Raw genomic sequence first — 56,125 nt, 5'->3', positions numbered from 1 at the left:
GGCCAGCACTGTCATGTCGTTCGGGCACCAGTTGACGGAAGAGGTCTTCTTGTAGACCAGACCCTTCTCGTAGAGCTTGGTGAAGAACCACTGCTCCCAGCGGTAGTAATCCGGTTTGCAGGTGGCGATTTCACGATCCCAGTCATAACCCAGACCCAGCATCTTCAGCTGGTTCTTCATGTATTCGATGTTTTCGTAGGTCCAGGGCGCCGGCGCGGTATTGTTTTTGATCGCTGCGTTCTCGGCCGGCAGACCGAATGCATCCCAACCTATGGGTTGCAGCACGTTCTTGCCATTGAGGCGTTGATAACGGGAGATCACATCACCTATGGTGTAGTTACGAACGTGCCCCATGTGTAGTCGACCAGACGGATAGGGGAACATGGACAGGCAGTAGAACTTCTCCTTGTCTACCTTCTCCACGGCCTTGAAGGTTTTCTTGGCATCCCAGTGCTTTTGCACTGCTGGTTCGATTGATTGGGGAACGTATTGCTCTTGCATTGGTGACATCCGGATCTGTGAAATGAATAGATAAATCAGCTGGGAAATCGCAATAGAATACCCATATCCTGCGGCGGCAACAACCGCCAGCGTCCCTTGGGCCTTAAGCCGGGCCAGATCAGGGTTTAGTAGAGGAGTTAGAGCCATGGACAAACGTCAAAAAGGGTACGAAGCCTTCATTGCCGAGCTGCAAAAACAGTGGCAAGAGACAGAAGAGTTCCAGGGGGAGCGCCTCAACCGGATGATTGCCAAGGTGCAGGCCTATCTGGAGGCGGCCAGCGACCTCACTCAGGACGAACTGGCGCTCATCGCCGAGTACGTGAAGCGGGATCTGGGCAACTATGACGAGGGGCGCCATGACGATAGTGCGCAGGTGGAAGAGTCTGCTTTTATGTTGGCCCTCAAAGACACCGCCTGGTCCTGGCTGGCGGATGTGACCGACCGCGCCCAGGTGGAGTGGCGGGAGCTGGCCGACGAGCTGGAGCATAAGGGTGTTTACGAAGCGGGTGACTGGGTGGGGCTCGGGGTCATGGTGTGCGACCAGTGTGGCTGGCGCCATACCGTGCTGCATCCCCAGCAGCTCGATACCTGCCCCGAGTGCGGCTGCGCCGAGTATCATCGCGAGCCGCTCTCGCCCTGAGTCATGCCATCAATGCGGACGAGATAACGAGCAAAAAGGCGCCATCAGGCGCCTTTTTCTTGCTTGCAGGTTTCGTCGGGACGTTTACTTGCCTGCGACGGAGAGCCCGCCAAAACGGATAAGCGGGGCGTAGAAGCCCTTGCCGTCGTTGTGGTGCAGGGTATCCCCGACCGCTTCCAGCTCGCCCAGCAGGCGGTAGAAGTTGCCTGCTACCGTGATGCCGCGCACCGGCTGCAGGCGAACTCCATCGCGGCAGAGGAAGCCCGACGCGCCAAAGGAGAAGTCACCGCTCACCGCATCGGCACCCGAATGCAGGCCATCCAGCTTGACCAGCTCCAGATAGTCGCCGCTCTGCACTTCCGCTTCGCAGTGGGGGCCCGCGCCAAACACCAGATGGCGAGCGGTCACATCGAGGGCGCTGCGGGCACCGCGAGCGGCCGAGCCGTTGCTGGCGACGCCAAAGTGGCGGGCGGTGGCGCTGTTGTGGAGCAGGGTCCTCAGCTCCCCTTCGCCAATCAGCAGCAGATCAGAGCTGGCCGCCCCCTCGCCATCAAACGCCTTGATGTTCATGCCGCCCGGCATATAGACCCGGCTCTCCAGAGTAAGCCAGCGTGACGCTACGCTCTGGCCGACCTTGCTGCGCCAGGGGTTGATCCCTTGTTGGGCCCACTTGCCCGACAGCACACCCCGAAAGCAGCCAAACAGGCTGGCGAAGCAGTTGGTGCTGAAAATGACGCTGTAGCGACCGCTCGGCACCGCTTCACCGGGCAGCAGACCATCGGCGATGGCGTAGATCTGCTCGATCAGGGCCTGACTATCCAGCTCGTCGAAGCGACGGCCATACTGCCCCTGCGAGTGCATCGACTGGCGGCCATCCCGTTCCACCAGCGCCGAGGTGTAGCAGCCGACGCTGAACTCGCCGTGCTGGCAGAGGGTGCCCTGACTGTTGGCGAGCCAGAGCTGGCTCTCCCCTTCGAAGAAGCTGTTGTAGGGAGCGCCGCTCACATCGGGCATGGCCAGCATGTCAGATTCCAGGCGCAGGGCCAGAGCGATCTTCTCCTCAACGGGCGTGGTATCGGGCTGGTTGATCTCGGCGCAATCTGTGGTGATCCGGCTATTGGCCACCGAGATGCGCTGATCCGGGTCAACCTTGGCAAAGCGGCTGGCATCGAGCGCATCCTGCAGCATGGCATCGAGCGCCAGCTCATCGAGGGATTCCGAGTAGGCGATGCCGACCCGACCCTCTTTTATCAGGCGAATACCGAGTTGCTGGCTGCTGGTGACCTTGTATTCACCCAGCTCGCCCTTGTCTGCCTTGAGGGAGAAGGCCTTCTCCTGATTGGCGATGATGTCTGCCTCGGCACCAAGGTCGGCCACTTTATCCAGCAGGCGGGTGAGCAGTTGGTTCATGTCGAGTTGGCTCATCAGGCGTTCCCTCCCACCAGAATGTTGTCCACTTTGAGGGCCGGCTGGCCCACCGAGGTGGGCACCGAGCCCGAGACCGAGCCACACATACCGGCGGCCAGCGCCAGATTGCGGCCCACCATGGAGATCTCTTTCAGCACCTGCGGGCCGGTGCCGATCAGGGTGGCTGACTTGAGCGGTTTGGTGATTTTGCCGTGCTCGATGAGGTATGCCTCCTGCACATTGAAGTTGAACTCGCCGGTGCCGGGCTGTACCGAGCCGCCCCCCATCTTCTTGGCGTAGATGCCATGTTCGACGGTGGCCAGCATATCGTCGAGGCTGTGGTTACCCGGTTCGATATAGGTGTTGCGCATGCGCGAGGTGGGGGCGTACTTGTAGGATTCGCGCCGCCCCGAGCCGGTGCGGGCGTAGCCCGTTTTGAGGGCACCCATTCTGTCCACCAGAAAACCGGTCAGGACGCCGTCCTTGATGAGCTGGGTATGCTGGGTCGCCATCCCCTCGTCATCGACGTTGATGGAGCCCCAGGCGTTGCTCTGCAAGCCTTCATCCACCGCATTGACCACCGGATTGGCGATAAGCTGGCCCATCTTGTCGTGGAATACAGACGCCTTTTTGGCTACCGAGGTGGTCTCCAGCAGGTGGCCGCACGCCTCGTGGAAGATGACGCCGCCAAAGCCGTTCTCCATGATGACCGGCAGGGCGCCGCTCGGGCAGGGCGCCGCGCCCAGTTTCACCAGTGCCTGACGGGTTGCGGTGAGGGCCAGCTCGCGCGGATCGATGCGATCGGCATGCTCCCACCCCATCAGGGCGCCGGGGGCCTCGTAACCGACGCTCTGCTCGCTTCCTTCCATGGCGATGGTCTGGGCCATGATGCGGTTGTAGTGGCGGCGATCGGCGACTTGCAACCCTTCGCTGTTGAAGATCTCCACCTCCTGCTCCCAGCCCAGCACGTTGCCGGAGAACTGGCTCACCTTTTCGCTCTCGGCGCGGGCCGCCGCATCCATGGCGTGCAGATAGGCGATCTTCTGCTCCAGCAGCTTGTCGGCCGACAGCGGCAGCGCCACCGGGTTGCGATCGCTCAGGCGGGTGAAATCGAAGGCGGTGGCGGTCACCACTGGGTCGCGGCGGTCTTTGGCCGCCAGCAGGGTGACAATGCGCAGCAGCTCGTCGCGGCTGGCCAGATTGGTGTAGCCGTAGAGCACCTTGTGGCCGTAACAGAGGCGCACGCCGATACCGAAATCGAGGCCGCCGCTGATGTTCTCTATCTGGCTGGAGAGCAGGCTGAGCTGGCTGCGGCGCTTGCGCTCCACAAACAGCTCGGCAAAATCGGCACCCAGCGCCAGCGCGTGATCGAGCACGTCACGGGCGATGGCGGGGGCCAACAGGGAGAATGGAGTCATAGAATATCCTTTTCTGGTCTGTCCGTTTGCTTCCGACATCCGGCTCTGATTGTTATGGGATGTCGAGTCCATTGTTGCAGACCAGCACAAAAAAGTCGCTATAGCGTCATGCGATGATACCGATTGAGAAAATCGGTGCGATAACTGCGCCCGGCGGCCAGGGCCAGGCGCTCAGGGTCGTTTTGCCAAAACGTGGGAAAGATCAGAGCAGGGCGTGGATTTCGCTCAGGATCTGCTCGACCCACTGCTCGATGCGTGGATCGGTCTGGTCATATTGGTTGGCATCATCGAGGGCCAGCCCGACGAAGTGACGGCCATCGTCGATCAGTGCCTTGGAGGCATCGAATTCGTACCCTTCGTTGGGCCAGTAGCCCACCAGCTTGACCCCTTTTGGTACCAGCTGATCGTGCAGCATGCCGAGGGCGTCCTGGAACCATTCGCCATAACCGAGCTGATCGCCGAGGCCAAACAGGGCCACGATGCGTCCCTCCAGATGGAGATCGGCGATATCTTCCCAGCGGGACTCCCAGTCCTCCTGCAGTTCGCCAAAATCCCAGGTGGAGATGCCGAGGATCAGGATCTCGTAATCCTCCATCCGGCGCAGGGAGACATCCTTGATATTGTGAATATCCACCAGCTCGGGGCCGATGAGGGCGCGGATCTTCTCGGCAGCCATCTCGGTGTAGCAGGTGGTGGAACCGTAAAACAGACCAATCTTCATCGCTCTACTCTCTGTTGGCGCTTTCTCGCTTGCTTTTGGCGCGTTCTCGCATGCTCGTGTGGGCTGCGCCATGTTGGCAACACGATGGGTAACGTAAGGGGAGGGCGCCAGTCTAGCAGATTGCCATTCGACCTTCACCGCCCGGCAAGGGGCGTGGCAAACGAGCCTTATCTTTCCAATGAAAGTGCCTTGTCTTTCCAAGGAGTTGGCGCGTTACAATGGGCCATCTTTCCCCTTATTGCAGCGCACCATGAGCAAGCCCGACCCCCATCCCCTGATTGAACCCTTTCTCGACGCCCTCTGGCTGGAGCGGGGATTGTCTGACAACACGGTCAGCTCCTATCGCAGCGATCTGGAGAAGTTCTCCCTCTGGCTCGACGAGCAGGGAAGCTCGCTGTTGCTGGCAGGGATGGACGAGATCCAGCACTACCTCGCCTGGCGGGTCGATCACCAGTTTGCGGCCAGCAGCACCGCCCGCTTCCTGTCGGCCCTGCGCCGCTTTTACCAGTATCTCAACCGCGAGAAGCTGCGCAGTGACGATCCGACCGTGCTGCTGGAGGGGCCCAAGCTGCCGAAAAAACTCCCCTCAGATTTAAGCGAAACGGAAGTGGAAGCTCTGCTGAGTGCGCCGCTGGTGGATGACCCGCTGGAGCTGCGGGACAAGGCAATGCTGGAGCTGCTCTACGCCACCGGGCTGCGGGTTTCCGAGCTGGTGGGGCTCACCGCCGAGCATATCAGCCTGCGGCAGGGCTTGGTGCGGGTTATTGGCAAGGGTAACAAGGAGCGGTTGGTGCCGATGGGCGAGGAGGCGATGCACTGGCTGGAGCGTTACTACCGCGAGGCGCGCACCCTGCTGCTGGGGGGCACCAGCTCGGATGTGGTATTTCCCTCCAAGCAGGCCCGTATGATGACCCGCCAGACCTTCTGGCACCGCATCAAGCTTTACGCGCAGCGGGCCGGGATCAACGGTGAGCTCTCCCCCCATACCTTGCGCCACGCCTTCGCCACCCATCTACTCAACCACGGCGCCGATCTGCGGGTGGTGCAGATGCTGCTGGGCCATGCGGATCTCTCCACCACCCAGATCTACACCCATGTGGCCAACGAGCGTCTCAAGGCGCTGCACGGGGAGCACCACCCCAGAGCCTGAGTGGCTGACCTCCCAAAAACAAAAAACCGCCAGCAGGCGGTTTTTTTATCTTTACACGACAGGAGATGGCGCTTATTTCCCTTGCTGGGATTTCAGCAGATCACGGATCTCGGTCAGCAGCTCCTGATCCTTGGTCGGGCCTGCCGGGGCGGCGGCTTCCTCTTCCTGCTTTTTCTTCAGGGTGTTGATGGCCTTCAGTCCCATGAAGATGGCGAAGGAGATGATCAGAAAGTCGATGATGGTCTGGATGAACTTGCCATAGGCGATGACCACGGCGGGTGTTGCACCTTCTGCGGCCTTCAGGGTGACCGCCAGGTCGCTGAAGTCCACGCCGCCCAGGATCAGGCCGATGGGCGGCATGATCACGTCACCGACAAAAGAGGAGACAATTTTGCCGAAGGCGGCACCAATGATGATACCGACCGCCATATCGATGACGTTACCGCGGGCGGCAAAGGCTTTGAACTCTTGAATCAGACTCATTATTTCCTCCGAAATTAAACAAGATAGCGCGTTGATTACCCTTGCCAAAGGGCGAACTCTTGTCAGGAAAAACAGAGGCTAAGCCGCGTTGTTCCTGTCGTCCTGACTAGCTTGCGGGCGTTATGAGTCCTTGGCAATCGGGGGGAACCATTTTTTTGGTACAAAGTGATATTAATTTTTTGGTAAGTAGCTGGTTGAATGATGAGCTGCGCTGCTGTAGTTTGCTGGGTCGATTCATTCATACCACGTGAGTAAACAAGTGAAGTATTTACTACTGGGAATGATGCTTTTGTGCACATTTGCTGCCAGAGCGGGGATGGATACCCAAACCTTGAAACAGACCATTACCGCCCGGTTAGGGGTCTCTGTTTATCTGGTGGAACAGACCCCCATTCCCGGGCTCTATATGCTGGGCACTTCACAAGGGGTGCTCTACAGCGATGCCAAGGGGAACTATGTGGTGCAGGGGGTCATGCTGGATATGACTCATAACATGAAGAACCTCACCATCTCGGGCATGCGCGAGCAGCGTCGACTGGGCTTGTCCCAGGTGACCCATACACCGGTCGTGCTCCAGGCCAGTAATGAGCGTCATCGGGTTGCGCTCTTTTTCGGTGAGCAGGATGCCGCTCGTCGCCAGCTGTCCGGCACGCTGCAACATCTGCAGGCGTCCGGGGTCAGTGTCGAGCTCTACCCCGTGATTGAACATGCAGGACAGGCTTCCCACTGGTGCAAGGATCCCCTGCTACAGAATGATCCCTTCAAAGCCTATTTGCCTCAAAAGGAATGTAGTGAGACCCTTATCGAGAATATTGGCCTGAGCCAGTGGTTGGGGGTCAAGGTACTGCCTGCCTGGGTCTCCTCTGATGGAGATCTGGTAAGGGGCTACCAGAGCCCGGAACAACTGCTCAAGATACTGGATCACATTGATGCCCCTGCAAATCCGTCGTCGTCCGCGAGTTGATGATTCCCATCTCCCCGCCACCCTGCACCCCCTGCTTCGCCAAATCTTCGCCAGCCGTGGCGTAGAGGATCCCGCTCTGCTCGAGCGCAGCGCCAGCCAGTTGCTGCCTCCCCAGCGCCTCTATGGGATGGAGCGTGCGGTGCCTCTGCTGGCGGATGCCCTGACTACCCAGAAACGGATCCTTATCGTCGGCGACTTCGACTGCGACGGCGCCACCAGCTCGGCGCTGTGTGTGCTGGCCCTGCGCGCCATGGGGGGGCGCCATATCGATTTTCTGGTGCCCAACCGCTTCGAGTTCGGTTATGGCCTCACCCCCGAGATCGTCGAGCTGGCGGTGGCCCGCGGCGCCGAGTTCCTGATCACGGTGGATAACGGCATCTCCAGCATCGCCGGGGTGGCGGCGGCCAAGGTGGCCGGAATGCAGGTACTGGTTACCGATCACCATTTGCCGGGTCAGGAGCTGCCTGATGCCGATGCCATCGTCAACCCGAACCAGCGCGGTTGCGATTTTCCCTCCAAGTCCCTGGCCGGGGTGGGGGTAGCCTTCTACCTGATGGCGGCCCTCAACACCCATCTGCGTCAGCTCGGCTGGTACGAACGGCAAGGGTTGCGCGCCCCCAATGTGGCGGATTACCTCGATCTGGTGGCCCTCGGCACGGTCGCCGACGTGGTGGCCCTCGATGGCAACAACCGCATTCTGGTCCATCAGGGGTTGCAGCGGATCCGGGCCGGGCGCTGTCGCCCCGGCATTCAGGCGCTGGTGGATGTGTCGGGCCGCGATGGTCGTCGCCTCACTGCCTCCGACCTCGGTTTTGCACTGGGGCCACGCCTCAATGCAGTAGGGCGCCTCGATGACATGTCCCTCGGGGTCGCCTGTCTGCTTTGCGATGATCTCAATCTGGCGCGCCAGCTTGCGGCCGAGATGGACAGCCTCAATCAGGAGCGCAAGGAGATCGAGCAGGGGATGCAGCAGGAGGCCCTCGCTACCCTGGAGCAGATCCGGTTTCGCGATGGCGAGGTGCCGTCGGGCATAGTGCTGCACCGCAACGAGTGGCATCAGGGGGTGGTGGGGCTGGTGGCCTCCAAGGTGAAGGAGAAGTACTACCGCCCGGTCATCGCGTTTGCCGAGAGCAGCGAGAGCGAGCTCAAGGGCTCTGGCCGCTCCATCCCCGGGGTGCATCTGCGCGATGCGCTGGAACTGCTCGACACCCGCCACCCGGGGCTGATGGGCAAGTTTGGCGGCCACGCCATGGCGGCGGGGCTGACCCTGCCCAAGGCCAATATCGAAGCGTTCGGGCGGGCCTTTGAGGCGGTCATCAGCGAGCTGGTGACGCCGGAGCTCTTGACCGGGGTGCTGCTCACCGATGGAGAGCTGCTGCCGGACGAGCTCACTCTCGAGCTGGCGGAGCTTATTCGCGCCTCCGGCCCCTGGGGTCAGGCCTTCCCCGAGCCGCTGTTTGACGGCGAATTCGTGCTAGTGCAGCAGCGGCTGGTGGGGGAGAAGCACCTCAAGATGATGCTGACTACCGATTCTGGCCACGCGGTGGATGCCATCGCCTTCGGCGTCGATATCAAGCGCTGGCCCGATGCCTCGGTCAAGCGGGTGCGGCTTGTCTACCGGCTTGACGTCAACGAGTGGCGCGGCAACCGCAGTGTGCAGCTGCTGGTGGAGCATCTGGAGGCGGCCGGTCTCTGAGCAGGTAGCATTGCTGCTCTGATCGTTGACATCGCTGACAACGGCCACCCTCGGGTGGCCGTTTTACTGTGGGCCAGGGGGTGACTCTACCGCCTTGTTATGTTGGTATTTAATTGCTGGCTTTCTTAGAAAGAGGGTTTTTAGTATCGTTTTACGTCAGTTAGTACGGTTTCAAATTCAAGAAAAAGAGGCGTTGTGATACATTCATCCCCGCATCATTTTGTTGTTTGAACGGGACTGACTCTTTGCTGCCTTTTGGCCGACTATCGACCTGGGCGATGGTCCTCGCTATCGCCAGCCTGCTGTGGTTTGCCGCTTTCGCTGCGGTAGGGGTCACTGCAACACCTCATCAGGCGTCGGTCAGGCAGAAGGTCTCGATGCAGTTGCATGAGCAATCCGATCCGGGATTGGTCAACAGTGTCGGCCTTCCTCCTGCCTCCCAGTGGCGACTCGGCTTCGAGCCGGGGCGGCGACTCGAAGGGGCCACTCATTCCGAGCGCTATCAGATGGTGCTGGCCTGGTTCCAGCACGATATCCTCGGCTTGCTCTGCGGTCTGCTACTGGTTCTCCCTCTTCTCTATGTCAGGCAGCTCCCGGTCTACTTCGGTTATTTGCACCGACGGCTGCTGCGCTGTCGCCACCTGCAATATCGTTTCTGTCACGGCGACTAGCCCACCCTGCTGGCGGGCGCCCATCCACCTTTTCACTCGGTTTGTAACGCTCCTGATTGACTGACGGGCAGGCTGATACCTGCTGCCTGCGCTCTATCGTCTGGTGCTGCGTCCGCGCTTTCTGTTGTGTCGTCCATGCTGCTGGCCATTGGCCAGAGGCAGACTTTCTCTTTGCGCAAACACCTGGTGAGCACACCTATGGACTACTACCTCAACCTGTTTATTCACTCAATCTTTGTCGAAAACCTCGCCCTGGCCTTCTTTCTGGGGATGTGTACCTTTCTGGCCGTCTCGAAGAACATCAACACCGCCTTTGGCCTTGGCATGACGATCCTGGTGGTGATGGTTATCGCCATTCCCCTCAACAACTTGATTTACCGCCATATCTTGCGGGCAGGCAGTACCTTTTTCGGGGAATTCGATCTGGGATTTCTCGATTACATCATCTACATCGGGGTGTTGGCGGCGTTGGTGCAGGTGATGGAGATGCTGCTCGACAAGTACTTCCCAAGCCTCTATCAGGCGCTCGGCATCTATCTGCCTCTGTTGACGGTGCACTGCGCCATCTTTGGCGGGGTGATGTTTATGGCGCAGCGGGATTACGATTTTGCCGAGTCGCTGGTCTACAGCGCAGGCTCCGGGCTTGGCTGGCTGCTGGCTATTGTCGCCATGGCCGGTTTGCGCCAGAAGCTGAAATACGCCGATGTCCCCGAGGGGCTGCGGGGCATCGGCATCACCTTTATCGTGGCGGGGTTGATGTCCCTCGGTTTTATGTCCTTCTCCGGTATATCGCTTTGATTGGAGATGAAAAAAACGAGGCGCCTGCGGGCGCCTCATTGTTTATCAGGGATGGCGGATGGCCATTACAGCTCGCGTGCCCAGGGGTGTGCCTTGGGGCGCAGCGCCAGCGCCAGACCCAGCAGCAGCACGGTCAGGCCGTAGAGGGGCCAGCTGCCAAAGCGCATGTAGGGGGTCTCGCCGTGGGCGGGACGCACTTCGCTGCGCAGCACGCCCGCTTCAAACTGCGGGATCTGGCCGATGATGCTGCCATCGATCTCGGTCACGATAGTGATGCCGGTGTTGGTGTCGCGCAGCAGCGGACGAGCCAGCTCCAGTGCGCGCATCCGGGCGATCTCCATATGTTGCCAGGGGCCTATGCTGGTGCCAAACCAGGCATCGTTGGAGACGGTCAGCAGGAAATCGGTATCGGCATTGACGTTGCGGCGCACCTCCTCCGGGAAGATGATCTCGTAGCAGATGGCGGCGGCGAACTTGAGCCCCTTGGCGATCAGATTCGGCTGCACTTCGTCACCCCGGCTGAAAGAGGACATCGGCAGGTTGAAGAAGGGGGCGATGGGGCGCAGCAGATCTTCAAACGGCACGAACTCGCCGATGGGCAGCAGGTGGTACTTGTTGTAACGGTTGGGGTGCCCGTAGAAGTAGGACTCCTTGCCATCCGCATCCTGCACCCCCATGCCGAGTACGGTATTGAAGAATCGTCTTTGCTCGAAATCATAGTGAATGATCCCCGCCAGCAGACCGGTGTTGTTCACCTTCATCGCCTTGTCCAGATTCTCCAGATAGGGCCCCATCTCCTTCTCGATGGCCGGGATGGCCGACTCCGGCCAGATGATAATGTCGGCATCCTGATTCTCGCGGCTGAGATCCTGATATTTGCGCACCGTCGGCACTAGCGCCTCCGGATCCCACTTGAGGGACTGGGCGATATTGCCCTGAACCAGCGCCACCTTGACCGGCTCGCCACGGGTGACCCAGCTGAGCTGCATCAGACCGTGGGCACCGGCTACCAGCAGAGCGGGCACTGCCAGCCAGAGCGGGGAGCGGGATTTCCACACCTGCCAGATGGCGGAGGCAGAGAGCAACAGGGCGAGGGTGATGCCCTGCACCCCAAGGATTGGGGCGAAGCCCCTGAGCGGGCCGTCGATCTGGCTGTAGCCAAACCAGAGCCAAGGGAAGCCGGTCATTACCCAGCCACGCAGCCAGTCCGCCAGCAGCCAGAGTGCCGGGAAGGCGAGCAGCCAGCGGCTCCAGTGACGGCCGCCAAAGAAGCGGGCGAAAACCCAGCAGGCGAGCGTCGGGTAGAGCGCCAGATAGGCGGAGAGCCCGGCCAGCAGTACGAAGGCCATCGGCAGCGGGATGCCGCCAAATTCAGTCATGCTGACGTGGATCCACCACAGGCCAGGTAAAAAGAGTCCCATGGCATAGCCAAAGCCACGCCAGGCGGCCTGCTTTGGCGTGGCTTTGTCCAGCAGGGCGTAGAGGCCCAGCAGGGAGGGGAGCACCAGCGGCCAGTAGCCAAAGGGAGAGAAAGCCAATATAGCGATGGCACCACTGGCCAGTGCGCCGAGGCTCAACAGGATTTTGGACGTAACGGGGGATAATCTCACGGGCGATGGTGCTCGTCTTGGTCTGCAACTGGGTCGAATGGCCGGTATCTTAACCTGTAAGCGGGGCAACGGCGAGCCTCGATGCCGGTGGCAGAGAGCACAACGCCCCGAGGTCGGGGCGTTGTTTCACACATTGAGCGGATCGGCTTATTGCGGCTCGGATTGCGCCGCCGCGTGGTGCTCGGGGATCTTCACCTGCAACTGCTGCAGACGACGCCGGTCGGCATGCATCACCTTGAACAGGTAGCCGTCCAGCTCGATCTCCTCGCCCTTCTTGGGCAGATGACTGAAGGCGTGCATCACCAGACCACCCACAGTATCCACCTCTTCATCGCTGAACTGGGTGCCGAAGAAGTCGTTGAAATCCTCGATCTCGGTAAGGGCACTAACCGAGAAGACCCGTTTGCTGATGCGGCGGATCTCGTCCGGCTCATCCTCGATGTCATCGAATTCGTCATCTATCTCGCCGACGATAAGCTCGAGAATGTCTTCAATGGTCACCAGACCGGAGACGCCACCAAATTCGTCGACCACGATGGCCATGTGGTAGCGCTCTTCACGGAACTCCTTGAGCAGACGGTCAACCCGTTTGCTTTCCGGCACGATCACCGTGGGGCGCAAGATTTTCTCGAGCTGCAGCGGCTCGCTGGCGTGATGGCCGCCAAACCCGAAGGGGAGCAGATCCTTGGCGAGCAGAATGCCCTCCACATGATCCTTGTCCTCGTTGATCACCGGGAAGCGGGAGTGGCCGGACTCGATGATCACCGGCAGGATTGCATCTACCGGTTGGGACTTCTCGATGGTCACCATCTGGGAGCGGGGGATCATGATATCGCGCACGCGAAGATCGGCGATCTCCAGCACCCCCTCGATCATGTCCTTGGTGTCCTGATCGATGAGGTCGCGCTCTTCGGCATCGGCTATCACGTCTACCAAATCATTGCGGTCTTTTGGCTCGCCCTGGAAGAGTTGGCTGAGTTTGTCGAGCCAGGTTTTCTTCGGCGAGCCGGTACTAGGGTGATCGTCGGTCATTTTCTCTCTTGGTTACTCGTATGAACACACTTGAAATAGTTCGGGTTATATAAGGATGGTCATCTGCTGTTTCAAGACGATGACCGTCCGGCGTTTTACTCTTCGTCGTTCAGATAAGGATCGGCAAAACCGAGCTCCTGCATGATGTCGCGCTCAAGCGCTTCCATCTCTTCGGCTTCCTCATCCTCGATATGGTCATAACCTAGCAGATGCAGACTGCCGTGCACAACCATGTGGGCCCAGTGGGCCATCAGGGGCTTGCCCTGCTCCTCGGCCTCGCGCTCTACCACCTGACGGCAGATCACCAGATCGCCGAGCAGCGGCAGCTCCAGACCGGGTGGCGCCTCGAACGGGAAGGAGAGCACGTTGGTGGGCTTGTCCTTGCCGCGATAGGTGAGGTTGAGCTCGTTGCTCTCCGCCTCGTCGACGATACGCACCGTTACTTCTGCCTCCTGCTGGAAGCCGAGAATGGTGCCGTCGAGCCAGCCTTGCAGTTGGGCTTCGGTGGGCAGGCCATCAGTGCTGGCACTGGCCAGCTGCAGATCCAGGGTTACGCTCATTGCTCGCTCTCTTTGCTGGCGTTTGTTTGGCCGGCCACCTTCTCGGCGGCCTGTTTGGCATCGAATGCCTCGTAAGCCTGCACGATGCGGGCCACCACCGGGTGGCGCACCACGTCTTTGGACTCGAAGAAGTTGAACGACAGACCATCGACCCCTGGCAGCACTTCCAGCGCGTGACGCAGGCCGGATTTGGCGTTGCGCGGCAGGTCTACCTGGGTGATGTCACCGGTGACCACTGCCTTGGAGTTGAAGCCGATGCGGGTGAGGAACATCTTCATCTGCTCGGTGGTGGTGTTCTGGGCCTCATCGAGAATGATAAAGGCGTCATTGAGGGTTCTTCCGCGCATATAGGCGAGCGGCGCCACTTCGATGATGTTGCGCTCCATCAGCTTCTCGACCCGCTCAAAGCCCAGCATCTCGAACAGGGCGTCGTAGAGCGGGCGCAGGTAAGGATCTACCTTCTGGGAGAGATCCCCGGGCAGGAAGCCGAGCTTCTCACCCGCTTCCACCGCCGGACGGGTCAGCAGAATGCGGCGAATTTCCTGACGCTCCAGCGCATCCACCGCCGCTGCGACCGCCAGATAGGTCTTGCCGGTACCGGCCGGGCCTATGCCGAAGCAGATGTCGTGGCGCACGATATTGGCAATGTACTGAGCCTGATTGGGGCTGCGTGGCTTGATGAGACCGCGCTTGGTCTTGACCGTCACCTCCTTGCCATAGGGGATGCTCGGCGCCGGTTCGTCATCCTGCTCCAGCACCCGCGACTCCTGAATGGCCAGATGGACCATGTCGGGGGTGATGTCGGTCACCTTGCCACCCTTGAGGGGCTGGGTTTCCACATAGAGGTGCTTGAGGATGACGGCGGCGGCATCCAGCTGGGCCGGTTTGCCCACCAGCTGGAAGTGGCTGTCACGGTAGCTGATCTCGACGCCGAGGCGGCGCTCCAGCTGCTTGATATTGTCATCGAAGGGGCCGCACAGGCTGGCAAGGCGCTGGTTGTCGGCGGGCTCCAGATGCAGATTCAGGGTCGAGATGTGTCGGCTCAAAATATCCTCGTCTCAAGGCGCTCCCCATCCGCCGGGCGAATGGGGAGGAGGGGATTAATGGGGTGTGAAGGCGGCCACGCCCAGCTCGTCCGGTACGTTATCCGGGCGACGGGCCAGGATTTCGCTCGGTGCTGTGGCGATCCGCAGGTTCATCTCGCTCTCGCCGCGGATGAACTTGCCGCGCAGGGAGTTGGGACGCACCTCGGTGATCTCCACGTCGGCAAAGCCGCCGATCAGGGTGTGCTGGCCTTCGAAGTTGACCACCCGGTTGTTCTCGGTGCGGCCACACAGCTGCATCGGGTCGAGCTTGGAGGGCCCTTCCACCAGGATGCGCTGGGTGGTGCCCAGCATGGCGCGGCCAATCTGCATCGCCTGGTTGTTGATGACGTGCTGCAAGCGGGCCAGACGGGCTTTCTTCACTTCCATGTCGACATCGTCGGGCATGTCGGCGGCCGGGGTGCCCGGGCGCGGACTGAAGATGAAGCTGAAGCTCATGTCGAAACCCACATCCTCGATCAGCTTCATGGTCGCTTCAAAGTCTTCGTCCGTCTCGTTCGGGAAGCCAACGATGAAGTCGGAGCTGATGGTGATGTCGGGACGGGCGGCACGCAGGCGACGGATCTTGGATTTGTACTCCAGGATGGTGTGCGGGCGCTTCATCATGGTCAGAATACGGTCGGAGCCGCTCTGCACCGGCAGGTGCAGGAAGCTGACCACTTCCGGGGTATCTTTGTAGACTTCGATGATGTCGTCGGTGAACTCGATCGGGTGGCTGGTGGTGTAGCGAATGCGATCGATACCGTCGATGGCGGCCACCAGACGCAGCAACTCGGCGAAGGTGCAGATGCCGCCATCAAAGGTCGGGCCGCGGTAGGCGTTGACGTTCTGGCCGAGCAGGTTCACTTCGCGCACGCCCTGCTGGGCGAGCTGGGCGATTTCGTAGAGCACGTCGTCCAGCGGTCGGCTCACCTCTTCACCGCGGGTGTAGGGCACCACGCAGTAAGTACAGTATTTGGAGCAGCCTTCCATGATGGAGACGAACGCGGTAGCCCCTTCGGCGCGCGGTTCGGGCAGGCTGTCGAATTTTTCGATCTCGGGGAAGGCGATATCAACCTGGGCACCACGGCCCTCTTGCACTTCCTTGATCATGGTGGGCAGGCGATGCAGGGTCTGCGGGCCGAACACGATATCCACATAGGGAGCGCGTTGGCGAATCGCATCGCCCTCCTGAGAGGCAACGCAGCCACCCACGCCGATCACCAGACCGGGCTTGTTGGCCTTGAGCTTTTTCCAGCGTCCCAGCTGGTGGAACACCTTCTCCTGCGCTTTTTCGCGGATGGAGCAGGTATTCAGCAGCAAGACATCTGCCTCTTCGGGCTCTTCGGTAAGGGTGTAGCCATTGCTGGCATCCAACAGGTCGGCCATTTTGGACGAGTCATACTCGTTCATCTGGCAACCCCAGGTTTTAATGTGAAGTTTCTTGCTCATTGCTTCTCTTGACTTGTTTTGAAATCGGCATGGTCAAAGGACCGCGCATTTTACTCCGCAATCTGGATACTGCCTAGCTAATATCCAGCTGGCAATGGTGCTCACCCGATACCTGTTGCCAGCAAGCTCAATAAGCTTTCTCCTTGATTTGACGCAGCAATTCCCCGTTTGTCTCACTGTTTATCAGTCGCCCTTGCGCTATCATGCAGCCATCCGGTTCACGTCCGGGCGCTGTCGCCGGACGCACCCTTTCAGGAATACATGTATGGAACAGTGTGATATCGCCATCGTCGGCGCCGGCATGGTGGGCGCCGCCACCGCCTGTCTGCTTGCGGCTCAGGGTCTCTCGGTGCGGGTCATCGAGACCCAACTGCCGGAGCATTACGCGCCGGAGCAGCCGCTGGATCTGCGGGTCTCCGCCATCAGTCAGGCCTCGGTGGCGCTGCTGGAGCAGGCCGGTGCCTGGCACCATCTGCAGCAGATGCGGCTCTGCCCCTATCGCCGGCTGGAGACCTGGGAGCTGGATGGCTTTGCCACCCGCTTCAATGCCGCCGATCTCGGTCTGCCCCAGCTTGGCTACATCATCGAAAACCGGCTCGTGCAGCTCGCCCTGCTCAAGCGGATGGAAGAGTTTCCTACCATCCAGACCCACACCCCGGCGGCTGTGACCAGCCTGCGCCAGAGTGCGGATGAAGCTGTGCTGACTCTGGATGACGGCTCCGAGCTGGCCGCGCGCTGGGTGCTGGCTTGCGACGGCGCCGAATCCCACACCCGCAAGCTGGCGGGTATCGGCGTATCGCGCTTCGAGTACCGCCAGCACTGCATGCTGATCAATATCGACACCGATTTTGCGCAGGAAGATATCACCTGGCAGCAGTTCACCCCGAGCGGCCCGCGCGCCTTCCTGCCATTACCAGGCCAGCACGGCTCTCTGGTGTGGTATGACAGCCCGGCCCGGATCCGCGCTCTGGCGGCCATGAGCAACGAAGGGCTTGCCGCCGAAGTGCGCCGCCACTTCCCGAGTCGGCTCGGCGGGTTCACCGTCACCGGCAAGGGGAGCTTCCCGCTGGTGCGCCGCCACGCCAACGACTATCACGTCGGTCGGGTGGTGCTGCTTGGCGATGCTGCCCACACCATCAACCCGCTGGCGGGGCAGGGGGTCAACCTCGGCTTCAAGGATGTCGCCTGCTGGGTCGACTTGCTGCAAGGTGCTGGCGCTGACTGGCATCAACTTGTGCTGGCCGAGCGCTACGAGCGGCGCCGTCGTCCCGACAACCTGCTGATGCAGTCGGGGATGGATCTCTTCTACGGGGTGTTCAGCAACGAGATTGGCCCGCTCAAGCTGGCCCGCAATCTGGCCCTCAATCTGGCGGACAAGGCGGGCCCGCTCAAGGAGATGGCGCTGCGATATGCACTGGGGCTGGTTTGACAGATAGAAACCAGATAGCACGGGCTGAATGCGCTAAGGAGCAAAGGTGATGAACAAGGCACTGCTGGTGATCGATTTTATCAACGATATTGCCCACCCCGACGGGCGCATTGCCGCCTCCGCAGCCCATGTGCTGGAGCAGGATGCCATTGCGCATGCCAATCAGGCGCTGGCCCATGCCCGCGCCCACGGCTGGCTGGTGGTGCTGATCAAGGTGGGCTTTGACGGCGGCTATCAGCTTCAACCCAAGGGGTCTCCCATGTTTGGTCGCGCTCACCAGTTGGGGGCGCTCTCCTTGGCTGACAGCGGCACCGACTTTCATCCGGATCTGGATGTGCAGCCCGGCGATCTGGTGCTGACCAAGCCCAGGGTCAGCCCCTTCTATGGCACGGCGCTGGAGCCTGCGCTGCGGGCCAATCACATCGACCACCTCTATCTGTGCGGGGTGAGCACCAGCTGGGCCATTCAGGCGGCAGCGCGGGATGGTCACGATCGCGACTACGCCATCACCATTCTGGATGATGCCTGCGCCGCCGCAGATGCCACCGAGCATCACACCTCGCTGCGGATGCTGGGTCGCATCGCCGAGATCATCAAGGTGTCCCAGCTGGCTTGATCCTTAACGCAGGCTGCGCCCGATCACCGTGTTGAGATTGACTCTGCAGATCCCTGTTGGGCCGCTGCGCTTTTGGGCAACATGATTGTCGGGCAAGATAGTGCTCACATGGATAACAACAAGGATGGACAGATGCGTTATCAGGGACGGATCGCGAGCTGGAACGAGGCGCGCGGCTTTGGATTTATTACGCCGGAGCAAAATGGCGCCGAGCAGACAATCAATGGATCACGCGGTGCAGGGCTGTTTGTGCATGTTACGGCGCTGCAATCAGATGGCCGGGTGCCCGAGCCGGGGGAGCGTGTCACCTATCTGATCGGCAGTGGTCAGGATGGCAAGCCAAGGGCGTTGCAGGTCTTTTTCCCCGATCGCCCGCTCACGTTGGCGGGTGTTGTGCCGTCGGTCGCACCATCAGCAGCAAGATCAGCCGCATCATCGGCGGCGCCTGCATTTCGGGCGGCAAGTCAGCCGCCAAGACCCACTTTTACCAGAGAGCGGAGTAACCCCTATCGACGTCGCAAGAGCAGCTGGAGTGGTAAATTGCTCCCCCTGTTGCTGCTCGTCGGCCTCTTTTCCATCTATTCCCGCTTCTTTGCCTATTTGCCGCCCGCATCGCCAGTTACTCAAGAGGAGGTTAGTCCCACCTTCAGTACGCCACAGGCAGCGACCTTTACTCGCCAGTGTGATGGTCGGCAGCATTGCTCCCAGATGACCTCCTGCGAGGAGGCAACCTGGTTTTTACAAAACTGCCCTGGTACCAAGATGGATGGGGAAGGAGATGGCATCCCCTGTGAAGATCAGTGGTGTGTTAATTGAAATGCTTTGATCACAAAGGCCCGATTAATTCATCTCGATTGCTGAGCGCTATCTTCTCCTGGTTCCGTCTGCGGGAGTTTTTGGCTGGGTCAGCGATCGATTGTGGCTGGGTACGGTGCGGGATGGGGATCGAGGACCAGCTGCACGAAGCGATCGCGGATCGGGTCGGCAAAGGCGGGGTTCCACACCAGACTTATCTCCCACTCGGAACAGGGGCCAAAGAGGGGATAGAGGGTGACGTCCGGGCCCGCGATAAAGCTGACGCTGTGCGGCAGGATGGCATTACCTATGCCTGCCGCAACCAATGCCACCAGAGTCTGAATATCCTCTGCCTCTTGAACCATGCCGGTCAGCCGGTTGGCGCCGAGAAACCCGGCGATCTGCCGGGTTAGGCCGGGACAACGGTAGCCCACCATCTGCAACAGGGGTTGACTGGTCAGTGCCTGCTGGACGTCAAACGATGACGGATCTGGCTGGGTCATCCGGGTTGGCACCGCCAGTACCAGCCGGTCGGTCAGCAGCCGATGCTCCTGCAACAGCGGAGTCTCTGGCCGACGCATAAAACCAAGTTGCAACTGGCCGGAGAGCAGCTGCTCCTGCTGGATCGCGGAGGGCATATCCTGCAGATGGACCATCACGTCCGTGACCTGCTGTTTGAAGCGGGCCACCAGCGCAGGGGCCAGCGCGAAACTCGACAGGCCAAACCCAATCTTGAGCCGACCGGCCACGCCACTCGCCACTGCCAGCGCGTGACGTTCAAACTCCCTGCCGTGTTTGACCAGTGCGCTTGCCTGAGTGAGCAGCTGGGCGCCGAGCGCCGTCAGCTCGGCACCATGGCGGCCCCGCTTGAACAGGGTGCAGCCCAGCGTCTGCTCCAGCCCCTGGATCTGCTTGGTGAGGGCCGGTTGGGTAATGAAGAGGCGATTGGCCGCTTCCCGGTAGTTGGCGATCTCGGCCAGCGTCACAAACGCCTGCAGTTGCCTCAAGTCGAATTTCATTCCAATTGGTTATCCAAAGTGGCGATTTATTGATTATAAATTATCTAATCGCCTTGTTCTAATGGCTCGGCAAGGGGGGAATCGCCCTCCTCTGAACCGGAACAAGGAGCCATATCATGTCTACCCAACGTTATCTGTTTTTGATCAAGGGCAAGCTGGTGCTGGCTCAGCCGTTGGCGGCCCCGGAGACTGGGGAGCTGCTCGCCAGCCTGTTGCAACAGGGGTTTGTGGTCGGCCCCTTGCAAGTGTGGGCTGGCAGTGCCGAGCAGGCGCTCGCCTGTTATGAGCGTGCCGCCCAGCAGCAGGCCTTTGCCGATGCGCTCTCTGGCTCTCTGCCCGAGCTGGCCGGGGTGCCTGTATGAGTGTCTGTATGAGTGCTGGCATGAACACGATCACCCTGTCGGTATCCGCCCTGCTGCTCGATATGGATGGCACCCTGGTCTGCTCGACAGGCGATGTGGAGCAGGTATGGCAGCTCTGGTGTCGCGAACATCTGCTCGATCCCGAGCCAGTGTTGGCGATGTGCCACGGTATACGTTCGCGCGAGGTGATCCGGGAGCTGGCCCCGCAGCTGGATGTGGAGCGGGAAGCGGCGCGGCTCGACGAGCTGGAGATGCTGCATACCGGCGGCGACGCCATCGCAGGAGCTGGCGAGTTGCTGCGCCATTTGCCGCCAGAGCTTTGGGCCATCGTGACCTCCGCCAGTGAGCAGGTTGCCCGTCACCGCCTGAATTGTGCCGGTTTGCCGCTGCCGGCCGTGCTGGTGGGGGCCGAAGCTGTGATCAATGGCAAACCCGATCCCGAGCCCTATCTGCTGGGCGCTGTACGGCTTGGCGTGTCGCCCGCTCGTTGCTTGGTGTTCGAGGATGCCCCGGCCGGTATCGAGAGCGCCCTGCGTGCAGGTTGCACCGTGGTGCAGGTAGGGGGCGATGCGCCGCTCAATCCGGCGGTGGTGGCGGTGATCCGCGACTGGCGCGAGGTGAGAGTGGTGTCAGGGAAAGGCGAGTCCTTGCTGGTGATGCTGTCGATGCAGGGCGCCAACCAAGAATGACGGCACGAGAGCTCTGGGAGTTGAATTAGGGGGCTGAGCCTGATGGCTGGCGGTCAGTTACTCAGGCGTATGTGGCTCTTGGTCGCAAAAGTTATAGACGATCCCCACCGATTATCTTCCGGGCGTTTACATGCAGTGGGTTCACTTTCAACCGGAGGTAAAAAACCGTCTGCAGGCGACCGGATTGATCGCCTGCAGATGGAGCTGGTTTAGCTGAACAGCAGGTAGGAGAGGGTCATGCAGCAGATGATGCCCGAGATGATGGGCACCGAGGTGCGCTTGATGATCTCGATGGGATTGCTGCCGGTGATCGAGGCGATGACGATGATCACCGCGGCGACCGGCGACATGGATCGGATCAGGTTGGCAGTGAGCTGCATCGGCAGGGCCACCGCGACACTGTTGACGCCGACCTTCTCAGTGATCTCGGGAATGATGTTGATAAAGGAGTAGAAGACTGCCAGCCCACTGCCGCTGATAAAGCCGATCAGCGCCGCCGTACCGGAGAAGAAGAACATCAAGATGGAGCCGACGCCGTCGATGTGTTTCACGCTATCGACCAGGGTATCGATGATGCCGATGGCTTTCAGTCCCTCCACCAGCATGCTGGCCGCTACTATGAGCGAGACCACCTGAGCCAGACCCGTCCCCATGCCGGTGAAGAAGATGGCGAACTCCTTGCTGGTCTCCTTGATATTGCCTTTGCGCAAGAGTTCTACCCCTATGGTGAGCAGCAGGCAGACGAAGGTGATCTCCACCAGCCCGAGGGAGATATGGGTGAAGCAGATGCCGAACAGCAGTACCAGCACCAGCGGCAGTACAGGGAAGAGGCCGTAGTAGGCGGGTGGCAAGCCGGTGGGCACGGCGAGCGATTCCTCTTTTTCCTCCAGTCCGCTGCGCGACTGCTGCCGCTTGTCCATCGCCTTCTGCCAGAAGTAGTGCACCACTGCCATCAACGCCAGTGTCGGCAGCGAGATGGGGGCGTGGTAGGAGACGATGTACTCCACCAGCGGGATGCCCAGCTTCTGGGCGGCCAGCACGTTATCGGCCCCCAGCGGGCTGGGCATGATGGTGGCAGTGGTGGCAATGACGGCCCCCGCGGTGAGGGAGGACATGTTCGATGCCTTCAGTACCGGATAGAGGGTCGCCATCAGCAACACTGCCAGACTGGCAGCGCTTGGCACCACCAGCGAGAGCAGATTGCCCAATAGGAAAATCACCGGCACCAGCAGGTAGGGGGAGCGGATGCGACTCAAGGGGCGGGTCAGCAGCATCACGGTGACGTCGTTGGCGCCGATGTGGCTCATGTAGCTGGAGAAGCCGAACAGCACCATGATGGTGAGGCCGACATTGCCCATCTGGCTGATGAAGATCTGCTTGATCTGGACGAAGGGATCAAGCCAGCTTAGGCCGCTGCTCTGCGCCGCAGGCAGCAGGGGGTGGCCCAGTCCGACGGCGGCAAACATCAGCAGCAGCCCGGCGCCAAACAGCACTATCTTGGCATCGTAGTTTTTGGCGATGAGATAGCCGCAGATGACCAGGATCAGGGTGCTGACAATTATTTCCAGCATGTTTCCAACACTCTCTTCTTGATGTGAATGGGCCAGCGGGCTGGCGGTTCGGGATCAGATGGCGCGGGCAAGGGTCTCCATGCACCAGGCCCTGAATCCGGGCACGTCGATATCGAGACACACCTCGGCGTTGGGCGGGCGTTTGAGCCGGTTGTTGATATCCACCGAGGTGGTGCCGAGGGTGTGCTCACCCCGGGTCTCGATGGCCACATGGCAGGCCCGGGTGATAAAGAGATCGGGGCGCACCAGATAGGCAATGGCGCAGAGATCGTGCATCTTGAGCCCGGTCTGCATACTGCCGCCGCGATAGTGGCCGAACAGGGCGTGGAGCATGGCGCCGGTGCGGTTGAGGGCGGGCAGCGCCGCAATCATCTCGCCGGTCAGGGTGGCCCGGCTGGTGACATCGAGTCCGCACATCACGATGGGCAGACCGCTGCTGAAGACGATGTGAGCCGCCTCCGGATCCACGTAGATATTGAACTCGGCATTGGGGGTGTGGTTGCCCCGACCGGCCGAGCCGCCCATCAACACGATCCGCGCGATCTTCTCCCGACACTCGGGGTGCAGGGTGAGCAGCAGGGCGATATTGGTCAGCGGCCCGATGGGCACCAGCGTCATGGATTGTTCGCTGGCGAGCAGGGTGGCCTTCATGGCTTCGACGGCATGCTCCGGTATCGGCTGTTGCCCGGGTTCGGCAAACTGGTAACCATCGAGGCCGGAGTGGCCGTGGATATGGCTGGCATTGTCGAGGGGGCGCACGAGGGGCTGGCTGGCCCCCTGTGCCACCGGCACCTCTTGGCCGAAAAAGTGCAGCAGGCGCAGGGCGTTGCGGGTGGTCTTGCTGACATCGACGTTGCCGGCGACCGTGGTGATGAGCGCCAGCTCGATGCCGGGGTGAAACAGGGCGGCGGCGATGGCAACGGCATCGTCGATGCCGGGGTCGGTATCCAGAATAATGGCGACAGGGTTCACGCTGTTCTCCTCGAGGTTAATCGGCTTGGCTGGCATCGTGGGGCCAGCAGCAGATAAAGGGGTCGACAATCTCGCGGGTCAGGCCATCGGTGAGGCCGAGATCGGTCAGATGGGGCCCCGCATTGCAGGCAAGGCAGGTTCCCTCGATGGCCTTGAAGACACGGTAGGGGGGCTCCCACTCCACCACCTTGCCGCTCACTTCGCGCAGAGCGTGGAAGCTGGCGGCCAGCTCGCTGGCCGGCAGGTCGGAGAGCATGCCGGCGATGGGCATGGCAACGTGGGCCAGCACCTCACCCTGCTGGACGACCGCCATGCCGCCCCCGCTGGTGATCAGAGTGTTGGCGGCCAGCATCATCTCTTGCGGGTCGCGCCCCAGCACCACCAGATTGTGGGAGTCGTGGGAGTAGCTGGTGGCGATGGCCCCTTGCAGCTCGCCCCACCCCTCCAGCAGCGCCAGCCGGGTGCCCGCCTGATGGCGGCCATGGCGGTGTTGCACCGAGATGAGGCTAAATCCCGCAGGCACGATGACCCGACCATCCCGAACCTCAACCTCGGTTTCACTCCACTGGGTGAAGCGAGCCCCCTTGATGGTCTTGAAGCGGGCCCGACCCGCAGTCAGCCCGGGTACCCGGATGATGAACTCCTCCTGCGTGCGCAGGGGGATCTGCATGGTATCGCGCGGCGCCTGACAACCGGCGACATGCTCGGAGGGTTTGAGAATGGCGCCATGGCGGGCGACCCGCTGACCACCGCTGTAGACCCAGAGCGGGTTGAGATCGGTGAGGTTGTCGAACACCACCAGGTCGGCGCAGCGGCCGGCAGCAACCAGCCCCAGATCGTTGCGCTGCAGCCGGATGGCGGCATTGAGGGTGGCCATCCGCAGCACGTCGGGCACCGCCAGCCCCAGCTCTGCCAGCAGCTTGACCAGCGCAATCATGCCCCCTTTCTCCAGCAGCATGTCGGGCGGCACATCGTCGGTACAGAGGGTGATTTGGGAGGAGAGGTGGGGCAGCTGTTTCAGCGCAGCGACGATCTCCGGCAGCAGGTAGGGGTGGGAGCCGCGCAGCTGGAGGGTGAGCCCGGCCCGCAGCTTCTCCAGCGCATCGGCAGCCGAGGTGAGTTCGTGATCCGAGCTGACCCCGGCGGCCAGATAGGCTTGCAGCCGGTGACCAGTGAGGCCCCGGGCATGTCCCTCAATCAGGGCATTGCGCTGCAAACCGGCGTGCAGGATGCCGGTCATCCGCTCGCTGCCGCCCAGCACCCCCTGCATGTCCATCACCTCGGCGATCCCCGCCACCTCTGGCCACTCCAGCATGGTGGCCATCTCAGGGCCGTGGAAGTCGGCGCCCGACATCTCGAGACCCGGCGTCGAGGGAACGCTGGAGGGGGCGGCGCAGATGACCCGCAGCGGCAGATTGCGGCTGGCGTCGATGGCATAGCGTACCCCCGCCAGCCCGAGCACATTGGCCAGCTCGTGGGGATCCCAGAAGATGGTGGTGGTGCCCTGCGCGACCACCACATCGGCGTAGCGCTCCGGCGTCAGGTGGGAGCTCTCCACATGGACATGGCTGTCGATAAGACCGGGCGAGAGATAGGCGCCGGCCAGATCGTGGGTCTCGCGTGCCTGCTGGAAGGTGCCGACCGGATGGACGCTGGCGATCAGCGGGCCGACCAACCCCACGTCGACGGGGCGGATCTCGCCGGTCACCATGTCGATCAGGTTGGCGTTGGTCAGCAGCAGATCGAAGGGGGCTTCGCCGAGGGCTGCCTGCACGGCGCGGCGGCGCAAGTTGAGGGATGCATCTTGTTCACACATGAAGGAGATGGCCTGACAAGGGGAATAATGGGCCCACTTTAAGGAGGGGATTGGCCCGTGCATAGCGCAAAGAATTTATAACTGGATAAGAAAGGGTTATGCTGCTGCAAACGTTTTTCTCCGGTTGTCGATTTCATGTCCGAACCCTGGCGCCGTCTGCCTGCGCTCTCTCTCAAGCAGATCCAGTATTTTGTCACGCTGGCCCAGCTGCGCCACTTCACCGAAACGGCCAATCAGATGGCCATCAGCCAGCCCGCCCTGAGCAGTGCCCTGCGCCAGATTGAATCTGTGCTTGGCGGTAAACTGTTTCACCGTACCGCGCAGGCGGTTACCCTGACCGAACAGGGGGAGGCGATCCTGCCCCACGCCAAAGGGCTGCTCAATGTAGCCCACGCCGCTTTTTCCGATATGCAGCAGGTGATGGTCGAAGGGGGCGATGGCACCCTGCGCATCGGTCTGATCCCGTCGGCCTGCACCCTGATGTTTCCGCTGGCGGCCGCCCGTCTGCAGCAGCAATTTCCGGGCTTGCGGGTCGAGTTTCAGGATCACACCAACGACGGTCTGTTGCAGGCGCTGGCCGAGGGGGCTCTGGATGCGGGAATTGGCGTGCTGGATGGCGAGTTGCCCGACTCGCTGGAGGTGACGCCGCTGCTGGACGATGCGCTGGTGGCGGTGATCAACCAGCAGGATCCGCTGGCAGGGGAAGAGGCCATCAGCTGGCATGAGCTGACCCGCCGCGACATCGCCCTTTTTGCCAGAGGCAACGTCAGCCGGCAGGTCAACGGACTGGCCCAGAGCCAGTTGCCCGGGCTCAAGCCCAGATACACCACAGATTATGTCGAGACGCTTTACGGCTTGGTGCGCTCAGGGTTGGCAGTTGCTATCCTGCCCGGACTCTATGCCGCGAACCTGCGCGATCCCCAGCTGAAAGTCGTGGCGCTGCACGAGCCAGTGCTGAGTCGAACCCTGGCGCTGATGTGGGCGAAAGGACTCTCCCGATCAACTCGCATCGACGAAGGGCGAGCCCTGCTGCGCGCCACCATTATCGAACAGCTAAGTAGTCAGCACGGCTGAGGCTGGCACGAGGTGAAGGTGGAACCTGGAGAGACATCCCTGCTGGTGACGCTGCCCGCCTGAGCTGTGGTGCGAGTGCGTGACGACCGCAGATTGCGGTATGAACCATCGCTATCCGAACTCTTGATGTCGCAATAAAAACGCCCCCGAGATGCGGGGGCGTTTTGCTATCTGGCCGTTATTTGAAAACGCGGAAACGGGTGGCATCGTCGATGAAGGTCTTGTCGCCGGCCGGTTGCTGGATGCTGCCAAAGGGCATCTGGGCACGCAGCAGCCAGCTGGCTGGCAGGTTCCACTCCTTGCGTACCGCCTCGTCGATGAGGGGGTTGTAGTGTTGCAGGGAGGCGCCGATCTTCTCCTGGGCCAGGGTGGTCCAGACCGCAAACTGGGCGATGCCGGTGGCATGTTCCGACCAGATGGGGAAGTTGTCTGCATAGAGGGCAAACTTTTGCTGCAGATCCTTGATGACGTCGGTGTCTTCGAAGAACAGCACAGTGCCGAAACCTGCGCGGAAGCTGCCATCCACCTTGGCCTCACTCTGGGCGTAGGCCTCCGGCGGCACGATCTTTTTCAGCTCGGCTTTGACGATATCCCACAGCTTATGGTGCTGGGCGCCAAACAGGATGACGGCGCGGGAGCTCTGGGAATTGAAGGAGGAGGGGCTGTGCCTGATGGCATCCTGGATCAGGGCCGTCAGTTGTTCCGGTGTATGGGACACCTGGCTGCCCAGGGCATAGATGGTACGACGTGCTTTGATCTGTTCGATAAACGGACTGCTCATAACATCTCCTTGTTCTGCTTGGCGTTGCAGCCGGTGATGGACGGTGTGTCCAGCGCCGGCCGCGTCAGGTATAGACTATAACACCCGCAATGCAGAGCGGGGTTAACCCGGGGTAACTAGCGTTTTTCCTGTCAGTTGATATTCGTTTGCGAACCTTGATGTTTTGTTAGTATTGGAAATGTCATTAAAGGGGCGTTGAAGTGATATTAATCAATGATTCACTCTCCTTTCTCTCGCACAATCCCGCTATGTTTTCCCCTGTTCGGATGTCATGTGAGCCGCTCGTATCTCAACAAGCGTTACTATGTGCTGGCCCCCCTCTCCGCACTGCTTGGCTTGTTGATCCTGATCGTGACTATCATCATGGCCATTGCCAGCTATCTGCGGGATATCGACATGACGGTATCCGGCTTCGGTCACATGGCTTCCTCCGTTGAGGCGTCCTTGATCCACGAGATGGTGAAGGTCAATGAGCGGCAACTGGCAGTGCTGGAGGGCTCCCTAGACAAGGAGAAGATAGCCCGCGGCGAGCCGGCCGACTCTCCCATCTGGGCTATTGCCCATCAGATCAAGCCCGGCAACCACTATATCTACTTTTACAACCTGAAAGCGGATCGCATCGACAGTTACCCGGAGTGGCTCGCGCCCCCAGGTTATAAGGCAGCGCTGCGCCCCTGGTATCAGGTGACCGCCATGCCGGGCGACGAGCCCGTCTGGTTTGGCCCCTACCCTGAATACAATACTCAGGAGCTGATTCTCAGCCTGATCAAACGGGTGAGGGACGAGCAGGGGCAGTTGCTGGGTCTGCTGATGGTTGACATGTCATTCGACTCGCTGCAGCAGGCGCTGCAGCGCACGGTCGGTAGTAATCAGGCGGCACTCTATCTGACCTTGCGTGACACTGATCAGCTGGTAGTGGGCAGCAATATGGATCTGCTGGCGACCAACACCATCAAGCAGCATCAGAGTCAGCAGTGGCTCGGCCTGGATGTGCTGTGGCATGGGACTTATATCAAGCGTGAGCTGGCGGATATTGGTTGGGATCTCAACATCTATCTGCCGCCAGTACTGTTTCGTGACAGCCTCTACGATGCGTTGCAGATGGTGGTTTTTCCACTGCTCTCTCTGTTTGCCATCTGGTGTTGCAGCCTGAGTCTGCTGGTGCGGATCTTCCGCCAGGAGCAGGAGCTGGTGTCGGGCTCATTGACCGGCATCGTGCGCGATCTGGAGCGTTCAGCGCCTGTCAGTGAGCCCAAGACCTGGTTCGTGCGGCGTAGCCTGAACGAGATCGATCAGGTCAGGGCCAGTTTTCTCAAGGGGCAGGATGCGCTGTTGCGGGATCCCCTGACCGGTATCATGAACCGACGAGCCTTCGAGCAGCACAAGACGGCACTGGAGCAGAGGGGGGCGTGCTTCTGGCTGCTGCTGTTTGATGTCGATCACTTCAAGGGGATCAACGACAGCCAGGGCCATGCCTTCGGCGATCAGGTGCTGTGTCGGGTGGCCAACTGTCTTGCTGATGTGCTGGGGGTGAGTACGGTTTACCGGATAGGTGGGGATGAATTTGCCGCTCTGCTGCAACAGCCACAGGATGAGTTGGCGGAGAAACTCGGTTGTCTGCTTGAACTGGTGCGTCAGCAACAGTGGCGTGAACACCATGGGCCGATCACCCTGAGTGCCGGCGGCGCCTGCCATTCTCCTGCCGCCGGCCCTATCTTCGAGCGGGCTGATGCAGCCCTCTACCGCAGCAAGGAGGCTGGCCGTAACTGCTGGCACCTGGCTGAAGGGGTGGCAGGGGCCCTTGACTGACAGCTTTTGTCCCAGCGCGCTGACTATTCGACAGGACGCGGCTGCCAGGTTATCGGTCACTTTGTCGTGACTGTCTGGTTCAATGTTCATTTTCACGTTTTAATTCAATAGGTTGATTCTACTCTTCCTGTATTGGCTGTGACTGTACTGCCATCGACTGTCGCATCCCTGTTTTCTGCTGGCTGGCGAACCTGATAGCTCTTTGTATAGTGCTGCTGATTATTAATCAGGTTTGACAGGAGTATCCATGGATATGAGTACGCGTGGCATCGGTGCTCTGGCTCTGCTGGGGGCGTTATTGCTGGGCAGCACTGCGGCCCACGGTTCGGAAACTCTCAACACCATTCTCGGTGGCGGGGCGGGCGGGGTGGCGGGCACCATGATCGGCAAGGAGCTGGGTGGCGATACCGGTGCGCTGGTGGGGGCTGCGTTGGGCGGTGCTGCCGGTGGTGCGGCGACGGCCAACAAGGGCAACAAGAATGAAGCGGCCCTTGGCGGCGCGGTGGGGGCGCTGGGCGGTGCCGCCATCGGAAAGAGTGTCGGTGGTGATACCGGCCAGCTGATCGGCGCCGGGGTTGGTGGGGCGAGTGGCTCGGCCATCGGTGCCAAGACTGGCGATGGCCACCAGAGTCAGGATCGCTATTACGATGATGACGATGATCATCACCATCACAAGCACCACAAGAAGTACAAAAAGCATAAGAAGCACAGATGGCACGACGACAATTGATGCGTGTGCAGTGAGTGCGGAAGATGCAAAACGGGGCCTGTTGGTCCCGTTTTGCATGGTGTGGTCACTCGATTTTGCGGTTACTCGCTTGTGCGGTTACACCAGTCGGTGCTGACGGCGACCGGCGGCAAAGGCGTTGATGTTGTCGATCAGCTGATCGGCGAGACGCTGCATAGACTCCTCGCTGGCCCAGGCCACATGGGGGGTCAGAATGAAGTGAGGGTATTGCAGCGCCTTCATCAGGGGATGGTCGGGAGGCGGAGGTTCGACGCTCGCTACATCGAAACCGGCACCGCCGAGGCGGCCATTGGCCAGCGCTTGCAGCAGCGCCTCCTCATCCACCAGTCCGCCACGGCCGACGTTGATCAGCAGGGCTCCCGGTTTCATCAGATCCAGCTCCCGCTCGCCAATGAGGTTGCGGGTGTAGGGGGTGAGCGGGCAGTGCAGGCTGATGACGTCCGAGCTTTGCAGCAACTCGTCGAGGGGGAGGCGATCCTCGTCGTGGCTGGTGCCGACCTGGCTCTGGGCGTAACGCACTGTCATCCCCATCCCCTTGGCCCGCTCGCCGAGCGCCTGACCGAGCGTTCCTTTGCCGATGATGCCAAGCTGCTTGCCGTGCAGATCCATGATGTTGTGGTCGAAAAAGCAGAACTGGCCGCTCTGTTGCCAGCGCCCCTCCAGCAGCGACTGGCGCCAGCAGAAGAGGTTGCGCGACAGTGCCAGCATCAGCGCCATGGCGTGCTCCGGCACCGAGGGGCCCGAATAGTTGCGGATATTGCACACCCCGACGTTGGCGGCGTGGCACGCCTCCAGATCCACGTTGTCGCTGCCGGTGGCGGCGAGCGCTATGAGTTTGAGCTCCGGTAGCTGGGCCAGCTCGGCGGCGCCGATCCGTACTTTGTTGATGATGGCAATACTGGCATCTTTCAGCCGCTCGACTACCTGTTCCGGGGCCGTGCTGGGATAACTCTGCCAGTGGTGGGGGAAGTCGGGATGACGCAGGGTGATGCCCGCATCCAGGGTATCGCTGTCGAGAAATACGATTTGCTGCATGGTCCTTCCTGCCATTTTTCCGGTGTCGAGGGATCATGATGCCAAACAGGATACAGTCATTGCCAGCTCGCCGCTGTGTCATGGCTGGGCTTTATCCGGCAGATGTGAGCTTGCGCGCTTTATTGCGCCACGCTAGCGGCCGGTTTAGAGCCAGCCCAGATGGTTGAGCCAGCCCTGAATGCGGGTGGGGGTCTCCTCCAGCTCCATCAGGGCGTAGGGGCGATAGTTGAGCTTGTTGCTGCGCCGGCTCTCGCTTTTGCGGGCCTCGGCGGCCAGCAGTGGCCAGCGACCGCCATCCTCCTGATAGAGGTCCAGGGTGGGGATGGCCGCCTGAGCCACCTGTTTGGCCAGGGTCTGGTTGCTCTGCTGATTGGGGAAGAAGCCATCGAGCAGCACCAGCGCGTCGGGGGCGGGCAATTGTTCGCTGGCGATGAGATTGGCAGTCCAGGCGGCGCCGGTACCTTGCGCCAGGATCAGCTTGAAGCCCCCCTCCTGCAGCTTGGCATCGGCCAGCTTGCTGATCCGCTCGGCAAACTGCTTGCGAAACTCATCGCTGTTTTTCGCTTTTTTCTCGGCGGCTGGGTCCAGTTCGGTCTGCTGGGGGGAGGGCAGCAGCAGCAGGGTATCAAAGCCCAGTCGGCTGAGGGCGCGAGTCAGTTGCCAGAGTTGGCCGCTGCGCTGCCAGTCGGGCAGTAAAATGGCGAGCCCCAGATAGTTTTCACTGTCGTGTTTGGCGAACAGCACCGTCTGCTTGTCGATCTGGGTAGCATCGGGCAACCCTTTCCAGTCGCTGGCTTGCCAGTGGTCGAGGGGCATAGGTTCGGCAACGGGGGGGGCGACCTCGCTCGCCTCTGCCCCATGGCCAGCCAGCAAGGTCAATAACAGCAGTGATAAGGATAATCTGGCCATAGTGTGCTCCCCCGGTTATCTGGGTTAGCGGCGGCGGCGGGATTTTCTGAAGGCGGGCGGTGTGATGGCAACTCGGAGGCAATAAAAAAGCGAGCCGGTGGCTCGCTTTTTTGTAATCAATTCAAAGCGGTCAATTAGTTGACGCGACGCTTGAATTCGCCGGTGCGGGTATCGATTTCGATCTTGTCACCGATCTCTACGAAAGCGGCAACAGCCAGCTCGTAGGTAGTGCCTTTCAGACGGGCAGGCTTGGTCACTTTACCGGAGGTGTCGCCACGGGCAGCCGGCTCGGTGTACTCCACTTCACGCACGATGGTGGTCGGCAGTTCTACGGAGATGGCTTTCTCGTTGTAGAAAGTCACTTCGCAGATGTCTTCCATGCCGTCTACTAGGTAGTTCAGCACGTCACCCAGGTTGTCTTTCTCTACGTCGTACTGGTTGTACTCGGTGTCCATAAAGACATACAGGGGGTCGGAGAAGTAGGAGTAGGTGCACTCTTTACGTTCCAGCTGAACAACGTCCAGCTTGTCGTCGGCTTTGAAGACGGTCTCGGTGGCGCTGCCGTTCAGCAGGCCTTTCAGCTTCATTTTGACCACGGCGGAGTTACGGCCGGATTTGTTGAATTCAGCCTTCTGGACCACCATCGGCTCGGTGCCGATCATGACTACGTTACCAGCGCGGATTTCCTGAGCGGTTTTCATGTAAAAAATTCCTGTTCGTGAAACGGACGGATAAAAACTGCCAGATTATATACGGCTTTCCAGAAATTTCACCAACCTCGTGACGAGATCCCCATCCCGGAGCAGCTTCTGTGACCAGAGTCGCCCATGTTGCTGCCAAATCGCGCTGTATTGCGGCCATTGGGCCCAGAGTTCGCGGCAATCTTCACCACGGTTGAGAGCCAGATTGAAGCGGCGCAGCCATTGGGCGCAATCGGCAGGCAGATCAGCAAGATAGTGGTCGAGGAACTGCTCCAGCTTGACCAGATGGGCCTCCTCCTCCTGTTGGTAGATATGCCAGAGGAAAGGACGAGCCGCCCACTGGGCCCGCACGAAGGAGTCCTCCCCTCGCACCAGATTGAGATCGCAGCTCCACAGCAGTCGATCGTAACCAGCCTGATCGGTCATCGGCAGCAGCTTGATGCTGAGGTTGCCCGAGTGGAGCAGATCCCCCGCCTTGGCGGTGGTGATGGCATCTTCAAGGCTCGCGCCGCGCAGCACATCTTGCAGCGAGCGCCCCAGCGGCAGCAGCAGGGTGACGGGCGTGGCGCTCTGGCACCAGCTCTCGACCAGACTCTTCAGCGCATCGCTCTCGTAGGTAAAGAGGCTGACCCGCAGCTCGTGCTCTTGTCTGGGCGGCAAACCGAGGCTGGCCCAGTAGGCTGCCAGTCCCGCATCATCTTGCTGCCACTGCTCCCGTTCGGCGATGAGGTCGTGCTCGCATAAAAGGCCGCCGGTTTTAGCGGTAAAACCCGGGAAGAAGAAGTATTTGTTGAGGCTCTGGTTGCCAACCCGCTGGGGCGAGGCGAGGCCGTGGCAATCCTCGACCCAGCTCTCCGCCGAGAGGTACTCCAGATTGATCCAGCAGGGGGGCTTGGGTTGGCTCGCCATCAGTTCGGCCATTCGTTCAATGAAGGGGGCGGGCAGCTCGCAGGCAAAGGCCTCGATCACTACCCTGGCCGGGGTCATGTCGGTCGGCAGGGTATCATGCCAGTGCTGGATATAGATCCCATCGACCCACTGACCATCCTGCGCCGGGTCGAGCCCGGGGCAGATGCGGGCGAAACTTGCCAGATCGTCCACCCAAAGCCGCACCTGAACCTCATCGCCATGTGCCGCTATATTCCCCTCCCGCTTTAGCTGGCGGGCAAGTCGCCAGGTGACACCGATGTCGCCGAAGTTGTCGACGACGCAGCAGAAGATATCCCAGTCAAACGGGGGCAGGTGAGTGGTCATGGCTCGGGATCCCAGATGCAAAAAAACCGGTGCGCAGGGTAGCACACCGGTTGACTGGCTTCTAACCGTCAGCGCGTGACGGCGGTCTGTGGCAGGTTACTCCTTGCCGTAGACGTTGTTCTCTTGCTCGCGTACCCGGATAAAGGTGGTGCGCTTGGTGAGCTCTTTCAGCTGGCTGGCACCCACGTAGGTACAGGTGGAGCGAACGCCGCCCAGAATGTCGCGCACGGCGTTCTCGACCGGGCCGCGGTAGGGCAGCAGCACGGTTTTACCCTCGGAGGCGCGGTATTCGGCGACGCCGCCAGCGTGCTTGTCCATGGCGCTGGAGGAGCTCATGCCGTAGAACTTCATGAAAGGCTCACCGTCTACATCGACGATCTCGCCACCGCACTCCTCGTGGGCTGCCAGCATGCCGCCCAGCATCACGAAGTCGGCGCCGCCGCCGAAGGCTTTGGCGACGTCGCCCGGGCAGGTGCAGCCGCCGTCACCGACGATCTGGCCGCCGAGGCCGTGGGCCGCATCGGCACACTCGATGATGGCGGATAGCTGCGGATAGCCGACGCCGGTCTTGACTCGAGTGGTGCAGACCGAGCCCGGGCCGATGCCGACTTTGACGATGTCGGCGCCGGAGAGGATCAGCTCTTCGACCATCTCGCCAGTCACCACGTTGCCCGCCAGAATGACGTGGTTGGGGCAGGCTTCACGAATTTTGCGCACGAACTCGACGAAGTGTTCGGAGTAGCCGTTGGCCACGTCGACACAGATGAAGCGCAGCGCTTCGGACATGGCGAGGATCTGGCGGGTCTTGGCGAAATCTTCAGCCGAGGTGCCGGTGGAGACCATCACATGGCCCAGCAGCGCCGGGTCGGTCTCGTTGACGAAAGCTTGCCACTGCTCAAGGCTGTAGTGCTTGTGTACCGCGGTCATCATCTCGAAACCGGCCAGCGTGCGTGCCATGGCAAAGCTGCCGACGGTATCCATGTTGGCGGCGATAACGGGTACGCCTTGCCATTGGGTCTGAGTGTGTTTGAAGGTGAACTGACGGGTCAGGCTTACTTGGGAACGGCTCTTGAGAGTAGAGCGCTTGGGGCGGAACAGGACATCCTTGAAACCGAGCTTCAAGTCTTCTTCGATACGCATTACAAATTCCTTATTGAGCCTTGTTGAAAGTCACTTTTGCAGTGGCAAATTTTCGGCAGGCGCAAAAAAACCGGTGGTTTTCAGGCCCTCCGGTTTACAACAGTGTAGGCAAAAATCCCTTCAGAACAAGACTGATAATTCGCTCATTGTTGTGGTAGCCTTTGGCGTCACAACCTGAGGTTAACCACCAGTTTCATCCAGCACCGTTCGGTGCCTTGCTCTCCTGCGATATTCCCGCCCGCTTGGGCCGCCATTAGGCCACTCTTTGTCGTCTCTCTCCTGACCCGCCAGATATTATCCAAGTAGCTGAAATAAATCGGATTGACCCACAATGGGACTGTGGTAGATCTGGGCGCAGGATTGACAAGGCAGGGCAGTAAAATGGGCAAGATGATGGTGGGGATCACCCTGATGCTGGCACTGTGTGGCAGTGCGCTGGCAGAGACCCCGACCAGCTATGGCTGGATCGAGAAGGGACTTATTTTGCCCACCGGCGTGGCGGTGAAGATGAAACTCGACACCGGGGCGCTCACCTCTTCCCTCGATGCACGCTCTATCACCAGATTCAAACGGGATGGCAAGCCCTGGGTGCGCTTCATGTTGGTGGTGACCGATGCCGACAGCGGCAAACTGGTCAAGCAGCAGTTCGAACGGCGGGTCGAGCGCAGCGTGACGGTGCGTGGGGCGGGCGGCATGGAGCAGCGGCCAACGGTGACCATGTCCATCTGTCTGGGGGACAAGGTGTATGAGGAGTGGTTCACCCTGCGGGATCGCAGCAAGATGATCTATCCGGTGCTGCTGGGCCGACGTCTGCTGGCGGAGCTGGGCCCGGTGGACTCCAGTCGAACCTTTACCGTGCAGCCAGATTGTCATTGAAAGTAAAGAGCCCGCATCGCGGGCTCTTTACTTATCGCTTATCTTGCCGGCGGCAGCGGGAGCAGCACGCTCACCTCCAGCCCCCCTTTCGGCCGGTTGTGGACATCGAGGTCGGCGCCGTGCAACTGGGCGATGCGTGAGACGATGGCCATGCCGAGACCCACGCCATCCCCCTGCTGGGGATTGACCCGAAAGAAGCGTTCATACAACCGGGGCAAGGCGCTGGCGGGAATGCCGGGGCCATTGTCGCTCACATCCACCCTCACCCGATTGCCCTCTCGCTGAACCCGCACCCTGATCTCGCCCTCCGGCTGGGTGTAGCGCAGCGCATTGTCGATCAGGTTGCTAAACAGCAGTTCGAGCAGGGTGGCCTGCCCCATCACCAGCTGCGGCACTTCACACTCCAGCGACAGCTGCTGATCCTTCTTGAGCGCGATGGGGGCCAGGGTCGCCAGGGTGCCTTGCAGCAGGTGGCCCACCTCCAGCTCGGTCAATACCAGCCCCTGTTGGTTGTCGATACGAGCCTGGGTCAGCAGTTGGCGGATCAGCCGATCGCTGCGGTCTAGGGCTTGCAGCATCTTGTGCAGGGATTGCTGGCGGCTCACTTCATCTTCGGCAGCCAGGGCATTTTCACTGTGGATCCGCAGCACCGCCAGCGGGGTGCGCAGCTCGTGGGCCGCCTCGTTGGTAAACTGTTTCTCCCGCTCTATGGTCTCCGCCAGCGCCTGCATCAGCCGGTTGATCTCGTTGGTGAGGGGGGTCAGCTCCTGAGCGCTTATCTTGAGGCTGAGCGGGCTCAGGTTGGCGGGGTGACGTTCACTGATGGCCTGGGCCAGCTGACGCAGGGGGGCCAGCCCGCGGGTGATGAGCCACCAGAGCAGGGCCAGCAGGAAGGGCAGGGTGATCAGCAGCGGCAGCATGGTGAGGGTGGCCATCTTGCTGGCCAGTTCGCTGCGCTCGTCGTCCCGCTCGGCCACCACCAGCCAGGTCTGCTCCTGCTGGTTGTAGAGAGTGAAGGTGCGCCACTGGTGATTATCTTTTTCGACCGTGTCGAAGCCGATGGCCAGGGTGACCAGCGGCTGATCCGGGGCGCTGGGGGCGCGCAGCAGCAAGCCGCCCTTTTCATCGAGCAGCTGGAAGTAGAGATTGCGTTCGAACTCGTGGCCGTAGGGGGTGATCTCCCGATCTTCGCCGGTCAGGTTGAGGCTGGGATCTTTTTGCCACTCATCGGGGTTCTGCGCCTCCCACTCCTGATAGACGGTGCCGTTGGCGGGCAGTTGCCCCTGCTGGGCCATGTAGCGAGCAAGCAGCTGATTGGTGATGCGGGCCGACTGGGCGAGGCGGGCATCAAACAGCTCCTCCATTTCGTGGCTCGCCTCCATGTAGCCGATAAAGGCGCTGATGGTAAGACTCAGGCTCACCAGCGTCAGGATACCGGTGAGCAGAAAGCGGCGAATGGAGCGGGGACGTTTCATCGTGCGGGTGTCCGGCTTGGCTGTTCGAGCTGGGGAATGATGTAGCCGACCCCGCGAATATTGCGGATGAGGTCGCTGTAGAACTTCTTGCGCAGATGGTGGATATGCACCTCTACCGCGTTGCTCTCGGCCCCTTCATCCCAGCCGTAGAGGCTCTGTTGCAGCTGATCCTTGCTCAGCACCCGGCCGCTCTGGCTGATCAGCTCCTGCAGCAACTTGTATTCATGGGGGGTGAGTTTGACCGCTTCCCCCTGATAGGTGACCTGCTGGGATTCGGGATAGATGAGGATGTCGCCATACTCCAGTACCGCCTGAGCCTGCCCCTTGCTGCGACGAACCAGGGCGCGCAGGCGGGCGTTGAGCTCCTGCAGGGCGAAGGGCTTGACCATGTAGTCGTCGGAGCCGGCATCAAGGCCGACCACCCGATCGTCCAGCGCATCGCGGGCGGTGAGGATCAGCACCGGCAACTGGTGGCCTTCACGCCGCAACTTGCGCAGCAGGCTGAGGCCATCGATGTCGGGCAGGTTGAGATCGAGGATCAGGGCGGCGAACTCGTCGCTCTTGAGGGCTGCCAGAGCGGGCAACCCCTGTTGCAGCCAGTCCACCGTGTAGCCGCTATGGCGCAGTGCATCCTGCATACCATCCCCCAGCATCACATCATCTTCCACCAGCAGGATCCGCATTCTTTTCTCCCTGTTTGTTGGGTGTGGCGATCTGGCTCAGCGCCAGGGCGTGCCGTGGCATAAACAACCCTGCCCACCAGTATGCAAGCTGGTGGGCAGAGTTTAAATAGTTCTTTGATCCATCAGGGTTTTATAGCTTGGCCAGCCGATCGCGGATCTCCATTCTGCGCCCTTCGTCGGCCACTTCGCGACCCGGGCGGGCCGGGGCTGCCAGCGCCTTGTCGAGGTAGGTTTTGGCCTCGGCCTTGCGACCCTGATCCAGCAGGAAGTCACCGTAGAAAAAGTTGGGGTCGATGCCATCCGGATTGATGGCCAGCGCCTGCTTGAGCAGCTGTTCTGCCTTTTCGTCATCGCCAAAGCCGACCGGCCAGCCGGGCACCTGATAGTAGAGGGAGCCCAGACTGGTGTAGGCAGAGCCATCCAGCGCCTTGGGATCCTGCTTGAGCGCCAGCTCCAGCTTGGCCTTGGCCTCTTTCACCAGACCCAGTGCCCCCAGCCCCCCTTTGGCCCCCGCCCAGGTGCTCTTGACGATGGCAGACCAGATCAGCAGGTCGGCGCGAAAAGGCTCCTTGGCGCTGGCCGCTTCGGCCTGGGTGCTCAGGGTTTCGAGGCAGCTCTCTTTCGCCTTGCCGCTCTGTTGATACTGGCAGACGGCCCACTGTTGCTGGATGGGGATGAGGGCATCATCCGCGGCCATGACTGAGGTGGATCCCAGCAGGATGGCGATGGCACAAGAGGTCACTGATTGACGGAAAAAGTTCATATTAATGCTCCTTCTTGGTCGGGATCGGGCGGGACAAGTCTGGTTGTGGCGCACTGTTGGCGCCGGCATCAGTCGTCCCTGGCTGAAGATGACGGGCATAACGTTTGATGATCGGCAGCTGTCTGGCCAGCGCCTTGTCGACGATGCCGGGCAGCAGGGCATTGAGCCGCACGAACAGTTTTTCCGGCCAGCCGAGCCAGCTGCGGCGGGTTTCGTTGCACAGGGCGATGACCGCCTCTTCGGCCACCTCCTGCGGGCTGTCGGTCTGAGTGCCGAGCGCCGCATTCATCTCGTAAGCGGCCTCGGAGTTGAGCTTGGTGCGGGTGGCGCGGGGGGCAAAGTGCAGCACCTTGATACCACTCCCCTCCAGCTCCCGTCCCAGCGCTTCGCTAAAGCCGCGCAGGGCAAATTTGCTGGCGCAGTAGACGCTGTAACCGGGGTAGCCGATGCTGCCCAGGCTCGAGCCCATGTTCATGATGATCCCCGGCTTGCGCATGGTTGGCAGCAGGGCACGGGTGAGCTGGATGGGCGCCTCGATATTGAGCAGCAGCTGGCGCTCCACCTGCTCGAAGCTCTGATCTTCCAGCCAGGCAAACTGGTTGCAGCCAGCGTTGTTGATCAGGATGTCGATCCCGTCCTCCAGCGCAGGGTGTTGCAACAGCTTGGCCCGCTCCTGCGCAGAGCCGAGGTCGGCGAGCACCACCTGATGGCGCTCGGGGTGGGGCAGTGACTTGCACAGCCGCTCCAGTGCCGGCCCGCGACGACCGTGCAGCAGCAGGTGTGCCCCTTGGGCGGCCAGCTCCTGCGCCAGCTCCTCACCTATGCCACCGCTGGCGCCGGTGAGCAGCACGAGTTTCCCTTCAAGGTTCATGGTGTGGGTTCCCTTTTTGCTGTCTGCTGATCCGCTGCCAACTTACGGTGTGGCGGTGAGGTTGTAGAGCATCTCGCCATAGAGGCGGTAGACCACCTTGGCCCCGTGGATGATGGCCGCCTGATCTGCCGGGCTATCGACCTTATCCATCAAGGATTCAAAGAACTTGAGGTGCTCCTGATCCAGGGCGCCGTGGGAACTCAGGTAGCTCATCGCCTGGGGTGGCAGGCCGAGACCCTTTTTCAGCTGGTCGGCGACGGTGAGGGCGATGGCGACGCTGGTGCCTTCCAGCACCTGTACCATGCCGAAGAAGCCCATGGGGTTGCCGCGCTGGATCTGGTCGTAGAGGAAAGCGACCATCAGCTCGATGGGCAGCCCGGGCTGGCCGTGGCGCACCGCCTCGGCATCACCGCCACAGGCGCGGATATCGTTGAGGATCCACTCCTGATGGCCATACTCCTCGTCGATGTATTCGGCAATGGCGCCGCGCACCCACTCGTACTCCTGACCCAGCTTGCCGCCGGTTGCCATCAGGAGTGGAACTGTGTGGCGCACGTGGTAGTAGGCCTGCGCCAGAAAGGCGAGATAGGTGTCACGGCTGATATCGCCACGGCGACAGGCTTCGATAATGGGGGCGTTGAACAGATGCTCACGCTCACTGGCAGTGGCTTGTTGCAGAGTCTGGTAGAAGCTCATGACGATTCTCCTGTAAGGCATTGGCTGATTTGCCGGGAAAAGTGTTGGTAAATCTCGTTGCGACGGGGGCGCCCGTTGGCGGTCAGCAGCCCGGGATGTTGATCCAGCGCCACCGGCAACCAGTGGTGCAGCCGGGCATAATCGGGCAGCCGCTGGTTCAGGCCTGCGATCTGGCGGGGCAGATCCGCCTCTTTGCCCGGCAGGGGCTGGATCAGCGCCACGTTGGCAGGCTGACCATCGCCAAAGACCACGATGCGGGCGATGGCGGGGCAGAGCTGGGCCTCGGCTTCCACCCACTCTGGCGAGAAGTTGCGGCCAAAGGCGGTGATCTGGACATTCTTCTTGCGCCCGGTGATATGGAGGTAGCCCTCATCATCAAGATGACCCAAATCGCCTGTGGCGATCTGCATGGCAGAAGGTTCGCCGGTGGCGATCTGTTTGGGAGTTGGTTCGTTGCTGCCGAGATAGCCCAGCATGGCACTGCCGCTCACCATAATTTCGCCGTCGCTGGCGATGGTGACCTGACAGTGGGGCAGGGGGCGGCCGACGCTGCCTGGCTTGTCAGCATCCGTGCTGTTGAGTGCCACCACGGAGCCACACTCCGAGAGGCCATACCCCTCATATACCGGCAGGCCGAGCTGGCGGGCGTGTTTGATCAGGTCGGGGGCCACCTTGCCGCCACCGACGGCAATAAAGCGCAGGCTCTTGAGCTGTTGGGCCAGCGTCGGGGTGTTGGTGCAGAGCGCCAGCAGCAGGCGCAGCAGTTCGGGCACCAGCACCAGACTATGGGTCGACCAGCGCAGCAGCGCTTCCCCCAGCGTGGCTGGATTGAGCGAACTGGAGCCGGTGAAACCGAGCTCCCCGAGAGATGGAATGCGGCTGCAGGCGCCGGTCAGCAGCGGCACATAGAGGCCGGTGAGGTTCTCAAGCAGGGTCGCCAGCGGCAGCAGGGTCAGGTGTTTTTCCACCTTGGCTGGTGCGACCCGCTCGGCCAGCGCATGGCTCACCGCCATCATTTGGCTCAGTGACAGGCAGACGCCCTTGGGCTGGCCCGTGGTGCCGGAGGTGTAGGTGATCTTGGCGGTACCCTTGGGCAGCGCCGGTCGATTGGCTGGTGCGTGGCGCCAGAGCGGCAGCTCGCCGGTGATCAGCGAGAGCGGCTCGGCGGCATGCCACCCCTGATGATATGGGCCGACCAGCGCATCGGCACCGCTGCTCTCCAGCAACCAGGCCTGCTGGGCCTGACTGAAGAAGTGGGGCACCGGGATCACCACGATACCGGCGCGGGTGCAGGCGAGATCCAGCAGCGCCCAGGGCAGGCCGTTGTCCAGTTGCAGCGCCAGACGGCTGATGTCGAGCTGTTGCAGCTGGCTGGCCAGACGCTGGATCTGTTGCCACAGGGTCTGGTAATCGAGACGCTGCTGGCTGCTCAGCAGCGCTGGGGATTGCGGATCCTCGTGGGCATGTTTGGCGATGGCGTCGAACAGGCTCATTGGGCGCACCTTTTTTGATGGGTCTGGTTATCACTGCTCTCGCTGGTCTCGTCAAACAGGGTTGGCATGGGGGCTAGCAGATTGAGCAGCAGACTGCGCTGGGCGAGCACCTCGCGCCCCTGATTGATGTCACCCACCATCACCTTGGGTTGGCAGCGGTAGTACTCACCCCAGGCGTCGGCGTCGGCTCCCACCTGATGGGCCTGTGCAGGGGCCAGCTCCACCGGGTTGAGTTGCAGGCGGGCAAAGCTGTTGCGCAGCTTGGCAGTGCCGGTAAAGACCACGTAGTCGAGGGCGTTTTCACACAGCAGACGACACAGGGCCGCGAACATCAGGCGGGCATTGCCCGGTTCGCTGCAGGCCAGATTGCCCACTTCGATAATGCGGTTGCGTGCCGGATAGACTCCTAGGCGGGTGTTGATGGCGGCCTCGATGGGTTGCTCCAGATACTGCTCCAGATAGAGAGGCCCCTCACTGGCATGATTGAGACCACAGGCACCGACCAGCGTCCCATCCGCCCGATATAGCCCCAGCAGACAGGGGAGAAAATGGGGGATGCGGGCGTTGAACTCGAGGGTGTAGGCGGCCTGGATATAGGTTTGCAGCGCCATGACCTGCTGCGGGGACTTGGCTAGCTGCAATCGGTAGGGGGCCTGGATCTCGATGGTCATGGGTGACTCCTTCTCTTGCGATGGTTTGAGAGTAAAAGGGCAAACTTAAGAAACCCTTAAGGAGCAAAAAAAGTTGTCAGCGAGGCAGCCTGCAGGCAATCTGCGCCGCTGTTATCCAACAGGAATCCCCCAAGAGGAATCGCCATGTCATCCACCGTCAGCTGCCCCCTGTGTGCCAGCCATCGCAGTTATCCCCTGCCGGTGGCGGGCAAACGCTATCATCGCTGCCTCGCGTGCGAGCTGGTCTGGCTGGATCAGGCGGATCATCTGGATGAGGTGGCGGAGAAGGCGGTCTATGACGGTCACGACAATCGGGTAGATGATCCCCGTTATCGCACTTTTTTGATGCGGGCTTTTGGCGAAGTGCTGGCGCGGGTGCCGCTACCTGCCAGTGGTCTCGATTTTGGCTGCGGTCCCGGCCCTGCGCTGGTGGCGATGGGACGCGAGGCGGGTTACCAGATGGCGGGGTATGACAAGTTCTACGCCGATTTTCCAGAGTTGCTGACGCGTCAGTATGACTTCATCACCAGTACCGAGGTGATCGAGCATATCGCCGAGCCGCGCACGGTGCTGGCGCAGTTGTGGGATTGCCTCAAGCCCGGTGGCCTGCTGGTGTTGCAGACCCAGCGGGTGCTCGGTGACGAGCGGTTTAAAAACTGGCGCTATCGCCACGACCCGACCCACATCGTCTTCTTTGCCGAGGCATCGTTTCAGGTGTTGGCCGCCAGCTGGCAGGCCGAACTTAGCTTCCCCCACGCCGATGTGGCGGTATTGCAAAAAGGCACGCCCTGAGGCGTGCCTTCGTCTGTTACTCGTCGGGTTCTTGCTCGGCGCTATTCCTTGTAGCCCTTGTCCTGCCACTGGTAGTACATCAGGGCAGATTTGACGCCGATTGACTTGAACGGCTCCGGCGGCAGCCACATCGGCAGACTCTGCTCGGCATGGTTGAACCAGGGGTGCTCCTTGCCTTGGTAGAGGCTGGCCACGATGTCGCCAAACAGGAAGGAGAGGTTGATGCCGTGGCCGTTGTAGCCGAGGGCGTAGTAGATGTTCTTGTGATCCCCCATTACCCCCACCGCTTCGGTGCTGTCGCCGGTCATGCCGAGCACCCCGTCCCACACCTGCTCAAACTTGATCCCCCTGAGGGCCGGATAGAGGGTCACCAGCTCGCTCATCATCATCTCGCTGACCCGATTGAGGTCGCCCTTGTAGTTGAGGCCGTCGTTGAAGACGTACTCGGCATTGCCGCCACCGATGACGATGCGGTTATCCGGGGTCAATACCAGATGGAACAGGATGTTGCGGGTGTCGTAGTAGGGCACCCGACTCTGCCACTGGATGGCGGCCAGCTGTTTTTTGGTAAGCGGCTCGGTGACTGCGCTCTGGGCGTGCACCGGAAAGACCCGGCCGCTGAAGTAGCCAAGTTTTGAGGTATAGCCGTTGGTCGCCAGCACTATGCTGTCGGCGGTCACCTTGTACTTGTCGGCCACATTTAGCTCGATCTGCTTGCCCTCCTTGATCCCCATTACCGGGCTCTGTTCGTAGATGGTAACGCCCGCCTGCTCCACCGCCTTGCGCAGGGCATTGACCAGTTTCATGGCGTGTACCTGACCGCCATTGGGGTCATATACCGCCCCCACGTAGCGATCGGTGCCGAGTTTTTCCTCTGTGGTATCGGCGTTCCAGTACTGGAGCGGGATGCCGAGGCGATTGGCGGTTTTCACATAGTCGCGGTACTCGGGGATATCCTCCTCATCGAGGATCGCCTCCACATAGCCATCGAGCTTGAGGTCGGCCTCGACGCCGGTTGAGGTGACCAGCGCCTGCAGCTTGCGCATGCTGGCGACGGTGAGATCGTAGTGGCGCTTGCTCGCTTCCCCCTCTTCGTAGAGGTCCATCACCTCGGAGCCCGGCAACACCATGCCGCCGTTGCGGCCCGAGGCGCCGCTGCCCACCTGCTTGGCCTCGAAGATGGCGATCTTGAGCGACGGATTGGCCTTGGCCAGATGCCAGGCGCTGGAGAGGCCGCTGTAGCCGCCACCTATGATGGCGATATCGACCTTCAGGTCTTGCGCCAGCGGGGCACTCTCCTCTGCCGGTTGCTCCTTGAACCAGTAGCTGGTGTTGGGCTCAAAGTCGCTCATCTTGGGGCCGCAGGCGGCGAGGAAGAAACAGCTGATGCACATGGTCAACGCTCGTTGGCAAAGGGTGGTCGGATTCATCTTCTACTCCGGTTGCAGATACAAAATATCAAATCAGTTCATCGGGTTGGGCTGTGTTGACCCGGCGACCTATGTCTCTCAGCCGGGCCAGCTGATCGGCAAGGCCGGGCCCCTCATCCAGGCTGGTGACAAAGTTCCAGAGGTAGGTCATCACAGCATAGACATGGCCTGCCGAGACCTGGGGCTGGGCCATCAGCATGGTGATGGCCAGCAGGAACAGCAGGGAGGCGCTGATGCCGACCGCCAGAAAGGCGAGTGCCTCCCGATCCGAAATCCGGATGCGGATCCAGGCCAGCGCGCGGTAGTGGCGGGCGAGGCTGGCTGATTGGGCATGGGTGACCAGTTTGACCTCGTGTTCCAGCCGATCGTTGAGCCGCTCGTGCAGCAGCTGGTTCTTGCGCGAAAAGCCGGGCAGCAGCAGGCCGAACAGCAGCAATACCCCCATGCAAGCGATGCCGACCCAGAACTCGATCACCATCAGCATCACGGCCGCCCCGACGATGGAGATCAGGCTGGTGGCCAGGATCGGGATATGTTTCTCGAAGAAGTCGACAAACTCCCGCGCCAGGGTGACCCTCGCCACTATGGTGGATTGCCCCTCCTGCTGCTGGCGCTGGGTCAGGATCACCGGCACCGCCAGTGCCGCATAGATATGGGTAAAGGTGCGGGTATCGACCGCCCGGCGCAGGGCGCCGATGAGCCAGAACAGCAGCACGATCAGGGCGTAGCTCGAGGCCTGCAGCCACTGGCCCTTGACGATGGCGTCGATGGCAAAGCCGGCGAATAGGGGATAGACCACCAGCAGGATGTTTTCGAGGGCCACCAGCGAGAAGGTGCCCGCTAGCTTGAGGGGATTGGCCCGCGCAATCGCCCCCAGCGAACGACCGGCCGAGTGTGGCAACGGCGTGGCCTGCTCGTCGCAACTGGCTGCCGAAGTGGTTGGTGTTGTCATGGGTTATCTCCTAAGATGTCGGAAACGCTAAGTTTGAGCGAGTGCTCAAAGTTTGTTTGAGCGACTGCTCAAAGTCAAGCAGATCGATTGATATTGCAGGAGGTCAGATGGCACGCCCATCAGCAGAACAGCGCAAAGAGATGATCATCGAGGCCGTACTGGCCCTGTTTCGAGAGAAGGGGATGGCGGCATCGTCAACCCGTGATATTGCCGAGCGCACCGGTCTGGCGCGCAGCCACGTCTACCACTACTTCAAGGATTGGAAGGAGCTCTGCCTCTGCGCCGTGGAGCGCTTCACCAGTCAGGAGATCGCCGAGCAGCGGGAGTGGCTGTTGCCGCTGCCGGCCCGCGAAGCGTTGCCGCTCTTTGTGCGGGACAACCTGCCGACCAGTCAGGATGCCTCCTGGGCCATCTATCTGGATGCCTGGAACGAGTCACTGCGCGACCCGGTATTTGCCGAGAGCTACCGCAAAATCATTCTGGCGTGGCGCGAGGTGCTGGAGCAGATCCTGCAAAAGGGGATCGACAGCGGCGAGTTTGTGGCGGGCGATGCCCGGCGACTGGCGCGTCAGATCACCTCGCTCATCAACGGCTATGCCGATGACCTTATTCTGGAGCCGACCCCCGAGACGGTAGAGGCCACTTATCAAGAGATCATGCTGGTGGTCAATCAGCTGGTCTTGCCCCCGGCCCACTCATAGCGGCGCAGGCAAAAAAAGGGTGGGGAGGCATGCCAGCGTGGTGTCTCCCACGGTTTTGTTGGCCATCCGCCGGGCGCGCGATGGTCAGATACCAGGGAGCGGTTGTTGATGTCGATTACCCATTTGTCACTGCAAGATGCCCGTCATCTGCAACTGGCGGCGCAAGGGCTGCTCGCCCCCCGTCGCAGCAAGGCGACTCCGGCCGATCTGCTGGCCACCATTCGCCGCATGGCGCTGCTGCAGATCGATACTATTTCGGTGGTGGCCCGTAGCCCCTATCTGGTGCTGTTCAGCCGGCTTGGCCAGTATGAACCGCGTTGGTTGGAGCAGCTGTTGGCCGACGGCGAGATCTTCGAATATTGGGCCCACGAGGCCTGCTTTGTGCCCCGCGAGGATTATCGGCTGTTGCGCCACCGGATGCTCGACCCCGTCGCCATGGGCTGGAAGTTTTCGGCCAACTGGCTCACCACCCATCAGCAGGAGATCGACCGGCTTATCGAGCGCATTCGTCAGCATGGTCCGGTGCGGGCGGCCGACTTTGAGCGCACAACCGGCAAGGGGAATGGCTGGTGGGACTGGAAGCCGGAGAAGCGCCATCTGGAGGTATTGTTTACCACCGGTCAGCTGATGGTGCGGGAGCGACGCAACTTTCAGCGTGTCTATGACCTGGCCGAACGGGTCATCCCCGAGTGGCGTGACGAGCGGGATCTGCCGAGCGTTGAGCAGGCGCAGCGGGATATGGTGCGCGCCAGCTGCCGGGCGCTGGGGCTGGTCAAAACTGGCTGGGTTGCGGACTACTACCGGCTGCGGCGCGGCAAATATGACGCCTTGCTCCATCAACTGGCGGACGAGGGTGAACTGTTGCCGGTACGAGTGGAGGGGGGGCAGCACGGCGCCTTTGTGCACGCCTCGCTGGCCGATGAGCTGGCAAGGGCACAGGCGGGCACCCTCAAGGCAACCCATACCACCGCCTTGTCGCCGTTTGACCCGCTGGTGTGGGATCGCAAGCGAGCCAAGGATCTGTTCAACTTCGACTATCGCATCGAGTGTTATACCCCGGCCCCCAAGCGCCAATACGGTTACTTCGTGTTGCCCTTGCTCCATCGTGGCAAGCTGGTGGGCAGGATGGATGCCAAGGCCCATCGCCAGCAGGGGATCTTCGAGATCAAGAGCCTCTATCTGGAAGCTGGTGTGAGAGTGACCCGCACGCTTGCACAGGATCTGGCGAAAGCCCTGCAAAAGTTGGCTGATTGGCACCAGACACCGCAGCTTCGTTATGGTGCCATTCCGGCCAATTTGCTGGCGTTGTGGCATGAAAGCGCCCCTGCAAAGTGAGCAAAATCCCTTCTGGGCTAAGCTGCAAGAGGGATCAACAGTCCGGGAGCGGGAGATGAAACGAGTGGCAACATGGTGGGCGGGATTGGCGATGGCCATCTTGTCCCCCGCGCTATGGGGGCAAGAGCCGCCAGTGAAGATCTGTCTGGGGGAGGGCAACGAGTGGGCCCCCTTTACCTACTGGGAGCGCAAGGACGGTGTGCCCGATACCAGCCGCCTGACCGGTTCGGCGACGACGCTGGTGCTCGATGCATTGCAACAGAGCGGGCTCTCGCACCAGATCCGCTATCTGCCCTGGGCGCGGGTGCAGCAGGAGCTGGCGGATTATCGCCAGAATGGTCTGTGCGAGCTGACCTGGGATGCCAGCTACAAGCCGGAGCGGGCCGAGTTTGCCTTCTACAGCGTTCCCCTCTACTACACCCACCTCGGTTTCTTCTATCTCAAGCGCCGCTACCCCGAACCGCCGGATCTGCAGACGGTCAATCGTTCCCGGGTGTGCGGGGTGATTGGCTACAACTACACCCCCTACGGGCTTGCGCAGGAGCCACGCCGGGTCAAACAGTTGCAGCAGGCGCTCGACATGCTGGAGCGGGATCGCTGCGACTTTCTGCCAAGCGAAATCGAACCTCTGGTGGCAGGCATCAGCCTTGGCATTTACCGCAGCGAGAGCGGGTTGCTCAATCTCGCCCTGCCCAGCCGCAAGGGATTCTATCTGCTAGTGAGCAAGGGCTCCCCCCGCGGTCACCAGCTGGTGAACATCCTCAATCAGTCGCTGGTGGCATTTCAGGAAGGGGGGCATACGGATGAGGTGATGCGCCGCTTCTTGCCACCAATGGAGTAATAGCGAAGGGGGGCTGTCATTCAGGAGGAGCAGATAAACAGAGGGCCAGCCGGTACAAACCGGCTGGCCCTTTTTACGTGAGAGGCTGTCAGGCCGCCAGACGGGTCAGTACCTTCACCAGCAGCTCGATGCGCGGGGCTATGCTGGCCAGATCCAGATACTCCTCGTCACTGTGGAAACCGGCACCGATAGGGCCCAGACCATCCAGAGTGGGGATGCCGAGGGCTGCGGTCAGGTTGGCATCGGAGCCGCCACCCACCTCTTGCCAGCTGATCGGCAGCCCCAGTTCGGCGCCACACTCCTCCACCAGCTGCATCAGTGCCTGGGTGCCCTCTGACGGCACCATGGCCGGTTTGTGGGCCTCGCGGGTCAGCTGGATGGTGACGCCGTCCAGATGGGGACGCTCGGCCAGGGTCAGCAGATGATCGTCGATCTGGTGGTACTCCTGATTGTCCCAGAAACGGACGTCTACCACGGCGCTGGCATGGGCCGGCACTATGTTGGCGCCGTTGCCCCCCTCGACGATGCCGATGTTGAGGGTGGTGCCGCTCTCGAAGTTGGTCAGTGCATTGATGGCGAGGATCCAGTGACCCAGCTCGGTGATGGCGCTGCGCCCCTTCTGCGGCTCGTTGCCCGCGTGGGCCGCCTTGCCGGTGAAGTCGATGCGATAACGGGCCATCCCTTTGCGCGCCTTGACCAGCGAGCCATCGGCGCGGGCCGCTTCGGCCACCAGCACCTGCTTTGCCTGTTTGGCCACCGTTGCCAGCCAGTCGCTGGAGTGGAGGGAGCCAATCTCCTCATCCGGGTTCATGCAGACGCAGATGCTCAGGCGATCGCGCACCTCGCGGGGCAGTTCACGCAGGGCATAGACGATGTTGAGCAGGCCGGATTTCATGTCGGAGACACCGGGGCCGTAAGCGCGCTCACCATCGATGCTCATCGGGCGGGCAGCGGCGGTACCGAGGGGGAAGACGGTATCCATATGGCCGATCAGCATTACATCGATCTGCGCCGCATCAGGCTGGTTGCGGATCTCCAGTCCCACCCCGGCTGCGCCACAGTCGACCCGCTTGATCTGCCAGCCGCCCATCGCCTCATATTTGGCAGCCATCAGGTCGGCCACTGCCGCAATGCCCGGCTGGTGCAGGGATCCGCAATCCAGATTGATCAGCGGGGCCAGTTCGGTCAGGTATTGATCCAGAGAAAAAGTCATTGCTTGCTCCACTATCAGGTTCGGGTCAGAGAAGGATGTTCATCACCAGCATGGCGCCGAAGGCGTTGAGTACCGAGATGGCGACCATGATGGGGATGTAACGCCCTTCGGTACCGATGCAGCCGAGGATGCGGCCCATGTACTGCACCTGGGAGCCCATCAGGTAGATGGCTGGCGCCAGAATGGCGATGTGGGTGCCGTTGAGGATCCCCTGATCGAACAGGGTGATGACCACACCGACTGCACCGCCCATCGACATCCAGGCGCCGATCAGCACGGCTGCCGCCTCACCGGGCAACCCGAAGATGGCCATGACGGGGGAGAAAATGGCGCCCATGGCATCCAGCGCGCCGGTGATCTGCAGCGCCTTGATGATGACGAAGGCCATCAGTACGTTGGGAACGGTGGAGGTGGTGGCGATGACCCAGCCCTTCTTGGCCCCTTCGACGAAGATATCGGTGACGATGGGTTTCTTGATGTTGGCCTGGCTCATTTGGCTTGCTCCTGAGTGTTGAGGGTCTGCTGGGTGTTGTTATCGGTCTGCTTGCCTTCGCTCATATTGAGGTAGACCCGAAACAGGTTGGCCCCGACAAATTTGAAGGCGAACATCACGATGACAGCCAGACCGATGGAGGAGCTGACCGCCGGGCTGCCATCTGCCAGTGTCAGGGTGAACAGCACGGCGCCGGAGGAGAAGAAGTTGACGATGGTGGCACCAGCGGAGAACTGGAACATGGTGAACACGTCGGTTTCACGCTTGGTGATGAGCCCTTCATCCTTGAGCTGACGGGTCATGGCGGCGCCGGCATCGGTACTCTGCAGGGAGGCGATAAGTGCGAGGCCGGTATTGCCCGGGATCCCCATCAGCGGGCGCAGCAGCGGGGTCAGCAACTTGCGGGCCGCTTCCAGCGCGCCGTAGTGCTCCAGCACATTGATCATACCGAGAGCAAACATCACGGTGGGGATCAGGGTCAGGGCGAACAGAAAGCCGTCTCTCGCCCCGTTGCCCCCCTTGCCGCGCATGTCGGTCATGGCGGTCTTGATGCCGTCACCATTCTCGCTGACGCTCTGGACCATGGTGCCGAACGAGCCGTTCAGCGTGGTGAAATCGAATACCCCGTACCACTCGCCGGATTGCAACAGTCCGGAGAAGAAGACCACGGCGAAGGCCAGTGCCAGGTAACTGCCTATGCTCACCGAGCGTGTTTTGTCTGTCATTAGCTAGCTCCATATGAATAATTATTTAATCTGAATAATTATAATTGATATGGATGTCACTAAATTGATGGTGGTCAAAATGGTTTGCTACAAATGACGAATGTATTGGTGTTATGTGACTGTGATCGCCATATGATTGGACGATAATCTGGTTTTTATCGAATTGTTTGAGTGAATAAAAAGCAGGGGCGGGATAGCGGGGCAAAAAAAACCGGGCACAAGGCCCGGTTTGGTCAATCAGTCAGATGTGATTACTGGAGTACCAGCACCATCAGCAAGCCGACGCTAATGGCAGATACCAGGAAGGCAAAGCCATAGAACACATAGTGGTGCAGCTTGGTGGTGTGGATCCCCAGATCGTGCAGACCGTGGTAGATACGGTGCATGCCGTGCCAGACTGGCAGAGCGATGATCACCAGCAGGATGCAGGCACCCCACCAGGAGCTGGCGAACGCGTGCACGCGGTCATAGCTCATGGTTTCCACGTCCATGATGCCCATGGGCACCAGCAGACCGGTGATGAGGACAATGACCGGCAGCAGCATGGCAACGACCATGCCACCCGCACCAAACAGACCCCAGTAAATTGGTTCGTCAGAACGTCTCATTGTTTTCTCCTCAGGCCACGATGATCAGGACAAGCAGGGACACCACCGCCAGCGCCACATACTGGGCGAGAACGATCGGCTTCTCCGGTACCAGGTCTTCACCACGGAAGATACGCATGGCTTTCGGCGCCAGGGCGAACCAGGTTTTGGCATGGAACAGGCACGCCGCCAGAGCGACGACATGGAACAGGATGGCGATCGGGCTTTGCAGGGATTCCAGCCAGCCGTTGAACGCTTCCTGACCCTGAACCAGGCGCATCAGGCCCCACATCAGCACAACGGCGTAGATGGAGACGAAGATACTGGTGCCTTCACGGATCATGTAACCGGTGTAGAAGGCGTTCTTCAGCCACCAGTCTTTCTTCATTTCGCGGACGTAAGGTTTACGTTTGCTATCAGTGTTGTTCATGGTCTCAATCCTGCTCTCAATCTGGCTTGAACATGGCGATCATGTAGTCCTTGGCGCTTTCGACCTTGCCAAGCTGGATGGCCGCCGCCGGATCGACGCCTTTCGGGCACACTTCGGAGCAGTAGCCCACGAAGGTACAGCCCCAGACGCCTTCGTCCTGGCTGATGATGCGCATACGTTCTTTGGCGCCGGCATCACGGTTGTCGACGTTGTAGCGATAGGCCAGAGCCAGTGCCGCCGGACCGGTGAACTTCTTGTTGATGCCGTACTGCGGGCAGGCCGCGTAGCAGAGACCACAGTTGATGCACTGGGAGAACTGCTTGTACTGCGCCATCTGGGCCGGAGTCTGGATGTACTCGCCATCACACAGGCTGCGCGGCTCGCTCGGGATGATGTACGGCTTGATGCTCTCCAGCTTCTCGATGAAGTCGGACATGTCGACCACCAGATCGCGCTCGATCGGGAAGTTGTTGAGCGGCTCGACGGTCATCTTGCCCGGCAGATAGTCGCGCAGGAACGCCTTGCAACCCAGCTTGGGCACACCGTTGACCATCATGCCGCAGGAGCCACAGATCGCCATCCGGCAGGACCAGCGGAAGCTCAGGGTAGAGTCCAGGTGATCCTTGATGTACTGCAGGGCGTCCAGCAGAGACATCTCTCTCTGGTATGGCACCTGAAAGGTTTGCATCCAGGGCTCGTTATCCTGTTCCGGACGGTAGCGCAGGATCTCAATTTCAATCATCTCAGCCATTCTTCTTAGCCTCGTCTTGTTTCTCACCCTCGGAGCCGTACACGCGTTTTGCCGGCTGGGACTTAGTGATCTTCACATCGGAGTAATCGATGGAGGGCGTTTCGCCATTTTTGTAGAACGAGAGCGTGTGCTTGAGGAAGTTCACGTCATCGCGCTCTTCGTAACCATCCAGACGCTGGTGTGAACCGCGGGACTCTTTACGATTGATGGCGGAGTGCGCCATGGCTTCAGCCACGTCCAGCATGTAGCCCAGTTCGATGGCGTACAGCAGATCGGTGTTAAAGACAGAGGACTTGTCGTTGATCTTGACCTTCTTGTAACGGGCTTTCAGCTCGTTGATCTTGTCGATGGTGCCCTGCATCAGCTCTTCGGTACGGTAGATACCGACACCGGCTTCCATGGACATGCCCAGCTCGTTGCGGATATCGGCCGGGTTTTCGGTACCGTCTATGTCCATCAGGGAGAGGTGCTGCTTGATGAGCGCCTCGGCCTTGGCGGCCAGCGCTTCGGTATTGCCATGCTTCTGAGTCTTGGCAAACTCACCTGCCTGCTCACCGGCCAGCTTGCCGAATACCACGATCTCGGACAGGGAGTTGGAACCCAGACGGTTGGCACCGTGCAGACCGACGGAGGCACATTCGCCCGCGGCGTAGAGGCCGGGCAGACGGGTGGCACACTTGTTGTCAGTCTCGATACCACCCATGGTGTAGTGGGCAGTCGGACGTACCGGGATAGGCTCTTTGGCCGGATCCACGTTGACGTAGGCTTTGGCCAGTTCGCAGATGAACGGCAGACGCTCTTTCAGGTACTTCTCGCCAAGGTGACGTAGGTCGAGGTGAACCACATCGCCCATCGGGCCCTGAATGACGCGACCTTTCTGCTGCTCTTGCCAGAATGCCTGGGAAACACGGTCGCGCGGACCCAGCTCCATGTATTTGCTCTTCGGCTGGCCGATCGGGGTTTCCGGGCCCAAGCCGTAGTCTTGCAGGTAGCGGTAGCCATCCTTGTTCAGCAGAACGCCACCCTCACCACGACAACCTTCGGTCATCAGGATACCGGTGCCCGGCAGACCGGTCGGGTGATACTGGACGAACTCCATATCACGCAGCGGTACGCCGTGACGGTAGGCCAGTGCCATGCCGTCGCCGGTGACGATGCCACCGTTGGTGTTGTAGCGATAGACACGGCCAGCGCCGCCGGTTGCCACGATCACGGATTTGGCCTGGATGAAGCGGGTGATACCGTTCTGGATGTCGAAGGTCAGTACGCCCTGAACGCGGCCGTCGTCCACGATCAGATCAAGGCAGAAATGCTCGTCGAAGCGCTTGATGCTCGGGTATTTGACGGAGGTCTGGAACAGGGTGTGCAGAATATGGAAACCTGACTTGTCTGCGGCGAACCAGGTACGCGGAACCTTCATGCCACCAAACGGACGCACGTTGGCTTTGCCATCCGGCTTGCGGCTCCAGGGGCAACCCCAGTGCTCCAGCTGGATCATCTCTTTGGTTGCGTTGTTGACGAAGTATTCCACTACGTCCTGCTCGCACAGCCAGTCACCACCGGAGACGGTGTCGTTGAAGTGGTTTTCGAGGGAGTCGTCATCACGGACGACACCGGCGGCGCCGCCTTCGGCAGCAACCGTGTGGCTGCGCATCGGGTAAACCTTGGAAATCAGGGCGATGTCCAGGTCTGGCTGTGATTCGGCTATAGCGATAGCGGCGCGTAAGCCGGTACCGCCAGCACCGATGATGGCCACATCGGTCTTGATAATATCCACATCTGCCTCCTTAGGGATAGATTTACTGGGCACGATTTTGCTCTATGAAAAAAATTCAGGCTTGATGCAAGTCAAACTGCTAGGTTTTATTCCCTTTTTATTGGTTATTTTTCTATAAAACACCCAAATCCCTGGATGAAAATGTCGTTATTATCGTCATTTTTTGGTGTTACTGAGCAGTTGAACACCTAGCTACGAGCATTTTAACTTCTGGATTGTACGTAGTTTTCTTTCAATAAAATGCGAATCACCTCTCTTTTTAGGTACTCGCGAAAAAAATTTTAAGTTTTTTATTGTAATTTTTTAATGAGAATTATTGGCATTTATCTATTCGGATAGAAATAGGTAATCCGAAATGCTGCGGTGACCACGGCGGTGATCTGATAATTCCAGACGAATTACAAGGATTTCAAGGCGGGGTATTTGGCGGGTAATGTGAGATTACTCACTGAAAATTAAGCGCTATTTAGAAAAATAAAAGGGGCCTGTACGGCCCCTTTTGCTCATGCTCAAATGCGGAACATGCCGACCTGATTGCTCAGTTCACCCGAAATATTTTTAAGTTGTTCAGAGAGATGGCGTGAGCTGTCTGCATCTACTGCCAGTTCGTCCGAGACATCTTTCACCGCCTGAATGTTGCGGCTTACCTCGTCGGTGACGGCCCGCTGCTCTTCAGCGGCGCTGGAGATCTGGGTCGCCATGTCGGAGATCTGGTTGATCGAGGTGGTGATCTGCTCCAGCGCGTGGGTGGCGTTGTTGGCGTCATCCACGCTGTTCTGGGCCAGCAGCTGGCCTTCGTGCATGGTGCTGACCGCTCCCTGGGTATTGCGTTGCAGGGTTTCGATCATATTGCGGATCTCGACGGTGGAGCTGTGGGTACGCTGTGACAGGACGCGCACCTCGTCGGCTACCACCGCAAAGCCGCGGCCCTGTTCACCGGCACGTGCCGCTTCGATGGCGGCGTTGAGTGCCAGCAGGTTGGTCTGCTCGGCGATGCCCTGAATGGTGGAGAGGATGGTGTTGATCTCCTGAGCGTTTTTCTCCAGTTCCTGAATGATGTTGGAGGCCTGTTCCACCTGGGTGGCCAGATCGGTGATGGAGCGCTGGTTGCGGGCGATCACCTGCTTGCCATGCTCGCAACTGCTGGTGGAGCTGCGGGCCGCTTCGGCGGTCTGCTCCGCGTTGCTGGCAACCTCGACTGCGGTGGCCGACATCTCGTGTACCGCAGTGGCGATCTGGGAGATCTCGTTTTGCTGGCGTGCCAGACCCTGATTGGCCTTCTCCGCCATGCTGTGGGACGACTTGGCCTGCTGGTTGAGCTGGCCGGAGGAGTTGGAGATATCCTGCACCATCACATGGATCCGCTCGATGAAGGTGTTGACGTGTTTGGCAACCGCGCCTACTTCATCCTCACGTTCAATCTTGATGCGGCGGGTCAGATCACCGTTGCCGCGTGAGAGATCGGCAATCGCTTCGCCCAGGGTTTTCAGGGGGGCCAGCGAGCCGTTGATGGCGACATAGGAGAAGCCAGCCACGATCAGTATGGTGATAAGCCCCTGGATGAGGGAGGAGGTGACCATGCTGCGCACCGACTGATAGGCGGTTTCCTCATCCACCATCATGCCGTAATACCAGTTGGTATTGGGGATTGCGTTGAAGTCAAAG

The 56,125-nt window shown here is 60.5% G+C and carries 56 protein-coding genes (2 of these 56 cut by a window edge); 19 read left to right on the top strand and 37 right to left on the bottom strand.

Features of this window, described 5'->3' with window-relative positions; translation table 11 throughout:
- Window positions 1-501, bottom strand: the start of a protein-coding gene (leuS, locus tag G5380_RS09770; protein ID WP_319920089.1) for a leucine--tRNA ligase. The gene continues 2,076 nt to the left of window position 1, outside the view; only the first 501 of its 2,577 coding nucleotides appear in the window; its start codon is at window positions 499-501; the stop codon falls past the left edge of the window.
- A 145-nt stretch (window positions 502-646) separates the two neighbouring features.
- On the opposite strand from leuS, the gene G5380_RS09765 reads away from it, so the two are divergent.
- Window positions 647-1,141, top strand: a complete 495-nt coding sequence (locus G5380_RS09765; RefSeq protein WP_005335155.1) for a zinc ribbon-containing protein — start codon at window positions 647-649, stop codon at window positions 1,139-1,141.
- 84 nt (window positions 1,142-1,225) lie between these two features.
- On the opposite strand, the gene G5380_RS09760 is transcribed toward G5380_RS09765, so the two are convergent.
- The 3 genes from G5380_RS09760 to fldB form a co-directional block, all read right to left on the bottom strand.
- Window positions 1,226-2,566, bottom strand: a complete 1,341-nt coding sequence (locus tag G5380_RS09760; RefSeq protein ID WP_421352694.1) for a TldD/PmbA family protein — start codon at window positions 2,564-2,566, stop codon at window positions 1,226-1,228.
- Window positions 2,566-3,966: a TldD/PmbA family protein gene (locus G5380_RS09755; protein ID WP_421350131.1), complete on the bottom strand. Its 1,401-nt coding sequence runs from the start codon at window positions 3,964-3,966 to the stop codon at window positions 2,566-2,568. The genes G5380_RS09760 and G5380_RS09755 overlap by 1 nt, the downstream gene beginning before the upstream one ends.
- A 202-nt stretch (window positions 3,967-4,168) precedes the next feature.
- The gene (fldB, locus tag G5380_RS09750; RefSeq protein ID WP_005335151.1) at window positions 4,169-4,687 is read right to left on the bottom strand and encodes a flavodoxin FldB; all 519 of its coding nucleotides are present in this window, start codon (window positions 4,685-4,687) and stop codon (window positions 4,169-4,171) included.
- A 250-nt stretch (window positions 4,688-4,937) separates the two neighbouring features.
- On the opposite strand from fldB, the gene xerD reads away from it, so the two are divergent.
- Window positions 4,938-5,837, top strand: a complete 900-nt coding sequence (gene xerD / locus G5380_RS09745; RefSeq protein WP_421324069.1) for a site-specific tyrosine recombinase XerD — start codon at window positions 4,938-4,940, stop codon at window positions 5,835-5,837.
- A gap of 72 nt (window positions 5,838-5,909) precedes the next feature.
- On the opposite strand, the gene mscL is transcribed toward xerD, so the two are convergent.
- Complete coding sequence (mscL, locus tag G5380_RS09740) at window positions 5,910-6,320, bottom strand: large-conductance mechanosensitive channel protein MscL (RefSeq protein WP_047438040.1); 411 nt, start codon at window positions 6,318-6,320, stop codon at window positions 5,910-5,912.
- 316 nt (window positions 6,321-6,636) lie between these two features.
- Here mscL and G5380_RS09735 point away from each other — a divergent pair, with 316 nt between their 5' ends.
- From G5380_RS09735 to nqrE, 4 genes are all read left to right on the top strand, one after another.
- Complete coding sequence (locus tag G5380_RS09735; protein ID WP_216953024.1) at window positions 6,637-7,284, top strand: disulfide isomerase DsbC N-terminal domain-containing protein; 648 nt, start codon at window positions 6,637-6,639, stop codon at window positions 7,282-7,284.
- Entirely contained in the window at window positions 7,250-8,980 is a 1,731-nt protein-coding gene (gene recJ, locus G5380_RS09730) for a single-stranded-DNA-specific exonuclease RecJ (RefSeq protein ID WP_257691310.1), read from the top strand. Before G5380_RS09735 ends, recJ begins: the two co-directional genes overlap by 35 nt.
- 278 nt (window positions 8,981-9,258) lie before the next feature.
- Window positions 9,259-9,651 carry a hypothetical protein gene (locus G5380_RS09725; protein ID WP_254204248.1) on the top strand — a complete coding sequence of 131 codons (393 nt, stop codon included), beginning with the start codon at window positions 9,259-9,261 and terminating at the stop codon, window positions 9,649-9,651.
- Window positions 9,652-9,849: 198 nt separating this feature from the next.
- The gene (gene nqrE / locus G5380_RS09720) at window positions 9,850-10,449 is read left to right on the top strand and encodes an NADH:ubiquinone reductase (Na(+)-transporting) subunit E (RefSeq protein ID WP_421208805.1); all 600 of its coding nucleotides are present in this window, start codon (window positions 9,850-9,852) and stop codon (window positions 10,447-10,449) included.
- Window positions 10,450-10,514: 65 nt separating this feature from the next.
- On the opposite strand, the gene lnt is transcribed toward nqrE, so the two are convergent.
- The 5 genes from lnt to miaB all read right to left on the bottom strand — a co-directional run bounded on the left by lnt (window position 10,515) and on the right by miaB (window position 16,185).
- Window positions 10,515-12,059, bottom strand: coding sequence for an apolipoprotein N-acyltransferase (gene lnt, locus G5380_RS09715; protein WP_421208804.1), 1,545 nt, complete (start codon window positions 12,057-12,059; stop codon window positions 10,515-10,517).
- A 147-nt stretch (window positions 12,060-12,206) separates the two neighbouring features.
- The gene (gene corC / locus G5380_RS09710) at window positions 12,207-13,091 is read right to left on the bottom strand and encodes a CNNM family magnesium/cobalt transport protein CorC (RefSeq protein WP_203118663.1); all 885 of its coding nucleotides are present in this window, start codon (window positions 13,089-13,091) and stop codon (window positions 12,207-12,209) included.
- A gap of 95 nt (window positions 13,092-13,186) precedes the next feature.
- Window positions 13,187-13,651, bottom strand: coding sequence for an rRNA maturation RNase YbeY (gene ybeY, locus G5380_RS09705; RefSeq protein WP_005354089.1), 465 nt, complete (start codon window positions 13,649-13,651; stop codon window positions 13,187-13,189).
- Window positions 13,648-14,697, bottom strand: a complete 1,050-nt coding sequence (locus tag G5380_RS09700) for a PhoH family protein (RefSeq protein WP_005362369.1) — start codon at window positions 14,695-14,697, stop codon at window positions 13,648-13,650. The genes ybeY and G5380_RS09700 overlap by 4 nt, the downstream gene beginning before the upstream one ends.
- Window positions 14,698-14,751: 54 nt before the next feature.
- Complete coding sequence (gene miaB / locus G5380_RS09695) at window positions 14,752-16,185, bottom strand: tRNA (N6-isopentenyl adenosine(37)-C2)-methylthiotransferase MiaB (RefSeq protein WP_421259245.1); 1,434 nt, start codon at window positions 16,183-16,185, stop codon at window positions 14,752-14,754.
- Window positions 16,186-16,450: 265 nt separating this feature from the next.
- Between miaB and G5380_RS09690 the strand changes: the two genes are divergently transcribed.
- The 3 genes from G5380_RS09690 (at window position 16,451) to G5380_RS09680 (ending at window position 19,046) form a co-directional block, all read left to right on the top strand.
- The gene (locus tag G5380_RS09690) at window positions 16,451-17,614 is read left to right on the top strand and encodes an FAD-dependent oxidoreductase (protein WP_227342074.1); all 1,164 of its coding nucleotides are present in this window, start codon (window positions 16,451-16,453) and stop codon (window positions 17,612-17,614) included.
- Between the two features lie 49 nt (window positions 17,615-17,663).
- Window positions 17,664-18,230 (top strand): cysteine hydrolase family protein, encoded by a 567-nt coding sequence (locus G5380_RS09685; RefSeq protein WP_421352693.1) that lies wholly within the window; start codon window positions 17,664-17,666, stop codon window positions 18,228-18,230.
- Window positions 18,231-18,362: 132 nt separating this feature from the next.
- On the top strand, window positions 18,363-19,046 hold the full coding sequence (locus G5380_RS09680) for a cold shock domain-containing protein (RefSeq protein WP_421208852.1): 684 nt from the start codon (window positions 18,363-18,365) through the stop codon (window positions 19,044-19,046).
- Between the two features lie 89 nt (window positions 19,047-19,135).
- Here the strand turns inward: G5380_RS09680 and G5380_RS09675 are convergent, their stop codons facing one another.
- A complete protein-coding gene (locus tag G5380_RS09675; RefSeq protein WP_421352692.1) occupies window positions 19,136-20,044 on the bottom strand; it encodes a LysR family transcriptional regulator in 909 nt (302 codons plus the stop codon).
- Window positions 20,045-20,160: 116 nt separating this feature from the next.
- Between G5380_RS09675 and G5380_RS09670 the strand changes: the two genes are divergently transcribed.
- Window positions 20,161-20,406, top strand: a complete 246-nt coding sequence (locus G5380_RS09670) for a hypothetical protein (RefSeq protein ID WP_139463531.1) — start codon at window positions 20,161-20,163, stop codon at window positions 20,404-20,406.
- Between the two features lie 20 nt (window positions 20,407-20,426).
- Window positions 20,427-21,095 (top strand): HAD-IA family hydrolase, encoded by a 669-nt coding sequence (locus G5380_RS09665; protein WP_216953031.1) that lies wholly within the window; start codon window positions 20,427-20,429, stop codon window positions 21,093-21,095.
- 209 nt (window positions 21,096-21,304) lie between these two features.
- Here G5380_RS09665 and dcuC read toward each other — a convergent pair whose 3' ends face one another.
- The 3 genes from dcuC to G5380_RS09650 are packed head-to-tail and all read right to left on the bottom strand — an operon-like array spanning window position 21,305 to window position 25,454.
- Complete coding sequence (gene dcuC, locus G5380_RS09660) at window positions 21,305-22,666, bottom strand: C4-dicarboxylate transporter DcuC (RefSeq protein ID WP_227342077.1); 1,362 nt, start codon at window positions 22,664-22,666, stop codon at window positions 21,305-21,307.
- Between the two features lie 54 nt (window positions 22,667-22,720).
- Window positions 22,721-23,638, bottom strand: coding sequence for a ribonucleoside hydrolase RihC (gene rihC / locus G5380_RS09655; protein WP_421208802.1), 918 nt, complete (start codon window positions 23,636-23,638; stop codon window positions 22,721-22,723).
- 16 nt (window positions 23,639-23,654) lie between these two features.
- Window positions 23,655-25,454 carry an adenine deaminase gene (locus G5380_RS09650; protein ID WP_421205145.1) on the bottom strand — a complete coding sequence of 600 codons (1,800 nt, stop codon included), beginning with the start codon at window positions 25,452-25,454 and terminating at the stop codon, window positions 23,655-23,657.
- 135 nt (window positions 25,455-25,589) lie between these two features.
- Between G5380_RS09650 and G5380_RS09645 the strand changes: the two genes are divergently transcribed.
- Window positions 25,590-26,528 carry a LysR family transcriptional regulator gene (locus G5380_RS09645; RefSeq protein WP_216953035.1) on the top strand — a complete coding sequence of 313 codons (939 nt, stop codon included), beginning with the start codon at window positions 25,590-25,592 and terminating at the stop codon, window positions 26,526-26,528.
- 178 nt (window positions 26,529-26,706) lie between these two features.
- On the opposite strand, the gene G5380_RS09640 is transcribed toward G5380_RS09645, so the two are convergent.
- Window positions 26,707-27,309, bottom strand: coding sequence for a nitroreductase family protein (locus G5380_RS09640; RefSeq protein ID WP_216953036.1), 603 nt, complete (start codon window positions 27,307-27,309; stop codon window positions 26,707-26,709).
- Window positions 27,310-27,582: 273 nt separating this feature from the next.
- On the opposite strand from G5380_RS09640, the gene G5380_RS09635 reads away from it, so the two are divergent.
- Entirely contained in the window at window positions 27,583-29,118 is a 1,536-nt protein-coding gene (locus G5380_RS09635; RefSeq protein ID WP_421208800.1) for a diguanylate cyclase domain-containing protein, read from the top strand.
- Between the two features lie 247 nt (window positions 29,119-29,365).
- Window positions 29,366-29,848: a YMGG-like glycine zipper-containing protein gene (locus G5380_RS09630; RefSeq protein WP_421298831.1), complete on the top strand. Its 483-nt coding sequence runs from the start codon at window positions 29,366-29,368 to the stop codon at window positions 29,846-29,848.
- Between the two features lie 96 nt (window positions 29,849-29,944).
- Here the strand turns inward: G5380_RS09630 and G5380_RS09625 are convergent, their stop codons facing one another.
- The 5 genes from G5380_RS09625 to G5380_RS09605 form a co-directional block, all read right to left on the bottom strand.
- On the bottom strand, window positions 29,945-30,901 hold the full coding sequence (locus tag G5380_RS09625) for a D-2-hydroxyacid dehydrogenase (protein WP_164536240.1): 957 nt from the start codon (window positions 30,899-30,901) through the stop codon (window positions 29,945-29,947).
- A gap of 144 nt (window positions 30,902-31,045) precedes the next feature.
- Window positions 31,046-31,810, bottom strand: coding sequence for a DUF3530 family protein (locus G5380_RS09620; protein WP_164536241.1), 765 nt, complete (start codon window positions 31,808-31,810; stop codon window positions 31,046-31,048).
- A 134-nt stretch (window positions 31,811-31,944) separates the two neighbouring features.
- The gene (gene efp / locus G5380_RS09615; RefSeq protein WP_005362323.1) at window positions 31,945-32,511 is read right to left on the bottom strand and encodes an elongation factor P; all 567 of its coding nucleotides are present in this window, start codon (window positions 32,509-32,511) and stop codon (window positions 31,945-31,947) included.
- A gap of 45 nt (window positions 32,512-32,556) precedes the next feature.
- Window positions 32,557-33,765, bottom strand: a complete 1,209-nt coding sequence (earP, locus tag G5380_RS09610) for an elongation factor P maturation arginine rhamnosyltransferase EarP (RefSeq protein WP_247823300.1) — start codon at window positions 33,763-33,765, stop codon at window positions 32,557-32,559.
- Between the two features lie 96 nt (window positions 33,766-33,861).
- Entirely contained in the window at window positions 33,862-34,905 is a 1,044-nt protein-coding gene (locus G5380_RS09605; RefSeq protein WP_005348017.1) for a GMP reductase, read from the bottom strand.
- A 381-nt stretch (window positions 34,906-35,286) separates the two neighbouring features.
- On the opposite strand from G5380_RS09605, the gene G5380_RS09600 reads away from it, so the two are divergent.
- Window positions 35,287-35,781, top strand: a complete 495-nt coding sequence (locus G5380_RS09600; protein ID WP_081990717.1) for an ATP-dependent zinc protease — start codon at window positions 35,287-35,289, stop codon at window positions 35,779-35,781.
- Window positions 35,782-35,819: 38 nt separating this feature from the next.
- Here G5380_RS09600 and G5380_RS09595 read toward each other — a convergent pair whose 3' ends face one another.
- From G5380_RS09595 to G5380_RS09565, 7 genes are all read right to left on the bottom strand, one after another.
- Window positions 35,820-37,256, bottom strand: coding sequence for an ATP-binding protein (locus G5380_RS09595; RefSeq protein WP_216950291.1), 1,437 nt, complete (start codon window positions 37,254-37,256; stop codon window positions 35,820-35,822).
- Window positions 37,253-37,939 (bottom strand): response regulator, encoded by a 687-nt coding sequence (locus G5380_RS09590; RefSeq protein ID WP_005335091.1) that lies wholly within the window; start codon window positions 37,937-37,939, stop codon window positions 37,253-37,255. Before G5380_RS09590 ends, G5380_RS09595 begins: the two co-directional genes overlap by 4 nt.
- Window positions 37,940-38,069: 130 nt before the next feature.
- The gene (locus tag G5380_RS09585; protein ID WP_127005911.1) at window positions 38,070-38,702 is read right to left on the bottom strand and encodes a tetratricopeptide repeat protein; all 633 of its coding nucleotides are present in this window, start codon (window positions 38,700-38,702) and stop codon (window positions 38,070-38,072) included.
- Between the two features lies 1 nt (window position 38,703).
- Entirely contained in the window at window positions 38,704-39,573 is an 870-nt protein-coding gene (locus G5380_RS09580) for an SDR family oxidoreductase (protein ID WP_270817691.1), read from the bottom strand.
- Between the two features lie 42 nt (window positions 39,574-39,615).
- Window positions 39,616-40,269: a TenA family transcriptional regulator gene (locus G5380_RS09575; RefSeq protein ID WP_421312778.1), complete on the bottom strand. Its 654-nt coding sequence runs from the start codon at window positions 40,267-40,269 to the stop codon at window positions 39,616-39,618.
- Entirely contained in the window at window positions 40,266-41,762 is a 1,497-nt protein-coding gene (locus G5380_RS09570; protein ID WP_421352691.1) for an AMP-dependent synthetase/ligase, read from the bottom strand. The genes G5380_RS09575 and G5380_RS09570 overlap by 4 nt, the downstream gene beginning before the upstream one ends.
- A complete protein-coding gene (locus G5380_RS09565; protein WP_421312780.1) occupies window positions 41,759-42,433 on the bottom strand; it encodes a thermostable hemolysin in 675 nt (224 codons plus the stop codon). The genes G5380_RS09570 and G5380_RS09565 overlap by 4 nt, the downstream gene beginning before the upstream one ends.
- 144 nt (window positions 42,434-42,577) lie before the next feature.
- Here G5380_RS09565 and G5380_RS09560 point away from each other — a divergent pair, with 144 nt between their 5' ends.
- Window positions 42,578-43,225 (top strand): class I SAM-dependent methyltransferase, encoded by a 648-nt coding sequence (locus tag G5380_RS09560; protein ID WP_421352690.1) that lies wholly within the window; start codon window positions 42,578-42,580, stop codon window positions 43,223-43,225.
- A gap of 41 nt (window positions 43,226-43,266) precedes the next feature.
- On the opposite strand, the gene G5380_RS09555 is transcribed toward G5380_RS09560, so the two are convergent.
- Both G5380_RS09555 and G5380_RS09550 read right to left on the bottom strand, forming a co-directional pair.
- Entirely contained in the window at window positions 43,267-44,655 is a 1,389-nt protein-coding gene (locus tag G5380_RS09555; protein WP_421352689.1) for an NAD(P)/FAD-dependent oxidoreductase, read from the bottom strand.
- Between the two features lie 28 nt (window positions 44,656-44,683).
- Complete coding sequence (locus G5380_RS09550) at window positions 44,684-45,607, bottom strand: ABC transporter six-transmembrane domain-containing protein (protein WP_421208792.1); 924 nt, start codon at window positions 45,605-45,607, stop codon at window positions 44,684-44,686.
- Window positions 45,608-45,714: 107 nt separating this feature from the next.
- Between G5380_RS09550 and G5380_RS09545 the strand changes: the two genes are divergently transcribed.
- The 3 genes from G5380_RS09545 to G5380_RS09535 all read left to right on the top strand — a co-directional run bounded on the left by G5380_RS09545 (window position 45,715) and on the right by G5380_RS09535 (window position 48,484).
- A complete protein-coding gene (locus G5380_RS09545; protein WP_151286109.1) occupies window positions 45,715-46,308 on the top strand; it encodes a TetR/AcrR family transcriptional regulator in 594 nt (197 codons plus the stop codon).
- 108 nt (window positions 46,309-46,416) lie between these two features.
- A complete protein-coding gene (locus G5380_RS09540) occupies window positions 46,417-47,643 on the top strand; it encodes a winged helix-turn-helix domain-containing protein (protein ID WP_421208791.1) in 1,227 nt (408 codons plus the stop codon).
- Between the two features lie 91 nt (window positions 47,644-47,734).
- A complete protein-coding gene (locus G5380_RS09535; protein WP_103250772.1) occupies window positions 47,735-48,484 on the top strand; it encodes a substrate-binding periplasmic protein in 750 nt (249 codons plus the stop codon).
- 88 nt (window positions 48,485-48,572) lie between these two features.
- On the opposite strand, the gene G5380_RS09530 is transcribed toward G5380_RS09535, so the two are convergent.
- The 8 genes from G5380_RS09530 to G5380_RS09495 all read right to left on the bottom strand — a co-directional run.
- Entirely contained in the window at window positions 48,573-49,697 is a 1,125-nt protein-coding gene (locus G5380_RS09530; RefSeq protein ID WP_128835120.1) for a M20 family metallopeptidase, read from the bottom strand.
- A gap of 25 nt (window positions 49,698-49,722) precedes the next feature.
- Window positions 49,723-50,190, bottom strand: coding sequence for a YjiG family protein (locus tag G5380_RS09525; RefSeq protein ID WP_005335063.1), 468 nt, complete (start codon window positions 50,188-50,190; stop codon window positions 49,723-49,725).
- Complete coding sequence (locus G5380_RS09520) at window positions 50,187-50,915, bottom strand: nucleoside recognition domain-containing protein (RefSeq protein ID WP_005335061.1); 729 nt, start codon at window positions 50,913-50,915, stop codon at window positions 50,187-50,189. Before G5380_RS09520 ends, G5380_RS09525 begins: the two co-directional genes overlap by 4 nt.
- A 251-nt stretch (window positions 50,916-51,166) precedes the next feature.
- Entirely contained in the window at window positions 51,167-51,523 is a 357-nt protein-coding gene (frdD, locus tag G5380_RS09515) for a fumarate reductase subunit FrdD (RefSeq protein WP_005335059.1), read from the bottom strand.
- A 10-nt stretch (window positions 51,524-51,533) separates the two neighbouring features.
- On the bottom strand, window positions 51,534-51,932 hold the full coding sequence (locus G5380_RS09510) for a hypothetical protein (protein WP_005335058.1): 399 nt from the start codon (window positions 51,930-51,932) through the stop codon (window positions 51,534-51,536).
- Between the two features lie 16 nt (window positions 51,933-51,948).
- On the bottom strand, window positions 51,949-52,683 hold the full coding sequence (locus G5380_RS09505; RefSeq protein WP_005335057.1) for a succinate dehydrogenase/fumarate reductase iron-sulfur subunit: 735 nt from the start codon (window positions 52,681-52,683) through the stop codon (window positions 51,949-51,951).
- A complete protein-coding gene (frdA, locus tag G5380_RS09500) occupies window positions 52,676-54,460 on the bottom strand; it encodes a fumarate reductase (quinol) flavoprotein subunit (RefSeq protein ID WP_047437968.1) in 1,785 nt (594 codons plus the stop codon). Before frdA ends, G5380_RS09505 begins: the two co-directional genes overlap by 8 nt.
- Window positions 54,461-54,969: 509 nt before the next feature.
- A protein-coding gene (locus tag G5380_RS09495) for a methyl-accepting chemotaxis protein (RefSeq protein WP_421208790.1) crosses the window boundary here: on the bottom strand, window positions 54,970-56,125 show its 3' portion. 722 nt of this gene lie beyond the right edge of the window; only the last 1,156 of its 1,878 coding nucleotides appear in the window; its start codon lies beyond the right edge, outside the window — the gene reads right to left on this strand; its stop codon occupies window positions 54,970-54,972.

Source organism: Aeromonas sp. 604443 (genome assembly GCF_049170315.1).
Taxonomy (GTDB): Bacteria; Pseudomonadota; Gammaproteobacteria; order Enterobacterales; family Aeromonadaceae; genus Aeromonas; species Aeromonas veronii_A.
This window is presented reverse-complemented; position numbering and strand designations above follow the sequence as displayed.

Coding starts and splice junctions, on each gene's coding strand:
- G5380_RS09735 (WP_216953024.1), top strand. CDS start 6,637: ATGGATACCCAAACCTTGAAACAGACCATTACCGCCCGGTTAGGGGTC.
- G5380_RS09590 (WP_005335091.1), bottom strand. CDS start 37,939: ATGCGGATCCTGCTGGTGGAAGATGATGTGATGCTGGGGGATGGTATG.
- miaB (WP_421259245.1), bottom strand. CDS start 16,185: ATGAGCAAGAAACTTCACATTAAAACCTGGGGTTGCCAGATGAACGAG.
- ybeY (WP_005354089.1), bottom strand. CDS start 13,651: ATGAGCGTAACCCTGGATCTGCAGCTGGCCAGTGCCAGCACTGATGGC.
- efp (WP_005362323.1), bottom strand. CDS start 32,511: ATGAAAACCGCTCAGGAAATCCGCGCTGGTAACGTAGTCATGATCGGC.
- G5380_RS09630 (WP_421298831.1), top strand. CDS start 29,366: ATGGATATGAGTACGCGTGGCATCGGTGCTCTGGCTCTGCTGGGGGCG.
- G5380_RS09765 (WP_005335155.1), top strand. CDS start 647: ATGGACAAACGTCAAAAAGGGTACGAAGCCTTCATTGCCGAGCTGCAA.
- G5380_RS09665 (WP_216953031.1), top strand. CDS start 20,427: ATGAACACGATCACCCTGTCGGTATCCGCCCTGCTGCTCGATATGGAT.
- G5380_RS09605 (WP_005348017.1), bottom strand. CDS start 34,905: ATGCGTATCGAAGAAGACTTGAAGCTCGGTTTCAAGGATGTCCTGTTC.
- G5380_RS09530 (WP_128835120.1), bottom strand. CDS start 49,697: ATGACTTTTTCTCTGGATCAATACCTGACCGAACTGGCCCCGCTGATC.
- G5380_RS09670 (WP_139463531.1), top strand. CDS start 20,161: ATGTCTACCCAACGTTATCTGTTTTTGATCAAGGGCAAGCTGGTGCTG.
- G5380_RS09580 (WP_270817691.1), bottom strand. CDS start 39,573: ATGAACCTTGAAGGGAAACTCGTGCTGCTCACCGGCGCCAGCGGTGGC.
- frdD (WP_005335059.1), bottom strand. CDS start 51,523: ATGAGACGTTCTGACGAACCAATTTACTGGGGTCTGTTTGGTGCGGGT.
- xerD (WP_421324069.1), top strand. CDS start 4,938: ATGAGCAAGCCCGACCCCCATCCCCTGATTGAACCCTTTCTCGACGCC.
- G5380_RS09550 (WP_421208792.1), bottom strand. CDS start 45,607: ATGACAACACCAACCACTTCGGCAGCCAGTTGCGACGAGCAGGCCACG.
- G5380_RS09595 (WP_216950291.1), bottom strand. CDS start 37,256: ATGAAACGTCCCCGCTCCATTCGCCGCTTTCTGCTCACCGGTATCCTG.
- G5380_RS09685 (WP_421352693.1), top strand. CDS start 17,664: ATGAACAAGGCACTGCTGGTGATCGATTTTATCAACGATATTGCCCAC.
- G5380_RS09600 (WP_081990717.1), top strand. CDS start 35,287: ATGGGCAAGATGATGGTGGGGATCACCCTGATGCTGGCACTGTGTGGC.
- G5380_RS09540 (WP_421208791.1), top strand. CDS start 46,417: ATGTCGATTACCCATTTGTCACTGCAAGATGCCCGTCATCTGCAACTG.
- G5380_RS09525 (WP_005335063.1), bottom strand. CDS start 50,190: ATGAGCCAGGCCAACATCAAGAAACCCATCGTCACCGATATCTTCGTC.
- earP (WP_247823300.1), bottom strand. CDS start 33,765: ATGACCACTCACCTGCCCCCGTTTGACTGGGATATCTTCTGCTGCGTC.
- G5380_RS09650 (WP_421205145.1), bottom strand. CDS start 25,454: ATGTGTGAACAAGATGCATCCCTCAACTTGCGCCGCCGCGCCGTGCAG.
- G5380_RS09690 (WP_227342074.1), top strand. CDS start 16,451: ATGGAACAGTGTGATATCGCCATCGTCGGCGCCGGCATGGTGGGCGCC.
- G5380_RS09625 (WP_164536240.1), bottom strand. CDS start 30,901: ATGCAGCAAATCGTATTTCTCGACAGCGATACCCTGGATGCGGGCATC.
- G5380_RS09520 (WP_005335061.1), bottom strand. CDS start 50,915: ATGACAGACAAAACACGCTCGGTGAGCATAGGCAGTTACCTGGCACTG.
- G5380_RS09680 (WP_421208852.1), top strand. CDS start 18,363: ATGCGTTATCAGGGACGGATCGCGAGCTGGAACGAGGCGCGCGGCTTT.
- mscL (WP_047438040.1), bottom strand. CDS start 6,320: ATGAGTCTGATTCAAGAGTTCAAAGCCTTTGCCGCCCGCGGTAACGTC.
- G5380_RS09555 (WP_421352689.1), bottom strand. CDS start 44,655: ATGAATCCGACCACCCTTTGCCAACGAGCGTTGACCATGTGCATCAGC.
- G5380_RS09645 (WP_216953035.1), top strand. CDS start 25,590: ATGTCCGAACCCTGGCGCCGTCTGCCTGCGCTCTCTCTCAAGCAGATC.
- nqrE (WP_421208805.1), top strand. CDS start 9,850: ATGGACTACTACCTCAACCTGTTTATTCACTCAATCTTTGTCGAAAAC.
- G5380_RS09675 (WP_421352692.1), bottom strand. CDS start 20,044: ATGAAATTCGACTTGAGGCAACTGCAGGCGTTTGTGACGCTGGCCGAG.
- G5380_RS09560 (WP_421352690.1), top strand. CDS start 42,578: ATGTCATCCACCGTCAGCTGCCCCCTGTGTGCCAGCCATCGCAGTTAT.
- G5380_RS09755 (WP_421350131.1), bottom strand. CDS start 3,966: ATGACTCCATTCTCCCTGTTGGCCCCCGCCATCGCCCGTGACGTGCTC.
- G5380_RS09640 (WP_216953036.1), bottom strand. CDS start 27,309: ATGAGCAGTCCGTTTATCGAACAGATCAAAGCACGTCGTACCATCTAT.
- G5380_RS09510 (WP_005335058.1), bottom strand. CDS start 51,932: ATGAACAACACTGATAGCAAACGTAAACCTTACGTCCGCGAAATGAAG.
- G5380_RS09620 (WP_164536241.1), bottom strand. CDS start 31,810: ATGGCCAGATTATCCTTATCACTGCTGTTATTGACCTTGCTGGCTGGC.
- G5380_RS09505 (WP_005335057.1), bottom strand. CDS start 52,683: ATGGCTGAGATGATTGAAATTGAGATCCTGCGCTACCGTCCGGAACAG.
- G5380_RS09565 (WP_421312780.1), bottom strand. CDS start 42,433: ATGACCATCGAGATCCAGGCCCCCTACCGATTGCAGCTAGCCAAGTCC.
- recJ (WP_257691310.1), top strand. CDS start 7,250: ATGCCCCTGCAAATCCGTCGTCGTCCGCGAGTTGATGATTCCCATCTC.
- fldB (WP_005335151.1), bottom strand. CDS start 4,687: ATGAAGATTGGTCTGTTTTACGGTTCCACCACCTGCTACACCGAGATG.
- G5380_RS09575 (WP_421312778.1), bottom strand. CDS start 40,269: ATGAGCTTCTACCAGACTCTGCAACAAGCCACTGCCAGTGAGCGTGAG.
- G5380_RS09585 (WP_127005911.1), bottom strand. CDS start 38,702: ATGAACTTTTTCCGTCAATCAGTGACCTCTTGTGCCATCGCCATCCTG.
- G5380_RS09725 (WP_254204248.1), top strand. CDS start 9,259: ATGGTCCTCGCTATCGCCAGCCTGCTGTGGTTTGCCGCTTTCGCTGCG.
- G5380_RS09570 (WP_421352691.1), bottom strand. CDS start 41,762: ATGAGCCTGTTCGACGCCATCGCCAAACATGCCCACGAGGATCCGCAA.
- dcuC (WP_227342077.1), bottom strand. CDS start 22,666: ATGCTGGAAATAATTGTCAGCACCCTGATCCTGGTCATCTGCGGCTAT.
- G5380_RS09545 (WP_151286109.1), top strand. CDS start 45,715: ATGGCACGCCCATCAGCAGAACAGCGCAAAGAGATGATCATCGAGGCC.
- G5380_RS09760 (WP_421352694.1), bottom strand. CDS start 2,566: ATGAGCCAACTCGACATGAACCAACTGCTCACCCGCCTGCTGGATAAA.
- corC (WP_203118663.1), bottom strand. CDS start 13,091: ATGACCGACGATCACCCTAGTACCGGCTCGCCGAAGAAAACCTGGCTC.
- G5380_RS09535 (WP_103250772.1), top strand. CDS start 47,735: ATGGCCATCTTGTCCCCCGCGCTATGGGGGCAAGAGCCGCCAGTGAAG.